The organism is Brevundimonas sp. LPMIX5, from assembly GCF_003576505.1.
GTDB lineage: Bacteria > Pseudomonadota > Alphaproteobacteria > Caulobacterales > Caulobacteraceae > Brevundimonas > Brevundimonas naejangsanensis.
The window spans coordinates 1-56,444 of record NZ_QWTZ01000010.1; the positions used below are offsets into that span (position 1 = coordinate 1).

52 protein-coding genes (1 of these 52 running past the window's edge) are annotated in these 56,444 nt (G+C 68.2%); 21 read left to right on the forward strand and 31 right to left on the reverse strand.

Annotated elements, in window-relative coordinates:
• Together D1604_RS09660 and D1604_RS09665 are read left to right on the forward strand one after the other, a co-directional pair.
• Positions 1-279 (forward strand): M28 family peptidase (locus tag D1604_RS09660; RefSeq protein ID WP_306460731.1); only part of this gene is annotated, 279 nt, incomplete at its 5' end.
• 45 nt (positions 280-324) lie between these two features.
• Positions 325-1,470: a serine hydrolase domain-containing protein gene (locus D1604_RS09665; protein WP_119413117.1), complete on the forward strand. Its 1,146-nt coding sequence runs from the start codon at positions 325-327 to the stop codon at positions 1,468-1,470.
• Here D1604_RS09665 and D1604_RS09670 read toward each other — a convergent pair.
• From D1604_RS09670 to D1604_RS09680, 3 genes are all read right to left on the reverse strand, one after another.
• Positions 1,467-2,051, reverse strand: a complete 585-nt coding sequence (locus tag D1604_RS09670) for a YybH family protein (RefSeq protein WP_119413118.1) — start codon at positions 2,049-2,051, stop codon at positions 1,467-1,469. The genes D1604_RS09665 and D1604_RS09670 overlap by 4 nt on opposite strands.
• A gap of 34 nt (positions 2,052-2,085) precedes the next feature.
• A complete protein-coding gene (gene rarD, locus D1604_RS09675) occupies positions 2,086-3,090 on the reverse strand; it encodes an EamA family transporter RarD (protein WP_233552023.1) in 1,005 nt (334 codons plus the stop codon).
• 127 nt (positions 3,091-3,217) lie between these two features.
• Positions 3,218-4,264, reverse strand: a complete 1,047-nt coding sequence (locus tag D1604_RS09680; protein ID WP_119413120.1) for an aspartate-semialdehyde dehydrogenase — start codon at positions 4,262-4,264, stop codon at positions 3,218-3,220.
• Between the two features lie 149 nt (positions 4,265-4,413).
• Between D1604_RS09680 and zapE the strand changes: the two genes are divergently transcribed.
• Positions 4,414-5,526 carry a cell division protein ZapE gene (gene zapE, locus D1604_RS09685; protein WP_119413293.1) on the forward strand — a complete coding sequence of 371 codons (1,113 nt, stop codon included), beginning with the start codon at positions 4,414-4,416 and terminating at the stop codon, positions 5,524-5,526.
• Between the two features lie 125 nt (positions 5,527-5,651).
• Here zapE and mdh read toward each other — a convergent pair whose 3' ends face one another.
• A complete protein-coding gene (gene mdh, locus D1604_RS09690) occupies positions 5,652-6,614 on the reverse strand; it encodes a malate dehydrogenase (protein WP_003166498.1) in 963 nt (320 codons plus the stop codon).
• 141 nt (positions 6,615-6,755) lie between these two features.
• On the opposite strand from mdh, the gene D1604_RS09695 reads away from it, so the two are divergent.
• The 7 genes from D1604_RS09695 (at position 6,756) to D1604_RS09725 (ending at position 12,020) form a co-directional block, all read left to right on the forward strand.
• A complete protein-coding gene (locus D1604_RS09695) occupies positions 6,756-7,193 on the forward strand; it encodes an HIT domain-containing protein (RefSeq protein WP_119413121.1) in 438 nt (145 codons plus the stop codon).
• A gap of 128 nt (positions 7,194-7,321) precedes the next feature.
• Entirely contained in the window at positions 7,322-7,783 is a 462-nt protein-coding gene (gene sdhC, locus D1604_RS09700; RefSeq protein ID WP_233552024.1) for a succinate dehydrogenase, cytochrome b556 subunit, read from the forward strand.
• Complete coding sequence (locus D1604_RS09705) at positions 7,780-8,175, forward strand: succinate dehydrogenase, hydrophobic membrane anchor protein (RefSeq protein ID WP_119413122.1); 396 nt, start codon at positions 7,780-7,782, stop codon at positions 8,173-8,175. The genes sdhC and D1604_RS09705 overlap by 4 nt, the downstream gene beginning before the upstream one ends.
• A gap of 7 nt (positions 8,176-8,182) precedes the next feature.
• Complete coding sequence (gene sdhA / locus D1604_RS09710) at positions 8,183-9,967, forward strand: succinate dehydrogenase flavoprotein subunit (RefSeq protein ID WP_119413123.1); 1,785 nt, start codon at positions 8,183-8,185, stop codon at positions 9,965-9,967.
• A gap of 12 nt (positions 9,968-9,979) precedes the next feature.
• The gene (locus tag D1604_RS09715; RefSeq protein ID WP_003167896.1) at positions 9,980-10,777 is read left to right on the forward strand and encodes a succinate dehydrogenase iron-sulfur subunit; all 798 of its coding nucleotides are present in this window, start codon (positions 9,980-9,982) and stop codon (positions 10,775-10,777) included.
• A 114-nt stretch (positions 10,778-10,891) separates the two neighbouring features.
• On the forward strand, positions 10,892-11,212 hold the full coding sequence (locus D1604_RS09720) for a 2Fe-2S iron-sulfur cluster-binding protein (protein ID WP_119413124.1): 321 nt from the start codon (positions 10,892-10,894) through the stop codon (positions 11,210-11,212).
• A gap of 1 nt (position 11,213) precedes the next feature.
• Positions 11,214-12,020 carry a kinase gene (locus tag D1604_RS09725; RefSeq protein ID WP_119413125.1) on the forward strand — a complete coding sequence of 269 codons (807 nt, stop codon included), beginning with the start codon at positions 11,214-11,216 and terminating at the stop codon, positions 12,018-12,020.
• Here the strand turns inward: D1604_RS09725 and D1604_RS09730 are convergent.
• Positions 11,992-12,846, reverse strand: a complete 855-nt coding sequence (locus D1604_RS09730; RefSeq protein ID WP_119413126.1) for an HAD family hydrolase — start codon at positions 12,844-12,846, stop codon at positions 11,992-11,994. The two genes, D1604_RS09725 and D1604_RS09730, sit on opposite strands and share 29 nt — an antisense overlap.
• Positions 12,847-12,899: 53 nt before the next feature.
• On the reverse strand, positions 12,900-15,224 hold the full coding sequence (locus D1604_RS09735) for a PAS domain-containing sensor histidine kinase (RefSeq protein WP_119413127.1): 2,325 nt from the start codon (positions 15,222-15,224) through the stop codon (positions 12,900-12,902).
• A 146-nt stretch (positions 15,225-15,370) separates the two neighbouring features.
• On the opposite strand from D1604_RS09735, the gene D1604_RS09740 reads away from it, so the two are divergent.
• Both D1604_RS09740 and D1604_RS09745 read left to right on the forward strand, forming a co-directional pair.
• Positions 15,371-15,781 (forward strand): metallopeptidase family protein, encoded by a 411-nt coding sequence (locus D1604_RS09740; protein ID WP_119413128.1) that lies wholly within the window; start codon positions 15,371-15,373, stop codon positions 15,779-15,781.
• A complete protein-coding gene (locus tag D1604_RS09745) occupies positions 15,774-16,559 on the forward strand; it encodes an ABC transporter ATP-binding protein (RefSeq protein WP_119413129.1) in 786 nt (261 codons plus the stop codon). The genes D1604_RS09740 and D1604_RS09745 overlap by 8 nt, the downstream gene beginning before the upstream one ends.
• Here D1604_RS09745 and D1604_RS09750 read toward each other — a convergent pair.
• The 6 genes from D1604_RS09750 to D1604_RS09775 all read right to left on the reverse strand — a co-directional run bounded on the left by D1604_RS09750 (position 16,556) and on the right by D1604_RS09775 (position 26,333).
• Positions 16,556-17,950, reverse strand: coding sequence for an RsmB/NOP family class I SAM-dependent RNA methyltransferase (locus D1604_RS09750; protein ID WP_119413130.1), 1,395 nt, complete (start codon positions 17,948-17,950; stop codon positions 16,556-16,558). The genes D1604_RS09745 and D1604_RS09750 overlap by 4 nt on opposite strands.
• The gene (locus D1604_RS09755; RefSeq protein WP_119413131.1) at positions 17,947-19,911 is read right to left on the reverse strand and encodes a potassium transporter Kup; all 1,965 of its coding nucleotides are present in this window, start codon (positions 19,909-19,911) and stop codon (positions 17,947-17,949) included. The genes D1604_RS09750 and D1604_RS09755 overlap by 4 nt, the downstream gene beginning before the upstream one ends.
• A 75-nt stretch (positions 19,912-19,986) precedes the next feature.
• Positions 19,987-20,742 (reverse strand): DUF1223 domain-containing protein, encoded by a 756-nt coding sequence (locus D1604_RS09760; RefSeq protein WP_119413132.1) that lies wholly within the window; start codon positions 20,740-20,742, stop codon positions 19,987-19,989.
• 123 nt (positions 20,743-20,865) lie between these two features.
• Positions 20,866-23,094: a prolyl oligopeptidase family serine peptidase gene (locus tag D1604_RS09765; protein WP_119413133.1), complete on the reverse strand. Its 2,229-nt coding sequence runs from the start codon at positions 23,092-23,094 to the stop codon at positions 20,866-20,868.
• A 141-nt stretch (positions 23,095-23,235) separates the two neighbouring features.
• Positions 23,236-25,419 (reverse strand): prolyl oligopeptidase family serine peptidase, encoded by a 2,184-nt coding sequence (locus D1604_RS09770; protein ID WP_119413134.1) that lies wholly within the window; start codon positions 25,417-25,419, stop codon positions 23,236-23,238.
• 110 nt (positions 25,420-25,529) lie between these two features.
• Positions 25,530-26,333 (reverse strand): potassium channel family protein, encoded by an 804-nt coding sequence (locus D1604_RS09775; protein ID WP_024354421.1) that lies wholly within the window; start codon positions 26,331-26,333, stop codon positions 25,530-25,532.
• Between the two features lie 49 nt (positions 26,334-26,382).
• Here D1604_RS09775 and dapF point away from each other — a divergent pair, with 49 nt between their 5' ends.
• Positions 26,383-27,297, forward strand: coding sequence for a diaminopimelate epimerase (gene dapF / locus D1604_RS09780; RefSeq protein WP_233552027.1), 915 nt, complete (start codon positions 26,383-26,385; stop codon positions 27,295-27,297).
• An 87-nt stretch (positions 27,298-27,384) separates the two neighbouring features.
• Positions 27,385-29,664 carry an NADP-dependent malic enzyme gene (locus D1604_RS09785; RefSeq protein WP_119413136.1) on the forward strand — a complete coding sequence of 760 codons (2,280 nt, stop codon included), beginning with the start codon at positions 27,385-27,387 and terminating at the stop codon, positions 29,662-29,664.
• 62 nt (positions 29,665-29,726) lie between these two features.
• Here the strand turns inward: D1604_RS09785 and D1604_RS09790 are convergent, their stop codons facing one another.
• The 10 genes from D1604_RS09790 to rdgB all read right to left on the reverse strand — a co-directional run bounded on the left by D1604_RS09790 (position 29,727) and on the right by rdgB (position 40,623).
• The gene (locus tag D1604_RS09790) at positions 29,727-31,406 is read right to left on the reverse strand and encodes an AmpG family muropeptide MFS transporter (protein WP_119413137.1); all 1,680 of its coding nucleotides are present in this window, start codon (positions 31,404-31,406) and stop codon (positions 29,727-29,729) included.
• A gap of 53 nt (positions 31,407-31,459) precedes the next feature.
• Complete coding sequence (locus D1604_RS09795) at positions 31,460-32,992, reverse strand: response regulator (RefSeq protein WP_119413295.1); 1,533 nt, start codon at positions 32,990-32,992, stop codon at positions 31,460-31,462.
• 71 nt (positions 32,993-33,063) lie between these two features.
• The gene (locus tag D1604_RS09800) at positions 33,064-34,674 is read right to left on the reverse strand and encodes a YifB family Mg chelatase-like AAA ATPase (protein WP_119413138.1); all 1,611 of its coding nucleotides are present in this window, start codon (positions 34,672-34,674) and stop codon (positions 33,064-33,066) included.
• 66 nt (positions 34,675-34,740) lie between these two features.
• Positions 34,741-35,433 carry a hypothetical protein gene (locus D1604_RS09805; protein ID WP_119413139.1) on the reverse strand — a complete coding sequence of 231 codons (693 nt, stop codon included), beginning with the start codon at positions 35,431-35,433 and terminating at the stop codon, positions 34,741-34,743.
• A 29-nt stretch (positions 35,434-35,462) separates the two neighbouring features.
• Positions 35,463-36,413, reverse strand: a complete 951-nt coding sequence (gene gshB, locus D1604_RS09810) for a glutathione synthase (protein ID WP_024354414.1) — start codon at positions 36,411-36,413, stop codon at positions 35,463-35,465.
• 164 nt (positions 36,414-36,577) lie between these two features.
• Positions 36,578-37,390 (reverse strand): SirB1 family protein, encoded by an 813-nt coding sequence (locus D1604_RS09815; RefSeq protein ID WP_119413140.1) that lies wholly within the window; start codon positions 37,388-37,390, stop codon positions 36,578-36,580.
• Positions 37,387-37,830: a YraN family protein gene (locus D1604_RS09820; protein WP_199683749.1), complete on the reverse strand. Its 444-nt coding sequence runs from the start codon at positions 37,828-37,830 to the stop codon at positions 37,387-37,389. Before D1604_RS09820 ends, D1604_RS09815 begins: the two co-directional genes overlap by 4 nt.
• Positions 37,827-38,699, reverse strand: a complete 873-nt coding sequence (rsmI, locus tag D1604_RS09825; RefSeq protein ID WP_119413141.1) for a 16S rRNA (cytidine(1402)-2'-O)-methyltransferase — start codon at positions 38,697-38,699, stop codon at positions 37,827-37,829. Before rsmI ends, D1604_RS09820 begins: the two co-directional genes overlap by 4 nt.
• Positions 38,700-38,732: 33 nt before the next feature.
• Positions 38,733-39,932, reverse strand: a complete 1,200-nt coding sequence (hemW, locus tag D1604_RS09830) for a radical SAM family heme chaperone HemW (protein WP_373561211.1) — start codon at positions 39,930-39,932, stop codon at positions 38,733-38,735.
• A gap of 88 nt (positions 39,933-40,020) precedes the next feature.
• Positions 40,021-40,623: an RdgB/HAM1 family non-canonical purine NTP pyrophosphatase gene (gene rdgB, locus D1604_RS09835; protein ID WP_119413142.1), complete on the reverse strand. Its 603-nt coding sequence runs from the start codon at positions 40,621-40,623 to the stop codon at positions 40,021-40,023.
• 441 nt (positions 40,624-41,064) lie between these two features.
• Here rdgB and D1604_RS09840 point away from each other — a divergent pair, with 441 nt between their 5' ends.
• The 3 genes from D1604_RS09840 to D1604_RS09850 are packed head-to-tail and all read left to right on the forward strand — an operon-like array spanning position 41,065 to position 42,590.
• A complete protein-coding gene (locus D1604_RS09840; RefSeq protein WP_024354408.1) occupies positions 41,065-41,676 on the forward strand; it encodes a DUF2975 domain-containing protein in 612 nt (203 codons plus the stop codon).
• A gap of 24 nt (positions 41,677-41,700) precedes the next feature.
• A complete protein-coding gene (locus tag D1604_RS09845) occupies positions 41,701-41,934 on the forward strand; it encodes a helix-turn-helix domain-containing protein (protein ID WP_024354407.1) in 234 nt (77 codons plus the stop codon).
• 2 nt (positions 41,935-41,936) lie between these two features.
• Positions 41,937-42,590, forward strand: coding sequence for a Smr/MutS family protein (locus D1604_RS09850; protein ID WP_119413143.1), 654 nt, complete (start codon positions 41,937-41,939; stop codon positions 42,588-42,590).
• Here D1604_RS09850 and ccmB read toward each other — a convergent pair.
• Together ccmB and ccmA are read right to left on the reverse strand one after the other, a co-directional pair.
• Positions 42,587-43,252 carry a heme exporter protein CcmB gene (ccmB, locus tag D1604_RS09855; RefSeq protein ID WP_119413144.1) on the reverse strand — a complete coding sequence of 222 codons (666 nt, stop codon included), beginning with the start codon at positions 43,250-43,252 and terminating at the stop codon, positions 42,587-42,589. The two genes, D1604_RS09850 and ccmB, sit on opposite strands and share 4 nt — an antisense overlap.
• The gene (gene ccmA / locus D1604_RS09860; protein ID WP_024354404.1) at positions 43,249-43,869 is read right to left on the reverse strand and encodes a heme ABC exporter ATP-binding protein CcmA; all 621 of its coding nucleotides are present in this window, start codon (positions 43,867-43,869) and stop codon (positions 43,249-43,251) included. Before ccmA ends, ccmB begins: the two co-directional genes overlap by 4 nt.
• A gap of 186 nt (positions 43,870-44,055) precedes the next feature.
• Here ccmA and acnA point away from each other — a divergent pair, with 186 nt between their 5' ends.
• The gene (acnA, locus tag D1604_RS09865) at positions 44,056-46,761 is read left to right on the forward strand and encodes an aconitate hydratase AcnA (RefSeq protein WP_119413145.1); all 2,706 of its coding nucleotides are present in this window, start codon (positions 44,056-44,058) and stop codon (positions 46,759-46,761) included.
• A gap of 152 nt (positions 46,762-46,913) precedes the next feature.
• Here the strand turns inward: acnA and D1604_RS09870 are convergent, their stop codons facing one another.
• Positions 46,914-47,807, reverse strand: a complete 894-nt coding sequence (locus D1604_RS09870; RefSeq protein ID WP_119413146.1) for a hydrogen peroxide-inducible genes activator — start codon at positions 47,805-47,807, stop codon at positions 46,914-46,916.
• A 128-nt stretch (positions 47,808-47,935) separates the two neighbouring features.
• On the opposite strand from D1604_RS09870, the gene D1604_RS09875 reads away from it, so the two are divergent.
• The 3 genes from D1604_RS09875 (at position 47,936) to D1604_RS09885 (ending at position 50,984) form a co-directional block, all read left to right on the forward strand.
• On the forward strand, positions 47,936-49,483 hold the full coding sequence (locus D1604_RS09875; RefSeq protein WP_119413147.1) for a catalase: 1,548 nt from the start codon (positions 47,936-47,938) through the stop codon (positions 49,481-49,483).
• Positions 49,484-49,645: 162 nt separating this feature from the next.
• Positions 49,646-50,200: a peroxiredoxin gene (locus tag D1604_RS09880; protein ID WP_024354400.1), complete on the forward strand. Its 555-nt coding sequence runs from the start codon at positions 49,646-49,648 to the stop codon at positions 50,198-50,200.
• 250 nt (positions 50,201-50,450) lie between these two features.
• The gene (locus D1604_RS09885; RefSeq protein WP_024354399.1) at positions 50,451-50,984 is read left to right on the forward strand and encodes a carboxymuconolactone decarboxylase family protein; all 534 of its coding nucleotides are present in this window, start codon (positions 50,451-50,453) and stop codon (positions 50,982-50,984) included.
• Positions 50,985-51,064: 80 nt separating this feature from the next.
• Here the strand turns inward: D1604_RS09885 and D1604_RS09890 are convergent, their stop codons facing one another.
• From D1604_RS09890 to D1604_RS09915, 6 genes are all read right to left on the reverse strand, one after another.
• The gene (locus D1604_RS09890) at positions 51,065-51,481 is read right to left on the reverse strand and encodes a helix-turn-helix domain-containing protein (RefSeq protein ID WP_024354398.1); all 417 of its coding nucleotides are present in this window, start codon (positions 51,479-51,481) and stop codon (positions 51,065-51,067) included.
• Between the two features lie 108 nt (positions 51,482-51,589).
• Positions 51,590-53,191, reverse strand: coding sequence for an apolipoprotein N-acyltransferase (lnt, locus tag D1604_RS09895; RefSeq protein WP_119413148.1), 1,602 nt, complete (start codon positions 53,189-53,191; stop codon positions 51,590-51,592).
• A complete protein-coding gene (ybeY, locus tag D1604_RS09900) occupies positions 53,188-53,658 on the reverse strand; it encodes an rRNA maturation RNase YbeY (RefSeq protein WP_119413149.1) in 471 nt (156 codons plus the stop codon). The genes lnt and ybeY overlap by 4 nt, the downstream gene beginning before the upstream one ends.
• Complete coding sequence (locus D1604_RS09905; protein ID WP_024354395.1) at positions 53,658-54,665, reverse strand: PhoH family protein; 1,008 nt, start codon at positions 54,663-54,665, stop codon at positions 53,658-53,660. Before D1604_RS09905 ends, ybeY begins: the two co-directional genes overlap by 1 nt.
• Positions 54,666-54,775: 110 nt before the next feature.
• Positions 54,776-56,179, reverse strand: coding sequence for a tRNA (N6-isopentenyl adenosine(37)-C2)-methylthiotransferase MiaB (gene miaB, locus D1604_RS09910; protein ID WP_119413150.1), 1,404 nt, complete (start codon positions 56,177-56,179; stop codon positions 54,776-54,778).
• Between the two features lie 64 nt (positions 56,180-56,243).
• A protein-coding gene (locus D1604_RS09915) for a Fur family transcriptional regulator (RefSeq protein ID WP_003167517.1) crosses the window boundary here: on the reverse strand, positions 56,244-56,444 show its 3' end. Its footprint extends 270 nt past the window's final position; the window shows 201 of its 471 coding nt (coding positions 271-471); its start codon lies off the right edge, out of view — the gene reads right to left on this strand; the stop codon is at positions 56,244-56,246.

Below are 56,444 nucleotides of genomic sequence, written 5' to 3' on the forward strand. Positions count from 1 at the left end.
TCGGACCACTTCCCCCTGGCGCGCAAGGGCGTGCCCGCCCTGTTCGCCGCCGCCGGCTTCACCGGGCATAATGAAGCGAGCCGTGATTACGTCGCCAACCGCTATCATCAGCCGACGGACGAATGGACGCCCGACTGGAAGATGGACGCCGCCGCCGCCGATGTGCAGCTGCTGTATGAAGTCGGCCGCGACCTGGCCAATTCGCGCGACTGGCCTGCATGGAAGCCGGGCGACGAGTTCGAAGGCGCCCGCAACGCCTCGGCGTCGGCGCGCCAGTAATCGGCCGCAAGTGACGTAAAGCCGCCAAGGCGCTAGACCGCACCCATGACCAGCCTCCCCGACCTCCACGGCGTCTGCCCGCCGCGCTTCAATGCGGTGAAGGACGCCTTCGCCGCCAACTTCACTGACGCGCCCGAAGGGCTGAACGAACTGGCCGCGCGCTTCAGCGTGACCATCGACGGCGAGGCGGTGGTGGACCTGTGGGCAGGGTCGGCCGATCTGGCGGGGACCAAGCCGTTCGCCGAGGACACGCTGGTCCCCGTCTTCTCGACCGGCAAGGCAGTGATGGCCCTGATGATCGCGCGCTGCGTGGACAAGGGGCTGTTGTCCTATGAGGATCGGGTCGCCGACCACTGGCCCGCCTTCGGCGCGGCGGGCAAGGACCAGCTGACCGTCGGCCAGCTGATGAGCCACCAGTCCGGTCTGCCCGGCTTCGATGGCGGCGCCGAGCCGGCCATCTGGTTTGACCGTCAGGCGGTGCTGGACAAGCTGGCGGCCCAGACGCCGATGTGGGCGCCGGGCACGGCGTCCGGCTATCACCCGATCACGATCGGTTATCTGGCGGGCGAGTTGTTCCGCATTGTCGACGGGCGGACCATGGGGACGGCTCTGCGCGAAGATTTCGCCCAGCCGTTCGATCTGGACCTGTGGATCGGCCTGCCCGAGGCCGAGCACGGCCGCGTCGCGCAACTTCGCAAGCCCGCCGCCGCGCCGGACCTCGGCCCCATCGACGCGATCAAGAAAGCCGCCTTCCTGGATCGCGGCTCGGCGCCGGGCGGACGCGGCTCGACCGAGTGGCGCATGGCGGAGATTCCGTCGGCCAATCTGCACGCCACCGCCAGGGATCTGGCGCGCATGATGTCCGTCGTCGCCACCGGCGGGTCGCTGGATCATCTGGCGGTGCTGTCGCAGGAAACTCTGGTCCAGGCCACGCGCGAGCGCATCCACGGGCCCGACAAGGTGCTGCCCTTCGACATGAGCTGGGCGGCGGGGTTCACCCGCAATCAGGGCCTGAACATCTTCGGCCCCAACCCCGAAGCGATCGGCCATTGCGGCTGGGGCGGCTCGATGGCGTTTGCAGATCAGGCGGCGGGCGTCTCGGCCGCCTATGTCATGACGCGCCAGTCGCCGCATCTGATCGGCGATCCGCGCGCGCTGAGGCTGATCGAAGCTCTTTACGCGGCCGTCTAGGCCTCCGGCCCCCAGGCCAGCTGGTCGTGAACGATCAGCCAGCCGTCGGCGGTGCGGCGCAGGATGCGGGTGAACAGGCCGCGATGAGTCTTGCCGCCCCGCGTCATCACCGCCCGGCCAGAGACCACCGCCGTATTGACGTCAAACTGCAGGGTCTCGAACCACTCATAGGACAGGGCGCCCAGCCCGCCGGGCTCGGCCGCACGGGCGTCCAGGGCCGCGCGCACGCTGTCCGGCCCCTTCAGCGGCGTATCGCCCAGGAAAACCAGCAGCGGCTCGTCGTGGACATAGGTGGCCATGACCGCATCCACCTGACCCGAGGTCCAGGCGGCGGCGGCGGCGTCCAGGGCGTCGCTGACCGCATCGAAGGTCTCGGCCGTGGTCGGCGGCGCGGCGACGGCCGCCGGGGCGCCGGGCGCGATGGACGGCGCCGCCTCACGGCTGACCCCCACGCGGGCCGTGCGGATGACGTCGTCGTTCTGACCGCCTCCCTCAAGCGTGCCGTGGGCGCAGGCCGAGGTCCCCCCGGCGAGCAGGATGGACGCGGCGAGGGCGGAGAGCAGGCGGGAGGGGATCATCATCACCCCCTTCTTTAGGACGGGACGGCGCCCGACCTCAACGCGCAGCGGGCGGATTCTCGCCGATGGCGTCCATCCGGTCCTCGGCCGGGTCGTCCAGCAGGCCCGGTTCAGGCGCGACGATGGTCTCGGCCGTGGCGGAGGCGCGGCGCACCTTCAGCACGGCGCCGACCGCGAACACGGCCACGGCGATCCAGATGAAAACGAAGGAGGCGATGCGCAGCGGCCCCAGGGCCTCGCCCTGAAGCGCGCCGATGATGAAGACGATGGTCGGCGCCAGAAACTGCAGGAAGCCCATGCTGGACAGGGGCATCCGCCGCGCGGCCCAGGCGAACAGGGCCAGAGGAATGACCGTCGCCGGTCCGGCGAACAGCAGCCAGAAGACCGAAGCGCCCGACTGGGTGAAGTGGCCTGCGCCGCTGGTTTCGATATGGATCAGCCAGATCAGCCCCGGAAGGGCCAGCAGCAGGCATTCCAGGAACAGGCCCGTCTGGGCGTCGACCGAAACGCGCTTCCTGATGATGCCATAGGCCGCGAACGTCAGCGCCAGGATGAGCGAAACCCAGGGCGCATGACCCAGGGCGATGGTCTGCAACAGCACGCCTACAGCCGCCAGGGCCATGGCGATCTTTCCCGCCCAGTCGATCTTCTCGCGGAACAGCCAGGCGCCCGCCGCCATGTTCAGCAGTGGATTCAGATAATAGCCCAGCGAGGCGTCCAGCGTCCGCCCATCGTTCACGGCGACGATATAGGTGGTCCAGTTGCCGGCGATCAGGATGGCCGAAAGGGCCAGCCAGCCCAGCACCTTGGGCTGGCGCAGAACGGCCATGACCTGCGTCCACTGACGCGACAGCACCACCAGAAGAGCCGCCCACACCAGCCCCCAGACCGCGCGGTGCCCCATGATCTCCCAAGCGTCCGCCCCCTGCTGGCCCATCTGCTGGAAGACCAGAGGCACGAACCCCCATATCAGGTAGCAGATGACCCCCGCCGCCAGGGCGGTGCGGGCTTCGGGCGCCGAGGCGGAAGGAGACGCAGTCACTGGGCGAAAGCCTTGATAAGGCGTCATCCCGGACGGCCCGAAGGGTCGATCCGGGACCGCGACAAACGGCGAGGTTTGCGGCGGTCCCGGCTCTGCGCTTCGCTACGGCCGGGATGACAGCACAGGGTTACACAGTCAAAGTACGATAACCGCTCTTGGGCGAGATCACGCCGGTCTCGTCCAGCAGCTGGGCGATCTGCACGGCGTTCAGGGCCGCGCCCTTGCGCAGGTTGTCCGACACCACCCAGAAGCTCAGGCCGTGCTCGACCGTCGGGTCCTTGCGGATGCGGCTGACATAGACCGCATGTTCGCCCGCCGCGTCGACCGGGGTGATGTAGCCGTCGTGTTCCTGCTTATCGATGACCTGAACGCCCGGCGCCTCGCGCAGGATTTCGCGAGCTTCGTCCGGCGCGATCGGGCGGTCGAATTCCACCGTCACCGCTTCGGAGTGGCCGACGAAGACCGGCACGCGCACGCAGGTCACGGTCAACTTGATCGCGGGATCGAGCATCTTGTGCGTCTCCTCCCACATCTTGGCCTCTTCGTCGGTATAGCCGTCGTCGCGGAACGAGCCGATGTAGGGGATGACGTTGAAGGCGATCTGCTTGGGGAACTTCTTCGGCGTGGCGTCGCCCAGACCGTAGATGGCCTTGGTCTGGTTCCACAGCTCGTCCATGCCTTCCTTCCCCGCGCCCGAGACGGACTGATAGGTCGAGACGACGACGCGCTTGATCTTGGCCGCGTCATGCAGCGGCTTCAGCGCCACCACCAGTTGGGCGGTCGAGCAGTTGGGGTTGGCGACGATGTTCTTCTTGCGCGCCAGCCTGGCGTCGTCCGGGTTCACTTCCGGCACGATCAGGGGAACGTCCGGGTCCTGGCGGAAGGCCGAGGAGTTGTCGATGACGATGGGACCGGCCTTGCCGATCTTTTCCGACCATTCGCGCGACACCCCGCCGCCGGCGCTCATCAGCACCAGGTCGACGCTCGAGAAGTCGAACTGCTCGATGTCCTCGCACTTGATGGTGCGGTCGCCGAAGGAGACCTCGACGCCTTTGGATTTTCGGGAGGCGATCGCGTGCATTTTCTCGACGGGGAAGTTCACTTCCTCGAGGATGGCCAGGATTTCCCGGCCGACATTGCCTGTGGCGCCTACGACGGCGACGCGATAGCCCATGATGAAATCATCCTTTGTTCGGGGGCGTTTGGGAGAAACGCTTCTGCATTTGGGTCCTTCGCAGCCGCGAAGCAACCAGAATCCTCCAATTCGGCGCCGGAATCCGCGAACGCCTTCCCCCGGCCTCATCGGGGAGCTATCTGCTGGCCATGACCTCCCGCATCCGCAACGCCTACGACATCCGCATGGAAGAAGGCGTGATCACGCCCGAACCGGCCCAGGCCGCCCTGATCGGCGCGCTTGAACGACTCGAGATCGATCTGTCGAAAAAGGGCCTGTTCGGCGCCCAGCCCGCCGTGCGCGGCATCTACATCTGGGGTCCGCCCGGACGCGGCAAGTCCATGCTGATGGACCTGTTCTATTCCTCAACGCCCGAGCAGAAGAAGGTCCGCGCCCACTTCCACGCCTTCATGGCGCGCATCCACGATCTGGTGAAACAGTGGCGCGAAGGCACGTCGCGCAGCCGCAAGGAGGTCTTCGGCACGCACAAGGGCGACGACCCCATCCCGCCGATCGCCGCCCTAATCGCCTCTGAGGCGCGGCTGCTGTGCTTCGATGAGCTTCAGGTCACCGACATCGCCGACGCCATGATCCTGGGCCGCCTGTTCGAAGCCCTGTTCGAGAAGAAGGTGGTGCTGGCCGTCACCTCGAACCGCGCGCCCGAGGACCTCTACAAGAACGGCATCAACCGCCAGCTCTTCCTGCCCTTCATCGATATTCTGCGCCAACGCTGCGACGTGGTCGAAACGTCGGGCGCCCGCGACTTCCGTCTGGACCGCATGAGCGGGGCCAAGGTGTGGTTCTCGCCGCTGGACGCCGAGGCGCGGCAGGGATTCGAGACCCTGTGGGCCGACCTGAAGGGCGGCGAGCCGGAAAGCCCCATCGTCCTGCCCGTGCTGGGCCGCGAGGTGAAGCTGGAGCGCACGGTCGGCGGCATGGCGCGCGCGACCTTTGACGAACTGTGCGGCCGCCCGCTGGGACCGCAGGACTATCTGGCCATCGCCCGGCGCTTCCACACCCTGTTCCTGGCCGATGTGCCGCTGCTTAGTCCAGCCAATCACCACGAGGCGCGCCGCCTGGTGACGCTGGTGGACGCCCTCTATGAAGCCAAGACCCGTCTGGTCGTCCTGGCCGAAGCCGCGCCGGAGGCCCTCTACACCGAGGGCGTCGGCGCCTTCGAGTTCGAGCGGACGGTGTCGCGCTTCAACGAGATGCAGAGCGAGGACTGGCTGGAGCAGCGCGAGGTAGCCGAGGCGGCGTAAACTCCTGCCCGCTCATCCTACGTATGGCGCACGAAAAAGGGCCGCGCCTTCCAGCACGACCCCTTTCCAACTCGGACGCCTAGGCGCTCAAGCAGCGAGCCGCCGCGCGGCTCGCGTTAGCGCCCTTAAGCCAAGGAAGGCTCAATATCCTTACAGGCCTGGATCAGGCCCTGGACCGAGGCGACCGACTTGGCGAACATCGCCTTTTCGTCGTCGTTGGTGGTGAACTCGATGACCTTCTCGACGCCGTTCGCGCCGATCAGGGCCGGGACGCCGACGTAGAGGTCCGACAGGCCGTATTCACCCGACAGCCACACGGCGCACGGCAGGACGCGCTTCTGGTCCAGCAGGTAGGACTTGGCCATGGCGATGGCCGATTCAGCCGGTGCGTAGAAGGCCGAGCCGGTCTTCAGCAGGGCCACGATCTCGCCGCCGCCCTTGCGGGTACGCTCGACGATGGCGTCCAGGTCGGCCTGCGACAGGAAGCCTGCAGCGACCGCGTCCGGCAGCGGCAGGCCGCCAACGGTCGAGTGGCGCACCATCGGCACCATGTCGTCGCCGTGACCGCCCAGGGTCCAGGCGTGGATGTCCTGCACCGACACGCCGGTCTTTTCAGCCAGGAAGTAGGCGAAGCGCGCCGAGTCCAGCACGCCGGCCATGCCGATGACCTTCTCCTTGGGCAGACCCGAGAACTTCTGCAGGGCCCAGACCATGGCGTCGAGCGGGTTGGTGATGCAGATGACGAAGGCGTTGGGGGCGTGCTGCTTGATGCCCTCGCCGACGGCCTTCATCACTTTCAGGTTGATGCCGATCAGGTCGTCGCGGCTCATGCCCGGCTTGCGCGGCACGCCGGCGGTGACGATGCAGACGTCGGCGCCCGCGATGTCGGCGTAGTCGTTGGCGCCCTTCAGGGCCACGTCCTGACCGAAGACGGCCGAGGCTTCGGCGATGTCCAGAGCCTTGCCCTGGGGGGTGCCTTCGGCGATGTCGAACAGGATAACGTCGCCCAGCGCTTCGCGCGCGGCCACGTGGGCCAGGGTTCCGCCGATCATTCCGGCGCCGATGAGGGCGATCTTCGCGCGAGCCATTCAGGTCTCTCCAGTCGATATTGCGTGTGCGAAACGGTAGTCGCTGGAACGGCGGTCTAGACCTGTCGGCGGGTCGCGGCAAGCGTTCCGAGATACGGCTTTCGTCGTTGCGCCCCCCGCTGGCGGCTGTCACGGTTCGCCATGACCTCGCACCCGGACCTACAGGCTGACTTCCGCGCCGATCCCGCCTTTGAGGCGGCCTCCGTCTTCGCCGCCGACTGGCCCCTTTGCCAGATCCGCTTTCAGGACGACGCCCGTTTCCCTTGGCTGATCCTGCTGCCCCGCGTGGCCGGGGCGGTCGAACTGGAGGACCTGTCGCCCGCCCAGCGCGCCCTGCTCACCGAAGAAATCGTGCGGGCCGGGGCCTTGGTGCGCGAACTGGGCGCTCTGCGCGATCAACCGGCGGACAAGCTGAACGTCGCCGCTCTGGGCAATGTCACCGCCCAGCTTCACATTCATGTGGTCGGGCGTCGGCGCGACGATCCGCTGTGGCCTGACCCGGTCTGGGGGCGGCCGGGGGCGGTTCCGTGCACGACGGCGACGCGCCAAACGGCGCTGTCGCATATCGCAGCCTTTTGATTGGCGTTCGCAGGTAGAACTTGACGGGAATCGGCCCGCTTCGTTGACACCCCCCCGTCTGCGTCACTAAAGCCTGTTGCACTGCAATCCGGCCCTGAAATTCCTCGGGTTTTTTGAGAATCATTCGCATGTCGAACACTCCCCCGGCTGCGGGCGAAACTGGCGACCGGACGGGCCGCTACGTCCGTCATCCCAACGGGCACGTCGCACCGATGTCGCCCTTCACCGGTATCTGGCGCTGGCACATGACCATGGTCGCGTCGATCCTGTTCCGCGTCACCATCGGCGCGGCCAGCGTCGGCGCCGTCCTGTTGCTGGGCTGGGTCGCGATCGTCGCCTGCGGTCCGGACGCCTTCGCCTCGGTCGCCGCCTTCTCGGGCTCGCCGTTCGGCCTGTTCATCTGGTTCGGCCTGACCTGGGTGCTGCTCTCCTTCCTGCTGAACGGCGCGCGGCACCTGATCAACGACGCCGGCAAGGGGCTGGACCTGAAGTCCGCCAACCTGATGGCCCAGATCGCCGTCTGGGGCCCGATCGTCCTGGCCGTCCTGTTCTGGGTCGTGCTGTTCGCTGCTGGAAAGGTTTCGCTGTGAGCGCCGCGCCCAAGTTCAAGAACAATGTGAAAATTTCCGAGCGTCACGGCGCCGGAGAATGGAAACTCGAAAAGCTGGCGCTGCTGGCCCTGATGCCGCTGGGCCTGTGGGTCCTGTCGACCGGCTTCACCCTGGCCGGCGCCGACTACGGTGCGGTCGTCGCCTGGTTCGGCAGCACGCTGAACGCCGGCCTGCTGGCCGTGACGGCGGTGGTCTTCTGCCTGTTCGCCAGCCTGGCCTGGAAGGTGATCATCGAGGACTACGTCCCCGCCTCGTCCCGTTCTGGCCTGGTCCTGGTGTCGAACCTGGTCTTCCTCGTGCTGGCGGCCGCCAGCGTCTTCTTCATCGTACGTCTGGCGCTGGGTTCGGCCCCGCTGCCGGCCGGAGTCTGATCCCGCCATGGCTGCATACGAGCTTATCGATCACGAATACGACGTCGTCGTCGTCGGCGCCGGCGGTTCGGGCCTGCGCGCCGCCCTCGGCGCCGCCCAGCAGGGCCTGAAGGTCGCCTGCGTCACCAAGGTCTTCCCGACCCGCTCGCACACCGTGGCGGCTCAGGGCGGCATCTCCGCCTCGCTCGGCAACATGGGCGAGGACTCCTGGCAGTGGCACATGTACGACACCGTCAAGGGGTCGGACTGGCTGGGCGACCAGGACGCCATCGAATACCTGGTCCGCAACGCGCCCCAGGCCGTCTATGAGCTGGAGCACTGGGGCGTGCCCTTCAGCCGCACCGACGAAGGCAAGATCTACCAGCGCGCCTTCGGCGGCATGACCCGCAACTTCGGCGAAGGCCCGGTGCAGCGCACCTGCGCCGCCGCCGACCGCACCGGTCACGCCATCCTGCACACCCTGTACGGCCAGTCGGTCCGTCGCGAGGTGAAGTTCTTCGTCGAATATTTCGCGCTCGATCTGATCATGCAGGACGGCGCCTGCACCGGCGTCACCGCGCTTCAGCTCGACACCGGCCAACTGCACCAGTTCCGCGCCAAAATGGTGGTGCTGGCCACCGGCGGTTACGGCCGCGCCTATTTCTCGGCCACCTCGGCCCACACCTGCACCGGCGACGGCAACGCCATGGTGCTGCGCGCCGGCCTGCCGCTGCAGGACATGGAGTTCGTGCAGTTCCACCCGACCGGCATCTACGGCGCCGGCTGCCTGATCACCGAGGGCGCACGCGGTGAAGGCGGTTATCTGACCAACTCCGAAGGCGAACGCTTCATGGAGCGCTATGCGCCGACTGTGAAGGATCTGGCCCCGCGCGACATGGTCAGCCGCTCCATGACCATCGAAATCCGCGAAGGCCGCGGCGTGGGCCCGAACAAGGACCACATCTTCCTGCACCTGGATCACCTTGATCCGGCCGTGCTGCACGCGCGCCTGCCGGGCATCTCGGAATCGGCCAAGATCTTCGCCGGCGTGGATGTGACCAAGGAGCCGATCCCGGTCATTCCGACCGTCCACTACAACATGGGCGGCATCCCGACGAACTATCACGGCGAGGTGCTGACGCTGCACGACGGAAACCCCGACAGCGTGGTGCCGGGCCTGATGGCCGTGGGCGAGGCGGGCTGCGTCTCGGTGCACGGCGCCAACCGTCTGGGCTCCAACTCCCTGACCGACCTGGTGGTGTTCGGCCGCGCCGTCGGCCTGCGCTGCGGCGAGGTCGTGGACAAGAACTCGGCCGTGCCGTCGGCCTCCAAGGCCCAGACCGACCAGCACATCGCGCGCCTGGACCGCTTCCGCAACGCCTCGGGCTCGACCCCGACGTCGCACCTGCGTCTGGACATGCAGCGCGCCATGCAGGCCGACGCAGCCGTGTTCCGCACCGGCAAGACCCTTGAAGAAGGCGTGGCCAAGCTGCGTTCGATCGAGGCCGCCGGCGCCGACATCAAGACCACGGATCGCGGTCTGATCTGGAATACCGACCTGGTCGAGACGCTGGAATACGACAACCTGATCTCGCAGGCCCTGGTGACTATCGAAGGCGCGCTGAACCGCACGGAATCGCGCGGCGCCCACGCCCGCGAGGACTTCCCCGACCGCAACGACGAAAACTGGATGAAGCACACCCTGGCGTGGAAGCGTCCGGGCGAAGGCGTCCAGATCGACTACCGCCCGGTGCACAAATACACGATGACCGACGAGGTCTCCTACATCGAGCCCCGGGCTCGGGTGTACTAAGGAGGATTGCAGATGGTTCAGCTCAACCTCCCGCGGGGCTCCAAGCCCACCACCGGCAAGGTGCACAAGGCCCCGGCCGGCGCCCAGAACGTCAAGACCTACAAGGTCTATCGCTACGACCCGGAAACGGACGCCGATCCGCGCTGGGACGTCTATGAGGTCTCGGCCGACGATCACGGCCCGATGCTTCTGGACGCCCTGATCCACATCAAAAACGAGATCGACCCGACGCTGTCGTTCCGCCGCTCGTGCCGCGAAGGCATCTGCGGCTCGTGCTCGATGAACGTCGACGGCCGCAACGCCCTGGCCTGCACCAAGGGCTGGGCCGAGTGCTCGTCGCACAACATCACCATCGCCCCCCTGCCCCACCAGCCGGTGGTGAAGGACTTGGTGACGGACCTGTCGCTCTTCTACGCCCAGTACGACTCCATCCAGCCCTACCTCCAGTCCGACCTGCCGGACCCGGAGAAGGAGCGCCTGCAGTCGCCGGAAGACCGCGAAAAGCTGGACGGCCTTTACGAGTGCATCCTGTGCGCCTGCTGCTCGACCTCGTGCCCGAGCTACTGGTGGAACCAGGAAGAGTACCTCGGCCCGGCGGCCCTGCTGCAGTCCTATCGCTGGATCGCCGACAGCCGCGACGACGCCACCCAGAAGCGCCTCGACGACCTCGAGGACCCCTTCAAGCTGTATCGTTGCCACACGATCATGAACTGCGCCCAGGTCTGCCCCAAGGGGCTGAACCCGGCCAAGGCGATCGCCGAGACCAAGAAGCTGATGGTCTCGCCGTCGCGCAAGAAGACCGCCGCCTGATCCAGCCGATCAGGCCGCAACTGAAAGCCCCCGGCGCCGCTGACGCCGGGGGTTTTTGCTGACCGCCTCGTCCCGAGGCTTGCCAAGCCCATTTGCAGGGTTAAGACCGCTTCCATGCCCAAGATCACCTACATTGAACACGACGGGACCGAGCATACGGTCGAGGTCAAGAAGGGCCTGTCCGTCATGGAAGGCGCGATCCGCAACAATGTGCCGGGCATCGACGCCGATTGCGGCGGCGCCTGCGCCTGCGCCACCTGCCACGTCTATGTCGACCCCGACTTCGCCGCCGAGACGGGGCGCGCTTCGGCGATGGAGGAGTCCATGCTCGACTTCGCCGAAAACGTCGAGCCGAACAGCCGCCTGTCCTGCCAGATCCGCGTCACCGATGATCTGGACGGCCTGATCGTGCGCCTGCCGCAAAGCCAGCACTGAGATGATCGACGCCCGGCTGCTGGACGCGGTCGGGTCTCTGGTCGCGGCCCATGCGCGGCCGGACCACATCCCCCTCATCGGGATCGCCGGAGCGCAGGGCTCCGGCAAGACCACCTTGGCGCGCGCTGCGGCGGAACGGTTCGGCGCGGCGCATCTGTCGCTGGACGACGTCTATCTGACGAAAACGGAACGCCAGACCCTCGCTCGCGAGGTCCATCCCCTGTTCGCCGTGCGCGGCCCGCCAGGAACGCATGATCTGGCCTTGCTGGAAGCCACGGTCGCCGCCCTGCGCGCCACCGGGCCTGACAGCCGCACGCCCCTGCCCGCCTTCGACAAGCTGACGGACGACCGGGCGCCGGAAGCATCATGGCCTGTGTTTGCGGGCCGCCCGTCGGCTGTGCTGATCGACGGCTGGTGTCTGGGCGCAACGCCTCAGACAGAAGCGGACCTGACCCTTCCGGTCAACCCCCTGGAAGCCGAGCAGGATGTCCAAGGCCGATGGCGAGGCGCCGCCAACGCCGCCCTGGCCGGCCACTACGCCCAGTCCTTCGCCGGTTTCGACGCCATGCTTTTCCTGAAGGCGCCGTCGTTCGACGCGGTACTGGACTGGCGCTGCGAACAGGAGGCCGGTCTGATGGGTCTGTCCCCGGCCGACCTGCCCTCCGCCAGACGCGCCGAACTGGCCGTCTTCATTCAGCATTTCGAGCGCATCACCCGCCACATGCTGACCGGCGGGGTGCGCGCCGATCGGGTGGTTCAGTTGGACGCCGACCGGCGCCTCAGTCCGCCGGCATGCGGCCGTAGTTGACCGCCATGCGGCCGATCAGACCCTTGACGATCAGGTCGACGGGCGAGCCTTCGCGATAGTCGCCCGCCGCGACGAAGTTGACCCGATCCTCCGAGATCAGACGATGGATCTTGTCGTGGTCGCGCGGGGTGCTGTCGGGGTCGTAGACGGCGATGGAGAAGCCGCCCTTGGTGTGCATCATCTTCATGGTCGGCACATCGGTGTCGCCGTCGCCCAGGAAGATCATCCGGTCGAACGGGATGGGCCGCTCCTCGTCCGGGATGAAGCGGTTGATGCGCTCGTCCTCCCAGTGGTTGTGCACCCCCTTGTTGATGCGGAACAGATACTGGGTCTTGGTGGTGTAGTTGACGCCCACGGCGGGCCACACCGCCACATCGTCCTCGTCATAGGCGTATTTCGAAGCGAAGACGTGGGTGAAGGCCTCAGCGATGGGACAGCCCTCGATCATCTCGGTCAGGCCCGCCGAGATGATGTAGTGCTCGATCTCCAGACCATATTGGGCGCCGAAGGCGTTCATGCGGTCGAACCAGCTGCCGTCGCGCAGGCCCTCGAACAGGGCCACGTCGCGGCCGTGGTCGCGCAGCGTCTGGCGCGTCACCGGCGTGCCCTGCTCGCGCGCGGCCAGCAGCATCATCTGCATATACATCAGGATGCCGTCGCCATCGGCGGCGATGGTCCGTGGACGGACGGTCTCGTTCCAGAACTGGGCCGGCGTCATTCCGATCGAGGGGATGAAGCTGACCTCCTGCATGTTCCCCCGGGCCAGCGTCCCGTCGAAATCATAGATGATGGCGGTCTTGAGCAGGGGGCGGGGCGTGTCGGCCATGAAAGCGTCCTGGAAGGCTTGGACACGCCCTCTAGCACGGCTGAGCGGCCATATCAGCCCAGCAGCAGCTCCGGCGCCGCCGTCGGCGCCTCGGCCTCGATCGGCAGGTGTAGGATGAAGGCCGCGCCCTTGCCCGGTTCGGACTGGACCTCGGCCCAGCCGCCGTGCAGTTCGATCAAGGCTTTCACCAGAGCCAGGGCCACGCCCGGCCCGCCGCGCTCGCGCCGCACGAAGCGGTCGAAGACGTGGGCCTGCAGGTGATAGGGGATGCCCCGGCCGGTGTCCTCGACGCGGATGCGGATTTCATTCGGCCCGGCCTCGGCGCTCAGGCTGACGGCGCCGCCTTCGGACACCGCCCGGCAGGCGTGCTCCAGCAGGTGATCGACCGCCTGGGCGATGCGGCGGGCGTCGGCGCGGATCGGCTGCAGCCCTGCCGGACAGGCCAGATTCAGCGTCGCCCCTCGTCCCTCCACCTTGGGCCTGATCCGCTCGGCCGCCTCTCCCAGCAGGTCGCAGACGCGCACGTCGCCCAGCGTCAGCTCCATCTCGCCCGCGTCGATCTGGGCCATATCCAGCACGTCGTCGATGGACCGGGCCAGATGGCTGGCCGCCACGCGGATGGCCCCGGCGTGCTGGCGGCTGCGCTCGGGCAGGTCGCCCATCGCCTCCAGCAGTTCGGAATAGCCGACGATGGTCGTCAGCGGGGTGCGCAGCTCATAGGAGACGCTGCCCACGAACTCGCGCTTCAGCGCCTGGCTCTCGGCCAAAGCGGCTTCCTTGGCCGCCAGCGCCTGCTCCAGCCCGCGGCGGGCCGTCACGTCCGAGAAGGCGACCAGGGTGGCCCCGTCCGGCAGGGGACGGGTCTGCCAGGCGGCGCTGCGGCCGTCCTCGGTGCGCCCCTCGCCGGCGATCGGCACGCGGCTTTCCGGGTCGGGGTCGGCCACCCGCGCCTTCAGCCCCAGCCACAGGGCCGCGTCGGGCAGGACCGGGCGGCACAGGGCGGCCACGGCGTCGAAGTCGCCCGCCTCGTTCAGCCGTTCGCCCGCCACGCCCCAGAAGGTCTCAAACGCTTCGTTGTGCAGCCGCAGCCGCCCGTCCGAGCCGAACACGGCCACGGCGTCGTTCAGCTTGTCCAGCGTCGCGCGCTGGACCTGGATCTGGGCGTTGTAGCGGCTGCGCAGCTGCAGTTCGCCGGTGATGTCCGAAAAGATCAGCAGGATGCCGCCCAGCGGGTGCGGCTGGCGCACCACCCGCAGCGTCCGCCCGTCGGGCAGGGACCAGCTGTCGTCCGGCGAGGCCTGGGCGGCGCCGTAGAAATCCAGTTCATCCGCCTTCCAACGGGCGTAGTCGACGACCTCGGGCAGCAGTCGTTTCTGGCGCAGCCGGTCCAGCAGTTCGGCGTGTGTCGGGCGCTCGTCCAGCCAGGCCGGATCGACCCCGAACAGCGACTGGAAGGCGGTGTTGTGGAAGGCCAGCCGCTTGGACGGGCCGAAGATGGCGACAGCGTCGGCCAGGTGATTCAGCGTCTCGTCATGGGCCTCGACGTGGCGGCGCAGGGTGTCGCGCGTCTCCTCGGCCTCGGTCATCTCGATGGCGAAAGCGATCACGGCGCCGCGTCCGCCCGCCAGCGGTTCGGCCAGGATCTTCCACGCCCGGCGCCGTCCGCCCGCCGTGGTCCAGCGGAAGCCGTCCTGGCGCGCATTCAGGCGCAGCGCCTCCGCCACCACCCCGTCGGCGCCGCGATCGAAACTGAGCCCCCGCTCGCGCGCCTCGGCCAGGGTCTCGGCGCCCGTCTCGACCAGCCAGGCGCTATTGGCCCAGACCAGCCGCCCGGCCCCGTCCACGACCCAGGTCGGCGCCGGAGACTGTTCGGCCAGAACCCCCGCGCCCGCGCCGCCGTCCAGTCCGCCCTCGCCACCGACCCCGGCCAGACGCGACAGCCGCAGCCAGGCCGATCCCCCATGCGGGCGCCCCTCGACCGCCCAGGCGCCCTGCGGCGTCTCCATCAGGGTCTCGAAGGCCTCCCCGGCCTGAACCAGCGCCTCCATGCGTCCAGTGTGCAGACCGGTCAGCGCCTCGACCACGCCTTGCGCCGCCGCCAGCCCCTCGAGCCCGGGCGCCAGCGCCGACAGGGCCTCGGCCGAGCCGAACGCCGCCTGCGCCTCGCCCTGCGGGCTCAGGGCCACCCGCACGTCGTCGAACGCGGTCAGGGCGCCCTCGCTGGCGGCGGCCGAGGCCTGGGCGCCGCCCAGCCAGCGCTCGATCTCGACCTCGCGCGCACCCAGCCGCGCGCGCAGCCGCCAGGTCCAGGCGCTGATCGCCAGCGCCAGACCGGCCGCCCCTGCGGTGGCTGCATAAGCGATGTCGGCCTCGGCCATAGGTCCCCGGATGATGCGTCGCTGCGGCGGCCGCCGAGCGTCAGCGCGCCGACCGATTCGCGTTTACCATAACCTGATTGCGCGATTTGCGATGCGGCGTCGCCGCCGATTGCGGGAGGGCGCGCGGCGGGCGATATCCTTTGACCATGAGCCAGACCTGGACCGATCAGACCGCCCCCTCTCTCGACGACTTCGCCCGCCTGGCCGAAGAGGCCTTCGCCGCCCTGCCCGATCTGTTCCGTCAGGCGGCCGGGGACGTCGTCATCCGCATCGACGACTTCGCCGACGAAGAAATCCTGCGCGACCTTGAGATCGAGGATCCGTTCGAGCTGACTGGCCTGTATTCCGGCGTCCACATCGGCGAGCGAGACGCCATGGGTCCGGCGCCGGAGCCTTCGCGCGTCTTCCTGTATCGCCGCCCGATCCTCGATGAATGGTGCGAGCGCGGCGACGTCGGCCTGTCCGAGATCATCGCCCATGTGCTGATCCACGAGATCGGCCACCACCTGGGCCTCGACGACGATCAGATCCACGCCATCGAAGACGATGATGACTGAGCCGCTGCTGCGCATCGAGAACGCCAGCGTGGTGCGCGGCGAGCGACGCATTCTGGATGATGTCAGCCTGACCATTGCGGCGGGCGACCACACGGCGATCCTGGGCCGCAACGGCTCGGGCAAGTCGACGCTGGTCAAGCTGATCCTGCACCAGCTCTATCCCTTGCACGGCGCGCGGGTCGAGGTGTTCGGCCAGAGTCCGTGGGACGTCTTCTCCCTGCGCCGCCGTCTCGGCTTCGTCTCGCCCGCCGCCCAGTCGGACCTGACCGGCGAGGACGCGCTGGAGGTGATGGACGCGGTCGTCTCAGGCTTCTTCGCCTCGCGCGGGGTCTGGCGGCGCGAAACGATCACGCCCGCCATGCGCGACGCCGCCGCCGAGGCCCTGCACCGCATGGGGGTCGAGCATCTGATCGGCCGCTCCATGGCCACCCTGTCCTCCGGCGAGGCGCGGCGGGTGCTGATCGCCCGCGCCCTGGCTCATCAGCCCGACGCCATCCTGCTGGACGAGCCGTGCGGCGGGCTGGACCCGGCGACGCGCCGCCTGTTCCTCGACAGCCTCAGGCCGCTGGCGCAGGGCGGCGCCACCCTGATCCTGGTGACCCACCACATCGAGGAGATCCTGCCCGAGATCAACCGCGTCATCATGATGAAGGACGGCCGCGTCGCCCGCGACGGCGCCAAGCGCGACATGCTGACCGACGCCGCCCTGACCGACCTGTTCGGCCTGCCGATGACGGTCTCCAGCCGCGACGGCTGGTTCGGCCTTCAGCTCAGTTAGGCGATCCGCTCCAGCCTGGCCGCGAAGAAGCCGTCCAGACCGCCTTTCTCCGCCCATTGCGAGGGCAGCAGGCGCAGCCAGCCTTCCGGGGTCAGGGCCTCGTCCGGGGCGCCGACCTCGGCGGGAACGGCGGCGACGGTGCGGAAGGCCGGGTTGCGACGCAGGAAGGCGATCACCTGCGTCTCGCCCTCTTCACGCTCCAGCGAGCAGACGCAATAGACCAGACGGCCGCCCGGTTTCACCTTCTCGGCGGCGGCGTCCAGCAGGCGGTGCTGAACATCGGCCAGCTTGGCGACGTCGGCAGGGCGGGTGGCGCGCAGAACCTCCGGGTTGCGGCGATAGGTGCCGGTCGCCGTGCACGGCGCGTCCAGCAGGACGGCGTCGAAGGTGCGGTCGTCGTCCCAGTCCTCGGCCGGGACGGCGACCACCTCGGCCGTGAGGTTCATGCGCTCGAAGTTCTGGCGCAGGCGTTTCAGGCGCGCCTCGGACCGGTCCAGGGCTGTCACCTCGGCCCCGGCGGCGGCCAGCTGCAGCGTCTTGCCGCCCGGCGCGGCGCACAGGTCCAGCGCCGTCTCGCCCGCCTTGACCGCCAGCAGGCGGGCGGGCACGGCGGCGGCCGCGTCCTGCACCCACCAGTCGCCGGCCTCAAAGCCGGGCCATGAGGCGACATCGCCGCGCTTGCCGGTGCGGACCGTGCCGCCGGGCAAGGCCTCGCCGTCGACTGAGGCCGCCAATTCGGCGGGATCGACGCCCGGTTTGGCCGTGAGGTCGGTGGCGGGTTCCTCGCGCGTCGCCAGGGCCAGACCGATCAGGGCCGCCTCGCCATAGGTGGCCTTCCAGCGCTGGGCCAGCCAGTCGGGCAGGTTGGCTTCCGCCGTGGTCAGGCCGGGACCGTCGCGGCCGACGCCGCGCAGCACCGCGTTGACCAGATTCTTGTAAGGCCGCGTCTTGGGGTCGCGCTCGGCCAGCTTCACCGCCGTCGACACCGCGGCGAAGGCGGGCGTCTCCAGCACCAGGGTCTGGGCCAGGGCGATGCGCAATATGGTCATCACCGCCAGCGGCGGCGCCTTCTGCAGGCGACGCTCGAGGATCTGGTCGATCTCGCCCAGACGGCGCAGGGCCGCCATGGCCACGGCGCGGGCGAAGGCTCGGTCCTGCAGCGGCAGGTCGCGCGCGGGCGACTGCGACAAGGCCTCGTCCAGACCGGTGCGCTTCTCCAGCGCCGCGTTCAGCAGCAGGCCGGCGACCAGGCGCGCTTCGACGCCGATGTCGGCGTGGGGGTCGTCGGCAACCGGACGCGGCGCGGGTTCACGACGCGGCCCGCGCGCCTTTTCAGCGATGCGGCGACCGCGCGCGGCGGAGCTTTTGCCCTTGGGCGTCCCCCCGCTCACACCGACACCTGGGTGCCAAGCTCGACCACGCGGCCGGGCGGAATGCGGAAGAAGTCGGTCGGATTGGCGGCGTTACGCATCAGGAAGATAAACAGCTTGTCCTGCCAAAGAGGCATGCCCTGCCGGGCGGTGGGAACGACGGAGCGGCGCCCCAGGAAGAAGCTGGTCGACATGATGTCGAACTTCAGCCCCTGCTTGCGACACAGGCCAAGCGCGCGCGGCACGTTCGGCGTCTCCATATAACCGAAGGTCAGCGTCAGGCGCTTGAAATCGTCGCTGATCGGCTCGACCGCCACCCGCTGGAGGTCCGGTACGCGCGGCCGGTCGGACGTATGCACCGTCAGGATGATGTTCTTCTCGTGCAGCACCTTGTTATGCTTGAGGTTGTGCATCAGGGCCACCGGCGCGACATCGGCGTCCGAGGTCAGGAAGATGGCCGTGCCCGGCGCGCGGTGCGGCGGACGGGCGCGCAGCATCTCGATCAGATCGGTCAGCGGCAGGCTGTCCTTGCGCGTCTTGTCGGTCAGTATCTGCGTGCCGCGCACCCAGGTCCACATCAGCATGACCAGACCGCCGCCCAGCACCAGCGGCATCCACGCCCCTGCCGGGATCTTGAGCAGGTTGGAGGTCAGGAAGACCGCGTCGATGAATCCGAACGGCACCAGGGTCAGCAGCACCGCCCACATCGGCCACTTCCACTTGTGCCGCACGACGGTGAAGGACATCAGGGTGTTGACCATCATGGTGCCGGTCACGGCCACCCCATAGGCCGCCGTCAGATTGTGCGACGACTGGAAGGTCACCAGCACGAACAGCACCCCGACCATCAACAGGCTGTTGATCGCGGGCACATAGATCTGGCCCGCCTGCGTCTCGGAGGTGTTGCGGATGTCCAGTCGCGGCAGCAGGCCCAGCTGGACCGCCTGTTGGGTCACCGAGAAGGCGCCGGTGATGACCGCCTGGCTGGCGATCACCGTGGCCGCCGTCGCCAGCAGCAGCATGGGCCAGTAGACCAGCTGCGGCACCATGTTCCAGAAGGGATTGTTGGCCGCGCCGGGGTGCGACAGCAGGAAGGCGCCCTGCCCCAGATAGTTCAGCGTCAGGCAGGGCAGGACGATGAACAGCCAGCCCCGACGGATCGGCGACTTGCCGAAATGGCCCATGTCCGCATACAGCGCCTCGGCTCCGGTGACGGCCAGAAAGACGCTGCCCAGGATGACGAAGCCCAGGAAGCCATCGGCGATCAGCAGCTTGATCCCGTAATAGGGCGACAGGGCCTTCAGGATCGACAGGTCGTCGAAGATGTGCGCCACACCCATCACGCCCAGCGACAGGAACCAGACAAGCGTGATGGGGCCAAAGAATTTGGCCAGTCCGGCCGTGCCTCGGGACTGGACCATGAACAGCGCGATCAGTATGCCCGCCGCCAACGGCACGATGAAGGGATCGAGGCGGCCGTTCAGGCCCGGCGCCTCCTGCAGACCCTCGATGGCCGACAGGACGGAAATGGCCGGGGTGATGACGCCGTCGCTGTAGAACAGGGCTGCGCCGCAGACCCCCAGAATGAACAGCCAGGCGCTGCGTCGACCGATGGCGTGCTGGGCCAGGGCCATCAGCGACAGGGTGCCGCCCTCGCCCTTGTTGTCGGCCCGCATCAGGAACATGACGTATTTGAACGTCACCACCACCATCAGCGCCCAGAAGGCCAGCGACACCACGCCGATGACGGCCAGGTCGCCTTCGACGCCCTTCTGGGCGTGGCCGATCGCCTCGCGCAGGGCGTAGATGGGGCTGGTGCCGATGTCGCCGAAAACCACGCCGATGGCGCCCAGGATCAGGGCGCGGCGGCCGGTCTTGCCGCCAGTCCCCGGCGAGCCCCCCGAGGCGGGAGGCTGGGCGTTAGCGGCGGAAGAGGCGTTGGCGGTTGGCGCGGCGTCGCCGCGGGGCGTTTCCCCGACCATGCAATGTTCTCCGGGTCGCGCGAGGAGGCGTGCCCATCAAGAGCCGCGGGCCTTTAGACCTTTTCCGTCAGCGGTTCAATCGCGCCCCGGTTCCGGCCGCGCGGCCGATGACAGGATGCTGCGGTCGTCCTTGGCCTGAAGCAGGATCACCACGCCTTCATCGGCGCCCGCCTCGACAGGCAGGGGAAACAGCACCGGTCGTCCATTCCAGTCGCCCAGCCGCCGCACCTCGCGCACGACATTGACGTGGGTCACCGCGCGGCCCCGGTTGTCGCCGCCCTTGACCTCGACCGTCTGCTGACCGGGCCGATAGACCACGGCGACGACCTCCGCCCCGCCCTGCGGCGCCCGGCCCGAGCCGACGCCGACGCGGTCGCCGGTCTCGCGGAACTCGATCTCGGGCGGCCAGCCGCGACCCCGCGCCTCGGCCTCGACGGCGGCCTTCAGCTCAGGCGAACGGGCGCCCGAGACATGACGGCGCCCGTCGATCACCACCTGCGGCGTCGAGACGTTCCGCAGCCTCAAAGCTTGGCGATAGGCGCGCTGGCGCTCGGCGAACTCGGGCCGGGCGAAGGTGTCAGGCCAGCCCAGATAGTCCCAATAGTCGACGCCGTAGGTCAGGACGATCACGCCCGGCTCAGTCGCCACGGTCTCGACCGTGCGGTTGGCGTCGGGACAGCCCGAGCAGCCCTGGGCGGTGAACAGTTCGACCACCACCGGCTGGACCGTGGCGTCACGCTCACGCGACGGCGCGGCGGCGACGGCCAGCAGGCCTGCGCCCGCGATCGCCGTCGCCGCTATCCCGTATCTGAACAGGCCCCGTGCCATCATGGCGGCGATCCTATCCCTTCGCCGCAAAGGCGTCGCTCATAAATGCGTGAGCGGCGTCACACGCCTTCGACCCGCCTTCGCGCTCAAGCAGGCCGAAGGCCGTTAGCGCACTAAAAAAGCCCTTTAATCCATCAGCTGTTGGGCCAGATAGACATAGTGGCGCGCCCAGCGGCGAGCATTGGCGACCGGATCGGCGTCGTTGGAGTGGCCACCCGCCGTATCCTCGAAATAGAGGTGGTCGTGGCCCTGATCGCCCAGACGCGCCGCGAACTTGCGGGCATGGCCGGGGTGGACCCGGTCGTCGCGCGTGTTGGTCGTGATGTAGACGCGCGGGTATTTCACCTCGGGCCGCAACTGCTGATAGGCCGAATAGCGGGCGATGAATTCGGCGTCGCCCGGAATGCGCGGATCGCCGTATTCGCCCATCCACGACGCGCCCGCCGGCAGCTCCTGATAGCGCAGCATATCGATCAGCGGGCTCTCGATCACCGCCGCATTGAACAGCTCCGGGTGCTGGGTGATGGACACGCTGGTCAGCACCCCGCCGTTGGACCGCCCATAGATGCCCAGGTGGCGCGGACTGGTGATCTTGCGCTGTTCCAGATCGCGAGCCACGGCGGCGAAGTCGTCAAAGGCGCGCTGACGGTTTTCGCGCAGGGCCGCCTGGTGCCAGGCCGGTCCGAACTCGCCGCCGCCGCGGATGTTGGCCTGAACGAAGACGCCGCCGTTCTCCAGCCACAGCTTGCCCATCTCGGGCTTGTAGGCGGGCGGGAAGCTGGCCTGGAAGCCGCCGTAACCGAACAGGATGGTCGGGCCGGTCCCGTCCATCGCCAGTGTCTTCGGCCGGGTGACGAAGTAGGGAATCCTGGTCCCGTCGGTCGAGGTCGCCTCGAACTGCTCGACCACGTGGGTCGAGGCGTCGAACTTGGCCGGCGCCGACTTGAGCTCGGTCAGGGCGCCGGTCGAGACGTCCGCCAGGCTGAGCGTCGGCGGCGTCAGGAAGCCCTGCGTCGAGACGAAGACCTGCCCCTTGGCCTTGGAGCTGTCGCCCAGACCCACGGCGCTGTTGGCGGGGACCGCGATATCGGTCGCCCCCCAAAGTCGATATTCGCCCTCACCTGTCGCATCATACTTGATCAGTCGGCCAACGACATTGTCGGCCAGAGCGACGATCAGCGAGTCCCCGACGATCGACACGTTCTGCACAGACTGGCGTTCTGATGGAGAGAAAACTCGACGAGAATCCCCCCCTCCCGTCATAGGCTTCGGCGGTAAGGCTGCGGGGGGCGAAGCTAGCTCAGCCAGCCCCACAATCAACAACGAACCCGGTGCGTACTCCGGTTGACGCCAGCGCCAAGCCTCATCGTTGGAGAAGACCAGTTCGCCTCCTCTCGTACCGAAAATCGACACCCGCGACGGCAGATTCAATTGAACCGGGCGTCCATCCTTCAGCCACCAGATTTCTGACCGGAAGGTGTCCAGCGGGCGGCTGAACAGCACGGCCTCGACCGCCCCCGCCTTGTCGCGGAACACCATCGGCGAGACGCCGTATCCGCCGTCTCCCTGCTGGCCGCGATAGACCTCGGTCGCGTGTTCCAGCGGATGGCCGCGCTTCAGCGACTTGATGATGAAGGGATAGCCCGACTCCGTCAGGCTGCCGGGGCCGAAGTCGGTGGCGATCAGCAGGGTGTCGCGGTCCAGCCAGCTGATGCGGTGCTTGCCTTCGGGGATGACGAAGCCGCCGTCCACGAAGGTCTTAGTCGTCAGGTCGAACTCGCGCACCGTCACGGCGTCCATGCCGCCGTTCGACAGATTGACCAGGCAGCGGGTCTCGTCCGGCGCCAGGCAGTTGGCGCCCTTGAACACCCAGTCCTTGCCTTCCGCCTTGGCCAGAGCGTCGATGTCCATCAGGGTCTCCCACTGGGGCTGGGCCGTGCGATAGCTGTCCAGCGTCGTGCGGCGCCAGACGCCCTTGGGATTGGCGGCGTCCTGCCAGAAGTTGCCGAGCCCTTCGCCCAGGAAGCTGACGCCGGGGATGCGGTCGGTGGCCGTCAGGATGGCTTCGGCCTGCTGGCGGAACGGCTCATAGCGGCGATCGCCGGTCAGGGCGGCCAGGGCCTTTTCATTGGAGGCGGCGACAAAGGCGCGGGCCTCGGCGCCGTTCACCTCCTCCAGCGCCAGGTGGTCGTCGGCGGCCTTGACCCCCTCGGGCGACAGGTCGCGCGGGAAATGCGGCGGCGGGGTCGCAGCCGAGGCGGCCGTCGGATCGACAGGGGCGCCCTGCGCCAGGGCGGGTGCGGCGGCGAGAATGAGAGCTGGCAGGGCCGCTGACAGGAACAGGGTTTTCACAATCTTCTCCGTTCATCCCCGCGGAGGCGGGGACCCAGTGCTTTGGCTCAATCAGCCGCCTTCAGAATTATCGCTCATATTTTCAGGTCGAGCGCGAGGCTCAAACCTGGGTCCCCGCCTCCGCGGGAATGAGCGGGCATGGTTTTACCGCTGCGCCGGCTGATCCATCAGCCTGCGGGTCAGATAGGTGTATTCCAGCGCGATGCGGCGGGCCGTCTCGCGCAGATTGGCGCCCGCCGCGTGGCCGCCGTCGGTGTTTTCATAGAAGAGCACCGGATAGCCCAGCTCTTCCATCCGCGCCGCCGCCTTGCGGGCGTGGCCGGGGTGGACGCGGTCGTCCTTGGTCGAGGTGTGGATGAAGACTTCCGGATAGGGCTGACCCGCCGCCAGCTTCTGATAGGGTGAGTACCGTTCGATCCAGGCGCGCTGCTCGGGGATGTCCGGGTCGCCGTATTCGCCGATCCAGGAGGCGCCCGCCAGCAGCTTGTGGAAACGCAGCATGTCGAACAGAGGCACCTGGATGACCGCCGCATTGATCAGGTCCGGGCGCTGGGTCAGCATGGCGCCCATGAACAGCCCGCCCTGCGAGCCGCCCATGACGCCCAGGTGCGGCTGGCTGGTGATCCCCCGCGTGATCAGGTCCTGAGCCACCGCCTGGAAGTCCTCATGCGCGCGCTGGCGATTTTCCTGCTGGGCCGCCTGGTGCCATTTGGGACCGAACTCGCCGCCGCCGCGCGTATTGGCGATGACGTAGACGCCGCCCCGCTCCAGCCACAGCTTGCCCACCGTCGGCGAATAGCCGGGCAGCAGCGACGACTGGAAACCGCCATAGCCGTACAGCAGCGTCGGGTTCGACCCGTCCATCGCCATCGCGTCCTTATGGACGACGAAATAGGGGATCATCGTCCCGTCGGTCGAACGGGCCTCGAACTGATCCACGCGCATGCCGCTGGCGTCGAACTTGTCCGGCAGGGCCTTGGTCAGATCGACGGCCCCGGTCGCCGCATCGGCCAGATAAAGGCTGGACGGGTTCAGATAGCCGGTGACGCTGACGAAGATCTTGTCGTCCTGCTCCGAGGCCGAGCCGACCCCGACCGAGACGTTCTGCGGCAAGTCCAGACGCGTGCGGCTCCAGTCGGCCGGGTCGTAGACATAGACCGAGCCGCGCACGTTTTCATAAAGGGCCACGACCAGCTTGTTGCGGGTGGCGTTGATCCCCTCGACCGCCTCGCGCTCGCCGGGGCGGATGACCAGACGGGCGGGCGCCTTCGGATCGGCCAGCCACGCCTGCAGGTCCCAGGCGATGACGTCGCCGGTCTTGAACTGCTGGCCCGACGGCGCGGTCCAGTCCTGGTCCGTCGTCACCACCAGCTGGCCTGCGACCAGGGCGTTGATGTTGGACTTGAGCGGCAGCTCCAGCTTGGTGGTCGAGCCGTCGGCGTTCAGGCGCCAGGTCTCGCTCTCATAGAAGTTGATCCCCCGGTTCAGCAGCACCGCCTGCACCACGCCGTCGGCGTCGCGCAGGGTGTAGCCGGACACCGAGACGTCGGTCTTCTGACCGGCGAAGACCTCGACCGCCTGGTCGATCGTCTGGCCGCGCTTCAGCAGCCGCACGGTGCGCGGATAGCCCGAATCCGTCAGCGAGCCTTCGCCGAAGTCGCGCGCGATCAGCAGGGTGTCCTTGTCGATCCAGCTGGCGCCGCCCTTGGATTCGGGCAGGCTGAAGCCGCCCCCCTCGCCTGGAGCGACGAAGGTGCGAGTTACGCTGTCGAACTCGCGCAGGGTCACCGCATCCTTGCCGCCGTTGGACAGGTTTATCAGGCAGTAGCGTTCCTCGGGGGCCAGGCAGGTCGCGCCCTTATAGACCCAGTTGGCGCCCTCGGCCGCCGACAGGGCGTCGAAGTCCAGGATGGTCTCCCACTGCGGCGTGTCGGAGCGATAGCTGTCCAGCGTCGTGCGGCGCCAGACGCCGCGCACATGCTCGGCGTCCTGCCAGAAGTTGTCGATATGGCCGTCATGGGTGAAGCCCGGTGAAGGGATGCGGTCGCGCGACTGCACCAACTCCAGCGCCTGCTGGTGCAGGGCCTCATAGCGCGGATCGCCCTGAAGCACGCCCAGCGAGGTCTCATTATGCGCCTTGACCCAGTCCATGGCGCGCTCGCCCTCGACCTCCTCCAGCCACAGATAGGGATCGGTCGCGTCGCTGGTCGCGAAGCCCGGCGCGGCAGAGGCGACGCTGGTGGAAACGGAAGCTTGGGCCATGGCGACGGGTGCGGCTCCGGCAGCAAGGGAAAGGACGGCGACGGACGCCAGGGTGCGGATGATCATGGGTGTCCCCCAACGGACGAATGTTTCGACCGGCACCTTGGCGACGGCGGCGACGGGGAGCAAGCGTCAGTCGTCCTATCGACCCGTAATCTTTGGCCGCAGGGCCGAACTCAGTCGCCGTCGTCCGGGATGCACAGGATCTGGCCGCAGGCCTTGCAGTGGACGGCGTCCGGATCATGCTTCTGCAGGCCGCAGGTCGGACAGGGAAACTTCACCTTGTGCGGCCGCAGCAGGGTCTGGGCCAGGCGGATGAACAGGGTGATGCCCACCAGCATGACGACGATGGAGATGACCCGGCCCCAGTTGCCCGGCAGGGTGATGTCGCCGAACCCCGTCGTCGTCAGGGTGGCGACGGTGAAATACAGTGCGTCCAGATAGCCGTTGATGTGCTCGGCCTTGCCCCGGAAATAGGCGTAGACGAAGCCGGTCACGACAAAGACGAAGGTGATCAGGGCGGCCAGGGCGCGGGTGATTTCCTCGACGCGGGTGTCGTCAAACCGGCGGCCGATGGTGCGCCAGAACAGGTCGCTGTTCAGCAGACTCCAGAACCGCAGCAGGCGCAGGAAGCCGAAGTTGGCCAGCCAGGCCGGAAACAGCAGGGTCGCCAGCACGAACAGATCGACCCAGACGATCGGCTTCTTCAGCCAGTCGCGGATATCGGAATAGGCATAGGCGCGCGCCGCCAGGTCCAGTCCCAGGATGGCGGCGATGAAATAGTCGGCGACATAGAAGACCCAGCCCGCCTCCTTCAGGATCGGCGCGGCCAGAAAGAAGCCGATGATGATCAGATCGACCAGAATGACCATCAGGCGGAACTTCACCGCCGCCGGCTGGGCGCCGTGATAGAGGTAACGCAGGCGCGCCCTCAGCCTCAGGCCGTCGGGTCTGGCGGTTTGGCTCTGATCGGAAGTCATCGCCGTCAGCGATACATGAACCGGCGCAAAATCCTATATGAAGGGCATCATGAGTGAACCCGCCCGCCCCTACATCCGCATGAACGGCGCCGGAAACGCCTTCATTGTCGTTCAGGCCTTCGAGCAACCCTTCCACCCGACGGCCGATCAGGTGCGCGCCCTGGCCGACCCGGCGGCGGGCCTGGGCGGCTTCGACCAGCTGATCGGCATCGAACCGTCCGAGACGGCCGACGCCTTCATGCGGGTGTGGAACGCCGACGGCTCGATGGTCGAAACCTGCGGCAACGCCCTGCGCTGCGTCGGCTGGCTGATGCTGGAGGCGACCGACAAGGAAGAGGTGGTCATCGACACCCTGAGCGGGCCGACCACCGCGCGCCGCGCGCCAGGCCGCGTCGGGTCGGGAGATCCCGCAGGGTCGACGACCGCGGCCCGGCAAAAATCTTCGACCGCGGCCCAGCATCAAGTCGCGGTGGATATGGGCGCCCCCCGTCTGGATTGGGATCAGGTGCCCCTGTCCGAAGAGATGGACACGCGCGGGATCGAGCTTCAGGTCGGACCGATCGACGCACCCGTGCTGCACACGCCCGGCGCCGTTTCAATGGGCAATCCCCACGTCGTCTTCTTCACCGATCGTCAGGACGACGCCTTCGTGCGCGGCTCGGGCTCGCTGGTCGAGCGCCACCCGTTGTTCCCTGAAGGAGTCAATGTCGGCTTCGCCCATGTCCTGTCGCCCGATCACATTAGGTTGCGGGTCTGGGAGCGCGGGGCGGGCCTGACCCTGGCCTGCGGCACCGGCGCCTGCGCCGCCCTGGTGGCGGCCGCGCGTCGCGGCCTGACCGGGCGAAAGGCCGCCGTGACGGTCGATGGCGGCGAACTGACCATCGCCTGGGACGAGGCGACGAACCACGTCTTCATGACCGGCCCGGTGCAGATCGAAGGCACGGGAACCTTCCCGGCGGCCTGACCAGGGCCGCCTGACCCAGCGTCAACGGTTGTCGGCGAAGGTTCCAGGTTCTAGGAACGAAATGCGCCTGCCCTTCCCGAGATAGAAATGCCCGAATTGACCGACAAACAGACCTTCTCTGACGACGACGCTCTGGAGTTCCACAGCGATCCGATCCCGGGCAAGATCTCCATGGCCCCGACCAAGCCGATGGCGACCCAGCGCGACCTGTCGCTGGCCTATTCGCCGGGCGTCGCCGTGCCGGTCCTGGCCATCGCCGAGGATGCGGACAAGGCTTACGACTACACCGCCAAGGGCAATCTGGTCGCCGTCATCTCGAACGGCACCGCCATTCTAGGCCTGGGCAATCTGGGCCATATGGCCTCCAAGCCGGTGATGGAAGGCAAGTCGGTCCTGTTCAAACGCTTCGCTGATGTCGACAGCTTCGACGTCGAGGTGAAGACCACCGACCCGGACGAGTTCGTCACCGTGGTCAAGAACATCGGCGACACCTGGGGCGGCATCAATCTGGAGGACATCAAGTCCCCCGAATGCTTCGAGATCGAAGCCCAGCTGCAGGACCTGCTGGACATCCCCGTCTTCCACGACGACCAGCACGGCACCGCCATCATCTCGACCGCCGGCCTGATCAACGCCTGCCACATCGTCGGCAAGAAGCTGGAGGACATCAAGGTCGTCCTGTCCGGCGCCGGGGCCGCGGGCCTGTCGTCGATCGCCCTGATGAAGGCCGCCGGCGTAAAGGCCGAGAACACCACCATCTGCGACCGTCAGGGCGTCATCTACAAGGGCCGCGACAACGTCTCCCAATGGCAGGCGGCGCACGCCACCGACACCCCGCACCGCACCCTGGCCGACGCCATGGTCGGCGCCGACGTCGTGTTGGGCCTGTCGGCCAAGGGCGCGATCACCAAGGAGATGGTCGCCTCCATGGCGCCCAATCCGATCATCTTCGCCATGGCCAATCCGGACCCCGAAATCACGCCCGAAGACGTCAAATCCGTGCGTTCGGACGCCATCATGGCGACGGGCCGTTCGGACTACGTCAACCAGATCAACAACGTCCTGGCCTTCCCCTATCTGTTCCGGGGCGCGCTGGACGTGCGTGCGCGCCAGATCAACCACGAGATGAAGATCGCCTGCGCCCACGCCCTGGCGGCGCTGGCGCGCGAGGACGTGCCGGACGAGGTCGCCGCCGCCTATCGCGGCCGCAAGCTGAAGTTCGGCCCGGAATACATCATCCCGACGCCGTTCGATCCGCGCCTGATCTGGTACATCCCGCCCTTCATCGCCCAGACGGCGATGGACTCCGGCGTGGCGCGCAAGCCGATCAAGGACATGGACGCCTATCGCATCAGCCTGCGCCAGCGCGTCGATCCGTCCGCCGCCCTGATGCAGAAGATCCAGGCCAGCGTGCGCTCGGGTCCGAAGCAGCGCGTCGTCTTCGCCGAGGGCGAGGAGCAGTCGGTCATCCGCGCCGCCTGGGCCTTCAAACAGGCCGAACTGGGCACGCCCGTCCTGGTCGGCCGCGAAGAGCTGATCCGTCAGAACGCCGCCGAGGCCGGTCTGAGCTTCGATGAACTGGGCATTCAGATCATGAACGCCCGGATTTCCGAGCGGAACACCGACTACGTCGACTGGCTCTACGCGCGCCTGCAACGTCGCGGCTATCTGCGTCGCGACGTTCAGCGCATGATCAATCAGGACCGCAACTACTTCGCCGCCGCCATGGTCGCGCGCGGCGAGGCGGACTGCATGGTCACCGGCGTGACCCGCAACTTCAACATGGCCCTGAAGGAGGTCCGCCGCGTCCTGGACGTCAAGGACCGGATGATCGGCCTGTCGATCCTTCTGGCCAAGGGGCGCACCCTGTTCGTGGCCGACACCTCGATCCACGAACTGCCTGACGCGGCCGAACTGGCCGAGATCGCGGTCAAGGCCGCCGCCACGGTCAAGACTCTCGGCCGCAAGCCGCGCGTCGCCTTCCTCAGCTACTCCACCTTCGGCGATCCGCCGGGCAACCGCGGCGAGAAGGTGCGCGAGGCCATCCGCATCCTGGACGGCATGGATGTCGATTTCGAATATGAAGGCGAAATGCCGCCGGCCCTGGCGCTGAACTCCGAAGCGCGGGCCAACTATCCCTTCATGCGCCTGACCGGCGACGCCAACGTCCTGGTCATGCCGGCCATCCACTCGGCCGCCATCTCGACCCGCCTGGTTCAGGCGCTGGGCGGCGCCACGGTGATCGGCCCGCTGCTGGTCGGTCTGGAGAAGTCGGTGCAGATCGTGCCCCTGGGCGCCTCGGTCGGCGAGATCATGACCGCCGCCACCTTCGCCGCCTACGCCGAAGGGGTGGAAATCGAGGACTGACCCCTCGCCATCGCGACGTCATTCAGAGGCGGCCTTCGGGCCGCCTCTTTTATGTTCCGACGCTAGGCTTCGAGATTGAGGCGACGACGCTCGACCGTCTGTCGCACCCATTCCAAGGCGCAGAATACCACCGCCACCACGCCCAACAATGCAGCGATGACGAACATGGCGGCATAGCCTTGACGCTCGATCAACTCCCCCAGAGCGCCTCGCCCAAGGGTCCCGATCAACAGGGCCAAGGAGGTGAAGACGGCGAACTGCACCGCCCCGAACATCTTGTTCGACAACGCCGACAGATAGGCGACGAAGGCCGCGCCTGCGAACCCCCCCGCTATGTTTTCGCCCGCGATGGCCAGCATCAGCCTCGCCAGAGGCTCCCCCACCCCGAAAGCGCCGAACAGCTTGTACAGACCCGTCGCGCTCATGAAGCCGCCGATGACCGGGGCGCCCAGGGCCAGGTCCATCATCAGCAGATTGGTCCCTGCTGACAGAACAGCGCCCAGCAGGAGGCTGGCCATTCGCCCGATCACCAGAAGCGCCCAACCGCCCAAGGCGATGCCGATGATGGTCATGACCACGCCGAATGTCTTGGACGCCAGGGCGATCTCGGTCTTGGTGTGCCCCAGGGCCCCGCCCGTGTCGCCCATATAGAAGGGGAAGGCGAACGGCCCCCAGACGCCGTCGGTGATGCGGTAAGAGAGGATAAGCCCCAGGACGATCACGGCGCCCCAACCCAGACGACCCATCAGCTCGACCAGAGGCGCCAGGATGGCGTCATACAGGGTGTTGGCGAAGGCGGGCCCCTGACCGGCCACAGCGGCCGAACCCTTCTTGCCGCCGCGCCAGACGATGATCCCCGCCAGCACCGCCGGAAGGATGACCGCCATGCCGACGATCCACGGCCCCCAGAGAGCGGTGAACTCTCCCGCGCTGGGCGCGGGCTTGACCGTCAACGCCGTGACCATGAAGCGCACCAGCATAAAGGCCGCCCAGGCCCAGGCGGCCAGGGTCATGACCAGGGCGGCCATGCGCAGGCGCGGCGAGCCGAGCCGTTCACGGGCAATGGCGGCGCGCGGTGCCGCCTTCGGTTCTGGCGCGATCAGCGTGCCCAGGACGCCCAGCCCCATCAGACCCGCGCCGATGACGAAGGTGGCCGACCAGCCCAGTTGATCAGCCAGCACCAGAGCGCCCGCCCCGCCGACCAACGCCGCCGTGCGAAATCCCAGTTGGTAGACGGTCGACAACAGATCCACCGGCGTGCGCTCGTCCGCCACTTCGATCCGCCAGGTGTCGATGACGATGTCCTGCGTCGCCGAGGCAAAGGCTCCCAGCGCCGCTGCGCCCGCCAGAACAGCGATGGCGCCTGTACCCGGATGCGAAAGAGCAATGGCCAACAGCGCGCCCGCCAGAACGATCTGGCACAGGATCAGCCATGAGCGGCGTCGCCCCATCCGCCCCACCAGCGGCGGCGTCAGCCCGACCGCAGGCGACCACAAAAACTTGAACGCGCCGAACAAACCGACCCACGACAGGACCCCGATCGTAGCCACAGACACGCCCGCATCAGACAGCCAGGCGTTCAGGGTGCCGAACAGCATGGCGAAAGGCAGACCGGCTGAGAATCCGAGCAGCAGCATGGCCAGGGTGCGTCGCTCTCGGAACGCCGCCTTGAGCACGCCCAGCCCTTTCGGAGACGGCTGCAGCGCCGCAACCTCGGAAGCGGGCGTCTGGGAATCGGTCATGCGTGCCTCCGGCGGGCGCCGCCGGGCGATACGGACGACGGACTACTGGCAGATCAGAAAGCCGCGACCTTGGCGCGGTTGGCGGCGTTCGTCCAGCGGGCGAGGGCGACACGCAGGGCGTCCGCCTCCAGCGGCTTGGACAGGTGGTCGTCCATGCCCGCCGCCAGGCAGGCGACGCGATCTTCGGCGAAGGCGTTGGCGGTCAGGGCTATGATCGGCGTCTGATCCCCTCGCGCGCGTAGAACGCGCGCAGCGCCGGGCCCATCCAGACGCGGCATCCGCATGTCCATAAAGACCAGGTCGAAGCGCGCCGCCTTCATCGCCTCCAGCGCTTCCTGGCCATCGGCGGCCGTCTGGACCACGCAACCTTCGCGGCGCAACAGGGTCTTGGCCAACAGGGCGCCCACCGGATTGTCCTCGACCAGCAGGACCCGCACCCCCTTGAAAGCGACATGGGCCACGCGATCATCATCCCCGGATCGAACGGGCGGAGCCTTGACGCCCCGGCGCGGCGCAAGCGCTCCCAGCACCTGCTCGGCGAGAGAAGTCCGGCGCAACGGCTTGATCAGATAGCCGCAGAAACCCGCCGTGCGATAACGGCTGATCAGATCGCGCTCGCTCGGACGCAGCAGGATGATGGACTGGCCCTGAGCAGATCTGGTCGCCAGCGCGCCGTCGTCGGCGCCCACATGATCGACCAGAGTCACCGCGGCCTGACGCGCCACCCGACCGCCGGAGGCCTCGATCTGATCGGCTGCGGCGCGGCGCACGAAGGGATCCGGCGTGCGGATGGCCACCGCCAGCCGATCCAGCGGACGAGCGCGCGCCGGGGCGTCGGGCGCGACTGGGAAATCCGCCTCAAAGCGAAAACGGGCGCCGGACCCTTCAGGCCGATCTTCGACGACGACGGTTCCTTCCATGGCGCGGGCCAGGCGCCGCACCACCGCCAGGCCCAGACCGGCGCCGTCGAAGCGCGCGGCGTCGGAGGCGTCGGCGTGGCCGAACTCATCGAAGATGCGGCTGCGCGCCGCTTCGGGCACGCCCGGCCCGGTGTCGTCGACGATGAAGGCCAGACGCACAGGCGCGCCGTCCCGCTGTTCCCCGACCGCCTCGACCGCCAGACGCACCCCGCCCCGATCGGTGAACTTCACGGCGTTTCCAGCCAGGTTGAACAGGATCTGGCGCAGGCGCCCCTCGTCGGCGACGATGTCGGCAGCGTCGGCGGCCACCGACCAGACGATCTCCAGTCCCTTGTCGTGGGCGCGCGGGCTGAGCAGTTCGGCCACGCCCCGAACCAGGCCTTCCAGATCGACGGGCGCCGGATCGAACTCCAGCGCCTCGGCCTCGAGGCGGGCGTAATCCAACAGGTCGTTGACCAGGCCCAACAGATGTTCGGCCGACTTCTGCGCCGCCTCGGCATAGGCGCGCTGCGCTCCATCCAGACGCGTGCGCGACAACAGGCCCAACATGCCGATCACCCCGTTCAGGGGCGTGCGCATCTCATGGCTCATCAGCCGCAGGAACTGCTGCTCGGGCGAAGCGCCGTCCGCAGGCGCCTCGGATGACGGTTCGGGTCCGCCGGACATGGCGGGAAGAAGCGCGTTCTGCGACGGTTTGCGGCGGGTCTGTCCCATAAGGCCACGCTAGGCCTCCGGGGTTAATTCAACACGAACGGCCTCGGCCCGTCTGCGCCTTCCTTCACGGGAAACAGGCCGCGTCGGCTGACCTGACGGTCGAAATCCTCATGAGCGCCGACGGTGCTGCGTCGGTACATCAGGGCCTCGGCCACATGGCGGCGCAGCACCCCGTCCGCGCCGTCCAGATCGGCGATGGTGCGGGCCAGACGCAGGGTGCGGGTCCAGCCGCGCGCGGTCAGCCCGCCAGCCTCCCCCGCCTTCATCAGCAGGGCGCGACCGGCCTGATCCGGCGCAGCGAAACGCTCCAGAGCCTCGCCCGACGCCCGGGCGTTGAGCGCTTGCATCCCCGTCAGCCCGACCTCGGCCTGGCGGGCCTCCTGCATCTGCATGGCGGCGAAGACCCGGGCGGCGGCTTCGGCCGTACCCTCGGCTGGAGGCGGCAGGATCATATCGGCGGCCGTGACCGGCGGCGTCTCGACCGTCAGGTCGATGCGGTCGAACATCGGTCCGGAGATGCGGTTCTGATAGTCCCTTTGACAGCGCGGAGCCTTGCCGCAGGCGCCTCTGCCCGGTCCGCCCACGCCGCAGCGGCAAGGGTTCATCGCCGCCACCAGCTGGAAGCGCGCCGGATAGCGCACATGGGCGTTGGCCCGCGCCACCACGATTTCGCCGGTCTCCAGCGGTTGACGCAGGCTGTCCAGCGCCTGGGCCGAATATTCCGGCAGTTCGTCAAGGAACAGAACGCCGTTGTGCGCCAGCGACGCCTCGCCCGGCTTGGCCTTGTGCCCGCCCCCCGTCAGGGCGGCCATCGACGCCGAATGATGCGGCGCCCGGAACGGCCGCTCGCGCGTCAGGGCGCCGCGCTCGATCAGCCCCGCCACCGACCAGACCATCGAGGTCTCCAGCCGCTCCAGCGGCGTCAGCGGCGGCAACAGGCCCGGCAGGCGCGCCGCCATCATCGACTTGCCCGAACCCGGCGGACCCACGAACAGCAGATTGTGCCCCCCGGCGGCGGCGATCTCCAGCGCCCGCTTGGCGCCCTCCTGTCCCTTGACCTCGCGCAGGTCGGGCACGGCCCCCCCCTCCACCACCGGCCCCGGCTGGGGCGAGCGCAGCACCTGAGTCCCGCGAAAATGATTGATCAGGCCGATGAGGGAACGGGGCGCCAGCAGCCGCACATCCCCCGCCCACGCCGCCTCCGGCCCGTTCGCCTCGGGGCAGATCAGGCCCAGCCCCATGGCGTTCACCGCCATCGCGGCGGGCAGGGTTCCGCCGACGCCTGCGATCCGACCGTCCAGACCTAATTCTCCGACCGCCGCCCAGCCGTCCAGCGCGTCCGGCCCGATCACCCCCATCGAAGCCAGCACGGCCAGGGCGATGGGCAGGTCGAAATGGCTGCCCTCCTTGGGCAGGTCGGCAGGAGCCAGATTGGCGATCACCTTCTTGGCGGGCAGAGCTAGGCCGATGCCGGCGAAAGCGCCGCGCACCCGTTCGCGGCTTTCGGCCACCGCCTTGTCCGGCAGGCCGACGATGGCGAAAGCCCCGGCGGGCGAGCCGACCTGCTGCACCTCGACATCGACCCGGCGCGCCTCGACGCCGTCGAACGCCACCGTCACCACCCGCGCGACCATCGTGTTCTCTCCCTCAGCAAAGAGAACAAATCACGAACTCATGCAGACTGCAAGAGCGTCGTTCGATCAGGGCTGCAGGTCGGCCTCGGGCGCCAGTGTATGGATGACCTGGCCCTGGGCGTTCAGGAACTGGATGGCGCCGAAGCCTTCTTCGGTCACCGTCAGGCGCAGGCGCGGCTGATCGTTCCGGTCCGACAGCTCCACCGCCGGTGCGCCGTCGGCGGCCAGCGACAGACGCATCCGCGTAGGCGTCTCAACGCCGGGAACCAGCGCCCCGCCCAGTCCTGGCTCGCGCACCAGCGGCGGCGCCTGGTTGAAGACGAAGCTGATCGAGCCGTCCGGCGACACCCGCCAGCCGACCGCATCCATCGCCGGATGATCCAGCGCCAGAACGGCCATGCCCCCCTCGATGTCGGCGGTGCCGAAGCCGCCGCGCTCGCTGCCCTTGTCGTCGTAAAGGATCAGACCCGCGACGTTGAAGGCGCGCTTGTACTGGACGCCGTCGATGATCGGCGGCGGGGTCTCCCCCGACAGGGTCATGCGGATGGTCCCGTCGGCGTCGACGATGTCGATGCGCCGTGCGGTGATGCGGTCGTGATCGGGCGTTTCGACCCGCGTCTGCGGCGTGCGGGTCTCGATGATCCGCTCCAGCACCTCCAGCGACGGACGTTTCGGCGCGGCGATTTCCTGCGCCGTCGCCGGGCCGGCGATCACCAGCGCCAAGGCGGCGAAGCCGACAGTCTTGATGAGTGCGGTCATAGGCTCTCCTCCCCTAAGGCTCAGCAGCGTCAGGCGGCCGCCGCCTTCCTCTGCTCGATGACCGCCCACATCCGCTCGGTGGCGTCGATCCCGGCGAAGTTGAGCAGTTGCTGGGCGCCGGTGGGCGAGGTCACGTTGATCTCGGTCAGATAGTCGCCGATCACATCGATGCCGACGAAGATCAGACCCCGCTCCTTCAGATAGGGGCCGATGGCGGCGCAGATCTCCAGGTCGCGCGGCGTCAGTTCGACCGGCGCCGCCGTGCCGCCGACACGCAGATTGGAGCGCACCTGATCCTTGGCCGGAATGCGGTTGATGGCGCCGACGGGCTCGCCGTCGACCAGGATGATGCGCTTGTCGCCCGCCGAGACGGCCGGGATGAATTTCTGGATCACCAGCGGATCGCGCGACCCGGCGGCGTGGATTTCGATCAGGGCTTCAAGGTTGGGGTCATCCGCCTTCAGCCGCACCACGCCCGAGCCGGCCGCGCCATGCAGGGGCTTCAGCACCACATCGCCATGACGGCGGTGGAAGTCGACCAGAGCCTCGGGATCGGACGACACCAGGGTCGGGGGCTGCAGGCCGGGAAACAGGGTGGCGATCAGCTTCTCGGGCGCCGAGCGCACCTCAGCCGGATCATTGACCACCAGGGTCCTGGGATGAACCCGCTCCAGCAGATAGGTGGCGGTGACATAGGCCATGTCGAAAGGCGGGTCCTGGCGCATCAGGATGACGTCCACGTCCTCAGCCAGATCCAGCCGCTGCTCGGGGCCGAAATCGGCATGATCGCCCTGCTTGCGCTGCACCGTCACCGGACGGGCGCGGCAGAACAGGCGGCCGTCCTCCAAGGCCAGGGTGCGGAAGTCATAGACCCACAGCTTGTGGCCGCGCGCCTGCCCGGTCAGGGCCATCAGGAAGGTGGTGTCCGACTCGACATTGACCGCCTCGAGCGGGTCCATCTGGATGGCGACCTTGAGCATGGGGAGTCCTTCTTGGTGGGCGCTATCGCTCGCGCCGCGGGCGCTCGCTGCTTGAGCTGATTTTAGTGGCGCTAACGTTCGCCCCGCGGGCGCGCGCTGCTTGAGCGCCGAAGCGCCGTCAGTGCCTACTTGAGGCGCGAAGCTGCGCGCCGCAAGGCCGCGCTTCAGTTCAGTTGCAACCGCATCCGGTCCAGCCGAACGTCGCAGGCGGCCAAGGGCTCGCCCAGGGTGCGGGCGCGGGACAGGGCGTGCATGGCGCCGGTCAGGGCGCCCTGCTTCTCGCGGGCGGCGGCGACGTCCAGCCAGGGGCGGTGATCCTCCGGGTCCAGCAGGGCGCGGCGCAGGGCCGAGCGCTCGGCGCCTTCGTAATCTCGGGCCTGAAGCGCGCGGTTGAACAGGATGTTCTGCAACCGGATCAGAGCCTGACGCTCGCTGACCGGCGCCATCAGCAGGTCCAGCCGGTCGGCCACGTGCGGCGTCAGCCCCGCCAGCAGGGCCCGGCGCGTCAGCTCCGACGGCAGCACCAACCGTCCCTGGCTGAACGGGTCCAGCGCCACCGGCCCCTCGGGCGTCTCCACCCGCAACAGGACGTGGCCGGGAAAGTCCACCGGCGCCGCGCTCAGTCCCGCCCGGCGCGCGGCGTCCAGATAGAAGATGACCAGCACCGCCGACAGGCCGCGCCGCCGCTCGGCCACGTCGATCACGTCCGTATTGGCCGGATGGTCATAGTTCAAAAGGTCGCCGTTCAGCCGCAGGTCGCCGGCCAAGGCCTCGGTCAGAGCCTCATCGGGGCTTTCATTGGCCGCCCGCTCCTTCAGCCGCTGGGCGGCGTGGTCGGCCAGGATGCGCACCCCGTCGGCGTCGCGGAACGGATAGTCATGGATGGCGCAGGCGATGGCGCAATCCAGCAGGGGAAAGGCCTCGTCCGGCCCCTCGCCCGCCTGCGCCAGCACCGCCTCTGCTTCCTCGCGCGTCAAGGCCGATCCGCTCCCCTGGAGATCACGCCGCGAAGATGACGCGGAAAGCGTCCGGGGGCCAGCGTCACCATGTCGATTCTCAGATCCAGCCCCGCCAGAGCCGGCCGCCCGCGCGCCGCCGCCTCGGCCGCGCGGATCAGACGCTGGTGCTGATCCGGCCCCAGAGCCAGCGCCGCCGCCTCCAGCGTGGCGCGGCGCTTGACCTCGACAGCGGCCAGAACCCGCCCGCGCCGGGCCAGGATGTCGATCTCGCCGCCCCGCCCCTTCAGCCGGAAAGCCAGCACCTGATAGCCCTTGAGCATCAGCCACAGGGCGGCGATCCATTCGGCGTCATGCCCCTGACGATGCGACCGCCCGCCCAGCCTGCGGCGCCAGCCCGCCTTGGGTCGCTTCGGCGGCGGATGCGGGTGCGACAGGCGAGAGGGCGGGGCCGGGCTCACCGCGCCTTCAGCTCCAGCGCCCGCTTGTAGAGCGGCTTGCGCGGCAGGTTCAGGGCCTTGGACACCTCGGCCGCCGCCTCGCCGGGCGGCAGGCGGGTGAGGGCTTCGGACAGGGCGGCGTCGGCGTCGGCAGCGCTGGCCGTCTCGGCCTCGCCGGGGCCGACCACCACCACGATCTCGCCCTTGGGCGCGTCCAGACGCGGATCGGCGGCCAGTTCGACCAGATCGCCCCGCACGCATTCCTCGTAGAGCTTGGTCAGTTCGCGGGCGACGGCGGCGGGGCGCGGCCCCAGCACCTGCGCCATATCGGTCAGGCTGTCCCTCAGACGCGGCCCGCTTTCAAAGAAGACCAGCGTCTGACGACCCGTCCGCAGCTCCTCCAGCGCCGTGCGGCGCGCGCCCGACTTGGGCGGCAGGAAGCCCGCGAACAGGATCCGGTCGGCAGGCAGGCCGGCGATGCACAGGGCCGCCAGCAGGCTGGACGGTCCCGGCACGGGATGCACCGGCAGGCCCTCGGCCACCGCCGCCCGCGCCACGACATAGCCAGGGTCGGACACCAGAGGCGTGCCCGCGTCCGACACCAGAGCCACTACCTCGCCCGCCTTCAACCGTTCGACGGCGATCTCGGCGGCGCGGGCCGAGGCGTGGTCGTCGCAGCGCTCCAGCTTCGCCTTCAGCCCATAGGCGGTCAGCAGCTTGGCCGTCACCCGCGTGTCCTCGGCCAGCACCAGATCGGCCGCCGCCAGCACGTCCAGCGCCCTCAGCGTCATGTCGCGCAGGTTCCCGATCGGCGTCGCCACCAGATAAAGGCCCGGCGAAACAGGGCGCGCGGGCGGGGCGGTCGGCGGGAAAAGCGGGGCGTCGGACATCGGCCGGACCCTGCCAGTCCGGCGCGGCGCGGTCTAGGTCAGCAACGCCTTCAGCACGGCGTCGAGCAGCGGCCGTCCTGTCGCCGTGGCGGCGACGCGCCCGTCCCTCAGAGCGACAAAGCCGTCGGCCAACAGGTCGGCTAGCCTGCCCTCGTCCACCGATAGGCCCAGCCGCTGCAGCAGGGATAAGGGCACGCCCTCGACCGTGCGCAGGCCCAGCAACACCCGTTCCTCGTCGGCGTCGCGGGGGTCCAGCACCTCTCGCTCGGCCCAGGGCTCTCGGGCGGCGACGCCCTGCACATAGTCGCCGATGCGCCGGTGCGCGACGGTGGCGATCCGGCCCTCCGCCAGCGTCATCCGGCCGTGCGCGCCCGGTCCCAAACCCAGATAGTCCCCGCCGCGCCAGACGTGCAGATTGTGGCTGGAACGGGCGGCGACGTCGCGGGCGTGGTTGGACACCTCATAGGCCTCGAACCCCGCCGCTTCGAGCGTTCCTTGCGTGATCTCATAGAGTTCGGCGGCCAGATCCTCGTCCGGCGGCGCCCAGGCCCCGCGCGCCACGGCCCGCCCGAACGCCGTCGTCCCCTCGATGGTCAGTTGATAAGGCGAGACGTGCTCGAACCCCAGATCGAGGGCGGTGGACAGTTCCGCTTTCCAGTCGGCGACGCCCTGCCCCGGCCGGGCGTAGATCAGGTCGATCGACAGGCGCGAGAACGCCCGCCCCGCCAGACCGATCGCCCGGCGCGCCTCCTCGGCCGAATGGTCGCGGCCCAGAAACTTCAGCGCCGCGTCGTCGAACGACTGCACGCCCATCGACAGCCGGTTGACGCCTGCCTGCGCCAGGGCGGCGTAACGCCCGGCCTCGGCGTCGGTCGGATTGGCCTCAAGGCTGACCTCTATGGCGTCGGTCGGCGGGAACAGGGCCTGGGCGCGCTCAACCACCGCCGCCACAGCGTCCGGCGGCATCAGCGACGGCGTGCCTCCGCCGAAGAAGATCGAGGCCAACGCGCGCGGGCCGACCCGCGTCGCCTGCGCCTCCAGGTCGTCAAGAATGGCCTGCGCCAGCCCCGCCTGCTCCTCGGTCCGCCCCCGGTCGCGCACGACGTTGAAGTCGCAATAGGGGCAGATGCGCGCGCAATAGGGCCAATGCACATAAATCGCGATGGAACCCTTCTCCCCTCGGGGGAGAAGGTGGGCGGCGGAGCCGCTCGGATGAGGGGGCGGGTTGAGCATGACAGGCTTTCGTAGTGTCAGGAGCCGACGGCCCCTCATCCGTCGTGCTGCGCACGCCACCTTCTCCCCTGGGGGAGAAGGATCACGGTCAATCAATCAGCGCCGCCTTGAGTTTGTCGAAGGCCCGGCCGCGATGGCTGACGGCGTCCTTTTCGGCGGCGTCCATCTCGGCGAAGGTCTTGTCCGAGCCTTCGGGCTGGAAGACCGGGTCGTAGCCGTGGCCGCCGTCGCCGCGCGGCGGGAAGACCAGCTGGCCGTCGACCCGGCCCTCGACCACGACGCAGGGTCCGTCCGGCCAGGCCACCGCCAGGGCCGAGGTGAACCAGGCCGAGCGATCGCGCGAACCTGTCTCCTCCAGCCGCTGCTCGACCTTTTGCATGGCCAGGGCGAAGTCCTTGTCCGGTCCGGCCCAGCGCGCCGAATAGATGCCCGGCGCCCCGTCCAGCGCCGCGACCGACAGGCCGGAATCATCGGCCAGGGCGACCTCGCCCGAGGCCTGGGCCGCATGGCGCGCCTTCAGCATGGCGTTGCCGGCGAAGGTGCTCTCCGTCTCGTCCGGCTCGGGCAGATTCAGCTCTCCCGCCGTGACGATCCGGTAATGTCCGTCCAGCAGCGCTTCGATCTCGCGCGCCTTGCCGGGATTGTGGGTGGCGGCGACGAGCCGCATCCCCTTGATGAGCTTGAGATTCATGGCGCGACCTTACTCCCGTCGAATCCATTGCGAAATGGTAACATCGTTAAACGATATGTAAGTTGGCTTTCGGCAGGGCATGGCCTATCTTCATTATCAAGAACGGAGGCCGCACCGTTCAAATGCGAGAAACAAATCGCAATGATGATCCAGCGGCGCAGCATAAATGCACAAAAAATGTGCTTTGACGGAGAGACCGATATGCAAGCCATGCGAAAGACCAACATGATGGACCGTCTGGCCCACAGCCTGGGCAACGCCTTCCTGCTGGCCGCCCTGCCGGCCGCGGCGATCGCCCTGATCGTTCAGAGCTTCTGATCGCGCTGAACGGGAGGGGGACTTTGACGATCGCCATGAACGCCGCGAAGAATAACGCCGCGCGCGGGTCGGCCGGACCCGCCGCGGCGACCGCGCCTCGTCCCCCGGCCTGAGACGCCGCCCATGCGCTTCCCGAATCTGAATCCCGCCGGGAAGTCCAAGCCGCGCCATCGGCGCAACCCCAATCTGCTCACGCCCAATCTTCGGACCTTAGGCCCCGGCTCGGTCGCCAGCGTGCTGAAGATCGCCCTGGACGTCGCCTATGTGGTGATGATCCTCGTCACCGGCCTGCTGCTGCTGCTTTGGGTCGCCTCCATCTTCATTCCGCTCGACAATCTGAACGTGACGGTTTCGGACGGAGCCGACGGCCGCGAGATGCCGCTATCGCGCCCGCTGCTGTTGTTCGGCCTGGGCGCCCTGACCGCCTATTTCAGCGGCTTCCTGCTGATCCTGCGTTATCTGCGCAAGATTTTCCGCACCCTGACCCTTGGCGATCCGTTCCAGCCGGACAATGTCCGCCGCCTGCGCCAGATCGGCCTGATCCTGGCCGTCGTCACCGGCGGCGTCTGGATCGTGCAGGGTCTGGTCGCCGCGCGTTTGGCGCCCGGCGTGATGGAGCCGCAGGGGATCAGCGACCTGCTCACCCCCGTCTTCTCGGTCCTGGTCGTCTTCGTCCTGGCCGAGGTGTTCCGCGAGGGCGCGCGCCTTCGTCGCGAATCCGAACTGACGATCTGACCGGGACAGGCTAAAGCTCACCTCATGGCCATTCGCGTCCAACTTGACCGCATCCTCGCCCAGCGCCGCATGTCGCTGACCGAGCTCGCCGACCGCGTCGGCGTGACCGTCGCCAACCTGTCCATCCTCAAGACGGGCAAGGCGCGCGCCGTGCGCTTCACCACCCTGGACGCCCTGTGTCGCGAGCTGGACTGCCAGCCCGGCGACCTGCTGGCCCATGAGCCCGGTCCGCCGGACGCCGTCGACGACGAGGACTGAGCGTGGCCCGCCCCCCTTCGGGCAAGGGAACGCCTAAAGCAGGCTCCGCGACCAGCGAAGACGACAGGCGCATCTGGGGCCGGGTTACCGCCACGGTGACGCCGCCCGCCCAGCGCAAGGCCGCCCGCGTGACGCCCGGCGCCGTCCTGCCCAACGCCGTCCTGCCCGCCGCCGAGACCGAGCCGGTCGCGCCTCCCCTCGTGCGCGGCGTCGCGGGCAAGAAGCGCACCGCCGCCCTGACCCCTGCCTCCGCCGGGCGCTCGACGACCCCGGCGTCGTTGCCGCGCGCGCCCGAGGCCGCGCGGCCGCCCATCGCCCCGCGCGCCCAACCCGCGCCGGAAGAGCTTGAGCCCGGCCGCAAACGCCGCCTGACCCGCGAGCGCGATCCGATCGAAGCGCGCATCGACCTGCACGGCTTCGGTCGCTTCGAAGCCGAAGACCAGCTGCGCGGCTTCCTGATCGGCTGCCAGATGCGCGGCCTGCGCTCGGTTCTGGTGATCACCGGCCAGGGCCGACGCGGCGGCGGGATCATCCGCGCCTCGGTCCACGAGTGGCTGACCGGACCGCACCTGCGCGGCGTCGTCTCCGGCTTCGCCCCCGCCCACCGCCGCCACGGCGGCGACGGGGCGCTGTATGTGACGCTGAAGGGGCGCTAACCCTGCGCGTTCCGAACCGCCGCCGCCCCTGCGACGGGCGCGATCACAAGGGCGAACAGGACATAGGCGCCCAGCAGGGCCAGCGCCGAGGCCGGGCTCTGGCCGCTGGCGGCGCGGGTCAGGGCGCCCGCCCCGAAAACCACCGGCGGAATGAACAGAGGCAGCACCACCACGGCGATCAAAAGGCCACCGCGCCGCGCGCCCATCGCCAGCGCCGCGCCCAGCGCGCCGGTAAAGGCGAAGCCCAGCCCGCCCAGCGCCGCCGAGGCGCCCGTCAGGCCGATCAGCTCAGGCGGCTGGCCCAGCGCCAGAGCCGCCACCGGCGCCGCGACCGCCAGCGGCAGACCCGTGGCCAGCCACTGCGCCAGCGCCTTGATCCCCACCACCGCCTCCAGCGGCAGAGGGCCGGTCGCCAGCAGGTCCAGCGCCCCGTCCTCCAGATCACGCTCGAACATCCGCTCCAGCGACAGCAGCGACGCCAGCGCCAGCGCCATCCAGCTGGCCCCCGAGGCGGCGGGCGCCAGAACACGCGGATCGCCCCCCGCCGCCAGCGGCAGGATGGCGGTCAGGCACAACAGGAAGCCGCAGGCCAGCAAGGGTCCGCCGCCGCCGCCCCAGGCCAGCGACAACTCGCGCGCGAACAGGGCGCGGACGGCCTTCATCGCACGCCCCCCAAATCCAAGGACCGCGCCGCAACCGGCAGCGGATCATGCACGGCGGCCAGGACCATGCCCCCGCCCGCCAGGTGTTCGGCCATCAGCTCAGCGGCCACGCTGCGCCAGACCTCGTCCAGCGGCGCCAAGGGCTCGTCCAGCAGCCATAGGGCGCGCGGGGCGGCGACCAGACGGGCCAGCGACAGCCGCCGCCTCTGCCCCGCCGACAGCTTGCGCGTCTCCAGATCCAGCAGGGGCGCAAGTTTCAATCGAGCGACGGCCGCGTCCATCGCTTCGGCCGACCCGCCCAGCCACTCGATCTGAAAGCCCAGCTCCTGCCGCGCCGTGCGCTGAGGCTTCAGGCCCTCGTGGTGGCCCAGCAGATGCAGCGCCGAACGCCGCGCCGTCTCTGCCTCCATCACGCCCTCGGGCCCATGAAAAACGATCGTCCCCGCATCGGGCCGGATGAAGCCCGCCACCGCGCGCAACAGGCTGGTTTTGCCTGCCCCATTGGCCCCCGTCAGAGCCGCCGCCTCGCCCGCCGACAGGCAAAAGCTCAGGCCGTTGAACAGCCGCCGCTCGCCGCGCGACAGGCTCAGGGCCTTGATGTCGAGCCGGGTCAGCACTTGCGAGTCTCTCTCAATGTCCACGTCAGGGGTGTGGATACATGGACGACCCACGCGCGCGGGACTATATGCGCAAGCGCCGCAGCAGGCCTTCGCCGCGCGCGCCGGGGACCTGTGCGCCCCGACGTCCAGCGCGCGAAGGCGCAACCGAATTGTCGGGCGGCGTTTGTCAGAGGACTCATCTCCATGCCGTCGATCGACAGCCTCAAAACCCGCCAGGACCTCGCGGTCGGGCGCAAGAAATACGCCTATTACAGCCTTCCCGCCGCCGAGGAAGCCGGTCTGGCCGGGATTTCCCGCCTGCCGCGCTCGATGAAGGTGCTGCTGGAGAACCTGCTGCGCAACGAAGACGGCGTCTCCGTCACCGAGGACGACCTGAAGGCCGTCGCCGCCTGGATCGAGAACAAGGGCGCCGTCGAGCACGAGATCGCCTTCCGTCCGGCCCGCGTGCTGATGCAGGACTTCACCGGCGTTCCGGCCGTCGTCGACCTGGCCGCCATGCGCGACGCGATGGACAAGCTCGGCGCCGACGCCAAGAAGATCAACCCGCTGGTCCCGGTCGATCTGGTCATCGACCACTCGGTCATGGTCGACCACTTCGGCGACTCCAAGGCTTTCGGCCAGAACGTCGAGCGCGAGTATGAGCGCAACATCGAGCGCTACAACTTCCTGCGCTGGGGCTCGTCGGCCTTCAACAACTTCCGCGTCGTGCCGCCCGGCACCGGCATCTGCCACCAGGTCAACCTTGAGCACCTGGCCCAGACCGTCTGGACCGCCGAGGAAGGCCGCAAGACCGTCGCCTATCCCGACACCGTGGTCGGCACCGACAGCCACACCACCATGATCAACGGCCTGGCCGTTCTGGGCTGGGGCGTTGGCGGCATCGAGGCCGAGGCCGCCATGCTGGGCCAGCCGATCCCGATGCTGATCCCCGAAGTCGTCGGCTTCAAGCTGACCGGCAAGCTGCCGGAAGGCGCGACGGCCACCGACCTGGTGCTGACCGTCACCCAAATGCTGCGCAAGAAGGGCGTGGTCGGCAAGTTCGTGGAATTCTTCGGTCCCGCCATCGCCGGCATGACCATCGAAGACCAGGCCACCATCGCCAACATGGCCCCGGAGTACGGCGCCACCTGCGGCTTCTTCCCCGTGTCGCAGGCCACGATCGACTATCTGACGGCCACCGGCCGCGAGAAGGCGCGCGTCGCCCTGGTCGAAGCCTACGCCAAGGCGCAAGGGCTGTGGATCGACGAGACCTCGGAAGACCCGATCTTCACCGACGTGCTGGAGCTGGACATCTCGACGGTCGTGCCGTCGCTGGCCGGTCCCAAGCGTCCGCAGGACCGCGTCGAGCTGACCACCGCCGCCCCGGCCTTCGAAACCGCCCTGGGCGAGGTCTTCTCGCGCCCGACCGACGCCGCCCGCGTCGCCGTCGAGGGTGAAAAGTTCGACCTGGGCGACGGCGACGTCGTCATCGCCGCCATCACCTCCTGCACCAACACCTCCAACCCGTCGGTGCTGATCGCCGCCGGTCTGGTGGCGCGCAAGGCCCACGCCCTGGGCCTGAAAGCCAAGCCGTGGGTCAAGACCTCGCTGGCACCCGGTTCGCAGGTCGTCACCGACTATCTGACCGACGCCGGTCTGCAGAAGGATCTGGACGCCCTGGGCTTCAACCTGGTCGGCTACGGCTGCACCACCTGCATCGGCAACTCGGGCCCGCTGGACCCGGCCGTGTCCAAGGCGATCAACGACAACGCCCTCGTCGCCACCTCGGTGCTGTCGGGCAACCGCAACTTCGAAGGCCGCGTGAACCCCGACGTTCAGGCCAACTACCTGGCCTCGCCGCCGCTGGTCGTGGCCTACGCCATCGCCGGCTCGATGCGCATCGACATCACCAAGGAACCGATCGGTCAGGACAAGAAGGGCAATGACGTCTTCCTGAAGGACGTGTGGCCGACCGCGCAGGAAGTCGCCGACATCCAGCGCAAGTCCGTCACGCCCAAGATGTTCGCCAAGCGCTACGCCGACGTCTTCAAGGGCGACGAGCACTGGCAGGCCATCCAGGTCACCGGCGGCCAGACCTATGAGTGGCAGGACACCTCCACCTACGTCCAGAACCCGCCCTACTTCGAAGGTCTGACCATGGAGCCCGCTCCGGTCACGGACATCGTCGAGGCGCGCATCCTGGGCATCTTCGGCGACTCGATCACCACCGACCACATCTCTCCGGCCGGTTCGATCAAGAAGGCCTCGCCGGCCGGTCAGTACCTGACCAACCACGGCGTCGACGCCCTGGACTTCAACAGCTACGGCGCCCGCCGCGGCAACCACGAAGTCATGATGCGCGGCACCTTCGCCAACATCCGCATCCGCAACCGCATCACCCCCGACATCGAGGGCGGCGTCACCAAGCACTTCCCCTCGGAAGACACGATGTCGATCTACGACGCGGCCATGCGCTATCAGTCGGAAGGTCGTCCGCTGGTCGTCTTCGCCGGCAAGGAATACGGCACCGGCTCGTCGCGCGACTGGGCGGCCAAGGGCACCCGCCTGCTGGGCGTCCGCGCCGTCATCGCCGAAAGCTATGAGCGCATCCACCGTTCGAACCTGGTCGGCATGGGCGTCGTCCCGCTGCAGTTCAAGGAAGACGGCTGGCAGAAGCTGGGCCTGACGGGCGAAGAGATCGTCACCATCCGCGGCCTGACCGACGCCAACGTCGGCAAGCTGAAGCCGCGTCAGGACCTGTGGGTCGAGCTGTTCCGCCCGTCGGACGGCAAGATGGCCCGCTTCCCGGTGCGCTGCCGCATCGATAACCAGACCGAGCTGGACTACTTCAAGGCTGGCGGCGTCATGCCCTACGTCCTGCGCAACCTGGCGCGCGGCGAAGAGAAGTAAGGTCTCAAGCAGCGCGTAAGCGCGTTAGACCACTAAAAATGAAGGCCGGCGGATCGCTCCGCCGGCCTTTTTCTTTGCCTCCGCACCCTACCTGCCCGGCGAGGGAGAAGCAGCGCAGAGAAAGGCTTGGCGGCCCAAGGGGCCGCGGCGCCTCAATCCAGCTTGAGCGCCTCGGCCAGCAGACGCGCCTCGGCTGCGCGGCTGGAGCCTGCGCGCCAGGCGACCACGATCTCGCGGCGCGGAGCGTCTTCGGAGATCGGGCGCACCACCACGCCCGGACTGTCGGCCAGCCCCGCCTTCACCGCCATCTGCGGCAGGAAGCTGACGCCCAGTCCCGAGGACACCATCTGCACCAGCGTGTGCAGGGAGGTGGCGGCGAAGACGTCCTCGCCGCGTGGAGCCTCGATATTAACCGCCGCCAGGGCCTGATCGCGCAGGCAGTGTCCGTCTTCCAGCAGGATCAGGTCGTCGGCCTTCAGCATCCCCTCAGGGATCGGGCCCAGACCGTCCAGCGGGTGGCCAACCGGGGCCGCGGCCAGAATCTCGTCGTCGGCGATATGGGCGTGGTCGATCCCCGGCGCGTCGTAAGGCAGGGCGATGACGGCGGCGTCCAGTTGGCCCGCCTTCAGCCCGGCGATCAGGCGCGGCGTCAGGTCTTCGCGGATGAACAGGCGCAGGCCCGGATACAGGGCCTTCAGCCCCGGCAGGGTGCGCGGCAGCAGGAAGGGCGCCACTGTCGGGATGATCCCCAGCCGGAAACGGCCCGACAGGGGCTTGCCGGCGTTCTGGGCGGCCTCGACCAGATCCTCGGTGCGGGCCAGCACGTCCTCGGCCCGGCGCACGGCCTCGGCGCCGACGGCGGTCAGGATCACGGCCCCGCGCGCACGCTCGACCACAGGGGCGCCCAGCACGCGCTCCAGCTCCTGCACCCCCGAAGACAGGGCGGGCTGGCTGACGTGGGCGGCCTCGGCCGCGCGGCTGAACGAACCGTGCTCGGCCAGGAGTTTCAGATACTGTAGCTGACGCAGCGTAGGCAGGACGGACATGGGCGCCGTTGGAAAGCGGGAAGACAGCCCTATATATAGAACACTTTTATGAACTCGCCAAAAACAATCGATTGGCTTTATATCAAAGCGTCGAGCCTAATCCTGTCGAACGCTACGGAGGAGAGCCCATGACCACGGATCCCAAGTCCCCTGCCCTGACCCCGACTCAGGCCCCGACCCTCACCACGACGGCCGGCGCCCCGATCGCCGACAACCAGAACAGCCTGACGGCGGGCCCGCGCGGCCCGGTCCTGATGCAGGACTATCAGCTGATCGAGAAACTGGCGCACCAGAACCGCGAGCGCATTCCCGAGCGCGCCGTTCACGCCAAGGGCTGGGGCGCCTTCGGGACCCTGACCATCACCGGCGACATCTCGAAATACACCCGCGCCAGGGCGCTGCAGCCGGGCGCCGTAACGCCGATGCTGGCCCGCTTCTCGACCGTGGCGGGCGAGGCCGGGGCCGCCGACCATGAACGCGACGTGCGCGGCTTCTCACTGAAATTCTATACCGAGGAAGGCAATTGGGACCTGGTCGGCAACAACACCCCGGTCTTCTTCGTGCGCGACCCGCTGAAGTTCCCTGACTTCATCCACACCCAGAAGCGCCACCCGCGCACCAATCTGCGCAGCCCCACGGCCATGTGGGACTTCTGGTCGCAGAGCCCTGAGAGCCTGCACCAGGTCACCACCCTGTTCTCGGATCGCGGTCTGCCGATCACGCCAATGCACATGAACGGCTATGGCTCGCACACCTATTCTCTGTGGAACGAGGCGGGCGAACGGTTCTGGGTGAAATTCCACTTCAAGACCCAGCAGGGCCACGCCCACTACACCAACGCCCAGGCCGAGACCGTCGTGGGCCAGAGCCGCGAAGGCTATCAGGAGGCCCTGTTCGGCGCGATCGAGAACGGCCGATATCCGCGCTGGACCGTCCAGGTCCAGATCATGCCCGAGCTGGACGCCGAGAAGACGCCCTACAACCCCTTCGACCTGACCAAGGTCTGGCCGCACGGCGACTATCCGCCGATCGAGATCGGGGTGATGGAGCTGAACCGCAACGCCGAAAACTATTTCAACGAGATCGAACAGGCCGCCTTCAGCCCCTCCAACATCGTGCCCGGCATCGGCTTCTCGCCCGACAAGATGCTGCAGGCGCGGGTCTTCTCCTACGCCGACGCCCATCGCCACCGTCTGGGCACCCACTATGAAAGCCTGCCGGTGAACCGGCCGCGCAGTCCGGTGCACACCTACCACAAGGACGGGGCCATGCATTTCATGCCCAATAACCCCAACCCGGACGCCTATTACGAGCCCAACTCCTTCTCGGGCCCCAAGGAGGCGCCGCAGTACCGCGAGCCGCCGCTGCGCATCTCGGGCGACGCCGACCGCTATGATCACCGCGAGGGCAACGACGACTACAGCCAGCCGCGCGCCCTGTTCGAACTGTTCGACGCCGATCAGAAGGCCCGGCTGTTCGCCAACCTGGCCGCCGCCATGCAGGGTGTGCCGGACTTCATCCTGGAGCGTCAGTTCGCCCACTTCGATCGCGTCCACCCGGACTATGGCGCGGGCGTCCGCGCTGCGGTCGAAAAGGATCGCCGTCAGGCGGGCGAAGAACCGTCGGCCCTGCCCATGCACCTGAAAGTCGCCGCCCGACTTCAGGGGGCCGGATAAGCCCTGGCGGGCGTCGGCGATGGACATAAATCAAATCTATTCAACTTAGCAAAATGATCGATTTTACTTTACGTCCGGCAGAGCCCATCTGAGACCCACGGCGGGTCGCTCACCCCGATCCGCCGACCCCTTTCTTGAACCAAGCCTTTTAGGAGAAGCGCGATGCTCGGCGTCGGTCAAAAACTGCCTGATTTCAAAATTATCGGTGTGAAGCCGGGCTTCAACAGCCACGAAGAAAACGGCGCCTCGGCCTTCGAGCCGATCACCCAGGACAGCTTCGAGGGCAAGTGGAAGGTCATCTTCTTCTACCCGAAGGACTTCACCTTCGTCTGCCCGACGGAAATCGCCGCCTTCGCCAAGCTGGGCAAGGACTTCGAGGACCGCGACACCGTGGTTCTGGGCGGTTCGACCGACAATGAGTTCACCAAGCTGGCCTGGCGCCGCGACCATGCCGACCTAAACAAGCTGCCGATCTGGCAGTTCGCCGACAACGGCGGCAAGCTGGCTCGCGCCCTGGGCGTGCTGGACGAAGAAGAAGGCGTGGCCCTGCGCGCGACCTTCGTCGTCGACCCGCACAACATCGTCCAGCACGTCTACGTCACCAACCTGAACGTCGGCCGTTCGCCGGAAGACACCCTGCGTGTCGTCGACGCCCTGCAGACCGACGAACTGTGCGCCTGCAACCGTCCGGTCGGCGGCGACACCCTGGCCGCCTAAAGACTGGCCCAAAGGTCGAAAACGACCAGGCCCGGACCGCGTGAGTAGGGTCCGGGCCGCCCCTCGACAGAGGCGGCGGCGGGCGACTGTCGCCGCCTTTGTTGGTTTTTGGGCGCTATCGTCCTTCGGACTGCTTGAGCGCATTTGGAGCGCTATCGTCCGGACTGCTTGAGCGCCCTTCACGCCATTGCGGCTCAAGCAGCAAGCGACCGCGTCGCGCGCGATAGCCGCTTCCTGAAAGGAACCAAAAATGTCCATCGACGCCCTTCGCGATCTGATCCCGGCCTATGGCAAGGACATCTCGCTGAACCTGTCCTCGCTCGCCAATGAGACGGTGTTGAACGACCAGCAGAAGTGGGGCTGCTTCCTGGCCTCGGCTCACGCCATCGGCGTCGGCCCCGTGGTCAAGCTGATCGAGGCCCAGGCCGAGACGGTCCTGTCGCCCGAAGCGATGAACGCCGCCAAGGCCGCCGCCGCCATCATGGGCATGAACAACATCTACTACCGCTCGCTGCACCTGATGAAGAATCAGGAATACACCACCCTGCCGGCCAAGCTGCGGATGAACGTCATCGGCAATCCCGGCGTCGACAAGCTGGACTTCGAGCTATGGTCCACCGCCGTGTCGGCCATCAACGGCTGCGGCGCCTGCATGGACGCCCACGAAGGCGAACTGCGCAAGCACGCCGTGCCGAACGTCCAGATTCAGGCCGCCCTGCGCATCGGCGCCGTGGTCCACGCCGCCAGCCGGATCGTCGCCTCGGAGACGGCCCTGCGCGCCTGATCGCCAGTCCCCACCCCGATAAGGAAAAGGCGCGGATCGCTTCCCGCGCCTTTTTTCTTGTCCGCCCTCCCGCGAAACGCTCAGTCGGCCTCGGAGCCCTCTTCGACCAGCTCGCGCATCAGATCCACCACCAGCTTCTGCTGACGCGACGACAGGCGCGGCGCCAGACGCCCGATCTCGATCGTCTGACGCGTAGCGGGAAAGTCATGCACGAAGGGCTCGGCCTCGCCCTCGGCCATGCCCGGCTGGGCCGAGGCGGTCAGCCCTTCGAAGAAATAACCGATGTCCACACGGAAGAAGCGGGCGATGTCCCACAGCTTGGACGCCGAGATGCGGTTGGCGCCCTTTTCATACTTCTGCACCTGCTGGAAGGTGACGCCCAGCGCCTGGCCCAGATCGGTCTGATTATAGCCCAGGGCGATGCGCTTCTCGCACACGCGCCGCCCGACATGCCGGTCCACCAGATGAGGACCTTCCGTCCCCGAACCCCTGATCATCTCCAGCCCCTTCCCGGTTGCACTGGTATCCACATGCCGCGCGCCCCCTCCCCTGTCATGCGTTTTCGCGTCACAGGGGCGCCGTCGGGATCGCGCATCTTATCATGCTTAACGATCCGCTCCCGTATTTCCGGCGCGGCGACGGCCCGCCGTCAGCATGATCACCATCAGGATCGCAAACCCCAGATCGCCCCAGCGACCATAGAGGGTGGGCGGCGCGGGCTGCGGCAGACGCACGTCGATGATCCCCGCCTGACCAGGATCCAGCCGCCTGCCCTCGACGATCCGCCCCCACGGATCGATCATGGCCGACACGCCCGTCGGCGTCGCCCGCGCCACCGGCAGGCCTGTCTCCAGCGCCCGATAGGAGGCCAGGTTCAGGTGCTGGCGCGGACCCGAAGTCTTACCGAACCAGGCGTCGTTGGAGACGTTGACGATCCACGCCGGGCGCGTCGCCGCCGTCGCCGGGGTGAAGCCGGGATAGAGGGCCTCGTAACAGATCAACGGCTGCACGCTCGGCGCGTTGACCAGGCTGATCGGCGCGGGCGCCGGCCCGGCGCTGAAGTCGGCCGGCACATGCACCAGGCTGCGCACGCCGATCCGACCCATCAGATCGCCCAGCGGCAGATATTCGCCGAACGGCACCAGCCGGTGCTTGTCGTAGATCGGGCCGATGCGCAGCCCCGCCGCCCCTTCGTCGTGCAGGGCGAACAGGCTGTTGTAATAGCGGGCGCCGGTTTCAGCGCTCGGGTCCGCTTCAGCTCGGCTCAGCCCCGCCAGCAGAGTCTGCCCCGTCTGCAGAGCCGCCGCCACCGCCTGGGCGTCGGGCGAGGCGAACAGGTCGTTGGCCGTGGTCGGCAGGGCGCCCTCGGGCCAGATCACCACGTCGGGCAGAGCTTCCCCCGGGCGCGACGTCAGTTCCAGATAGCGCCCCAGAATGGCCTGATAGGCTTCCGGGCTCCACTTATAGTCCTGCGGAATATCGGCCTGAACCAGCCGCACCAGGGTCGGCGTCTCGACAACCTGCGCCGAGGACAGGCGCGCGGCCCCGAAGGCGAACAGACCGCCCAGCGTCAGCACGCCCAGCCCCGCCGCGATCAGGCGCGGACGACGCGGACCGGCGTCGGCCAAAGGCGCAAAAGCGCTGACCGCCGCCACTGTGATCAGACCCAGCCCATAGACCCCGGCGACCGAGGCGAACTGCGACATGGCCGACCCAGCCGCCCACCCCGCGCCCGCCGGGTTCCACGGAAAGCCGGTCAGCACATGACCGCGCGTCCACTCCAGCAGGGCGAACAGGGCGGCGAACAGCAGGACCCGCCGCACGCCGGCCGGGCGGAGCCAGCGATAGGCCAGCGTCGCCAGCCCCCAGAACAACCCCATGCCCGCCGGCAGCAGACTGGCCGCAAACGGCGCCATCCACGCCTGGGCCGGATTGACCAGAAAGGCCTCGGCCACCCACCAGCAGCCGATGAAGAAATAGGCGAAACCCGCCAGCCAGCCGACCCAGAAGCCGCCCTTCATCCCGCCCTTCACCCCGTTGGCCCGATCCGCCAGCAGCAACAGCAGCGGATAACCCAGCAGCCCCGGCAGGAAACCGAACGGCGGATGGACCAGGGCGGCGCCCGCCCCGGCCAGAAGCGCCAGACCGATCCGACCCCAGCGGTTGTTCAGCAGACCCGAGAACCGGGCGTCCAGCGCCCCGCTCACGCAGCGCCCTCATGCTCGGCCGCGCCATTCTCCGCAGCATAGGGGTCGGCGACGCCCAGTTCGGCCAGAATCTCGCGTTCCTCGGCCTCCATCTCCTCGGCCTCGGCGTCGTCCTCGTGGTCGCGGCCCAGCAGATGCAGCACGCCGTGGACGACCAGATGGCTCAGATGATCCGACAGGGATTTGCCCTGCGCCGTCGCCTCCGCCGCGCAATAGGCGTAGCCCAGCACCACGTCGCCCAGATGCGGAAAGGCGCTCTCGGCGGCCGGGAAGGACAGCACGTTCGTCGGCCGGTCCTTGTCGCGGAAACGCGCGTTCAGATCCTGCACCGCCGCGTCGGCGGCCAGCAGCACCACGACATCGCCCTCGACCGTTCCGAGGGCCGCCGCTGCGGCGCTTTCCACGATCGCCGCCGCCTCGGGCAAAGCCTGCGTCCAGCCCTCGCTGTCGATCTCGACCTCGATCATCAGGCGTCGTCCTCAAGGTCGGGGAAGGGACGGCTGCGTGCGGCGTCGCTGTCATAGGCGCGCACGATACGCTCGACCATGGCGTGGCGGACCACGTCCTCGGACTTGAACTGCTGGACGCCCACGCCCTCCACGTCCTTCAGGATCCGCAGGGCGTGGGCCAGGCCGGAATCGCGCGGGTTCAGCAGGTCAACCTGCGACGGGTCGCCCGTCACCACCATGCGCGCGCCCTCGCCCAGACGGGTCAGCACCATCTTCATCTGCATGCGCGAGGTGTTCTGCGCCTCATCGACGATGATGAAGGCGTGGCTGAGGGTGCGGCCGCGCATGAAGGCGATGGGGGCGGCTTCGATCTCGCCCTTCTCACGGCGGCGGCGCACGTCGTCGACGCCCAGGATATCGTTCAGCGACTCCCAGATCGGCGCCAGATAGGGGTCGACCTTCTCGTTCAGGTCGCCAGGCAGGAAGCCCAGCTTCTCGCCCGCCTCGACCGCCGGGCGGGTGATGACCAGCCGATCCACCTGCCCCCGTTTGAGCAGGGAGGCGCCGTAGGCCGCCGCCAGAAAGGTCTTGCCCGTGCCCGCCGGGCCGACCCCGAAGGTCAGTTCGCACCGGCCCAGCATCTCCAGATAACGCGCCTGAGACGCTGTCTTGGGCGCGATGGCGCCGCGACGCCCCACCGGCAGGGCGGCGCCTTCCGGCACGCTGCGCCCGACACTGCGGCTGGCCGGTTCGGCGCGCGGCTGGGTGACGGCGGCGCCCAGCGCGGTGCGCACGTCGGCCTCGGTGATCTCGGCCCCCGCTTCGGCCCGGTTGGATAGGGCCTCGATCACCCGGCGCGCCTGCGCCCGGTCCCGCGTAGAGCCGTTGATCGACACCCCGCCGCCCGGCGTCTCGACCAGAACCTTGAAGGCGTCCTCGATCAGGGCCAGGTGGCGGCTCTGCGGCCCGATGACGGCGCGCAACGCCGCATCGCTGAGGGACAGGAACTCGGACTCTCGCGCCATGAGGTCTCCTTGTTGGGCCCCCTAACGCCTCGCACGCGGCGCGAGGCTGTTTGAGGGGGATTGTGAGCATCCCTAACGCCGCTCGCGCCGCATGCGTTGAGAGATATCCGTCAGTTGGTCTGGATCAGGCGGCCGGACAGGCTGTTCTGCTGGCCGCTGATGATCTCGACCGGAACGCTCCGGCCGATCAGGTGATCCGCATCCTCGACGTGGACCGATTGCAGATAGGGCGAGCGGCCGATGGCCTGGGCGCCGTGACGGCCCTTCTTCTCGAACAGCACCGGCAGGACGCGCCCGGCCAGCGACTGGTTGAAGGCCACCTGCTGCTCGGTCAGCAGGGCCTGAAGGGCGTGCAGACGCGTTTTGGCCACGGCGTCCGGGACCTGGGCCGCCATCGTCGCGGCGGGGGTGCCGGGGCGCGGCGAATACATGAAGGAGAAGGCGCTAGCGTAGTTCACCCGCCGCACCAGATCCATGGTGTCCTCGAAGTCGCGGTCTGTCTCGCCGGGGAAGCCGACGATGAAGTCGCCCGACAGCGCCATGTCCGCCCGGGCCTCGCGAATGCGGTCGATCAGGTCGAAGTACTTCTGACGCCCGTGCTTGCGGTTCATCAGACGCAGGATGCGATCCGATCCCGACTGAACCGGCAGATGCAGATAGGGCATCAGGGCGTCCAGATCGCCATGCGCCGCGATCAGATCGTCCGACATGTCGTTAGGATGGCTGGTGGTATAGCGGATGCGCTCGATGCCGGGGATGTCGGCCAGGGCGTAGGCCAGCTTGGCCAGCGTAAAGGGCTTTCCGTCCGGCCCCTCGCCGTCATAGGCGTTGACGTTCTGGCCCAGCAGGGTGACTTCGCGCACGCCCCGGTCGGCCAGCGCCCGCGCTTCGTCCAGCACCGCCGCGACCGGCCGCGACCATTCGGCGCCGCGCGTATAGGGCACGACGCAGAAGGTGCAGAACTTGTCGCAGCCTTCCTGCACCGTCAGGAAGGCCGTCACCCCCTCGGTCCCGCGCGTCGCCGGAAGGGCGTCGAACTTCTCATTGGGGGCGAAGTCGGCGCCGATGCGCTCGCCCCGCGCCCGCGCCGTGCGGGTCAGCAGCTCCGGCAACTGGTGATAGGCCTGCGGCCCGACGACCAGATCGACCGCCGGCTGGCGCTTCATGATTTCCTCGCCCTCGGCCTGGGCGACGCAGCCGGCCACGGCGATGGTCATGCCGCCCTGCCCCGCCGCCGCCTTCTCATCCTTCATCTGTCGCAGCTTGCCGAGTTCGGAATAGACCTTCTCGGCCGCCTTCTCGCGGATGTGGCAGGTGTTCAGGATGACGAAGTCGGCGCCTTCCGGCGTGTCTGTCGGCGCATAGCCCAGCGGCCGCAGGACATCGGCCATGCGTTCGGAGTCATAGACGTTCATCTGGCACCCGTAGGTCTTGATGAACAGGCGCTTGGGCGCGGCCCCGCCTTCCGGCGCGCCGCCATCCTCCAGGACGGGCGTTTCGAGCGTATCGGTCATGCTCGGCTTATGATCGCCGAAACCGGCGACGGCAAGCGGGGACCCCGGTCAGGATCAGGCGGGATCAGTCTTCGACCTCGTCGCGCGGGCGGCGCTTGTAGATCAGGCCCTCGCGCTCGACCGGTTCGGCGCCGGGGATGACGTGACCGTACAGCTCCAGCTTGTGACCGACCAGCTCATAGCCCAGCTTGCGCGCGATCTCGGTCTTCAGGCGCTCGATCTCGGCGTCGAAGAATTCGATGACCTCGCCCGTCTTGGTGTCGAT

What these genes read in the sequence shown, in the direction of transcription:
- D1604_RS09720 (WP_119413124.1), top strand. Translation starts at nt 10,892, where the DNA reads ATGCCCAAGATCACCTACATTGAACACGACGGGACCGAGCATACGGTC.
- D1604_RS09805 (WP_119413139.1), bottom strand. Translation starts at nt 35,433, where the DNA reads ATGACCGCACTCATCAAGACTGTCGGCTTCGCCGCCTTGGCGCTGGTG.
- D1604_RS09795 (WP_119413295.1), bottom strand. Translation starts at nt 32,992, where the DNA reads ATGTCCGGCGGACCCGAACCGTCATCCGAGGCGCCTGCGGACGGCGCT.
- miaB (WP_119413150.1), bottom strand. Translation starts at nt 56,179, where the DNA reads ATGACCGATACGCTCGAAACGCCCGTCCTGGAGGATGGCGGCGCGCCG.
- D1604_RS09790 (WP_119413137.1), bottom strand. Translation starts at nt 31,406, where the DNA reads ATGACCGATTCCCAGACGCCCGCTTCCGAGGTTGCGGCGCTGCAGCCG.
- D1604_RS09880 (WP_024354400.1), top strand. Translation starts at nt 49,646, where the DNA reads ATGCTCGGCGTCGGTCAAAAACTGCCTGATTTCAAAATTATCGGTGTG.
- D1604_RS09755 (WP_119413131.1), bottom strand. Translation starts at nt 19,911, where the DNA reads ATGGTCGGGGAAACGCCCCGCGGCGACGCCGCGCCAACCGCCAACGCC.
- D1604_RS09695 (WP_119413121.1), top strand. Translation starts at nt 6,756, where the DNA reads ATGACCTCGCACCCGGACCTACAGGCTGACTTCCGCGCCGATCCCGCC.
- D1604_RS09775 (WP_024354421.1), bottom strand. Translation starts at nt 26,333, where the DNA reads ATGACTTCCGATCAGAGCCAAACCGCCAGACCCGACGGCCTGAGGCTG.
- D1604_RS09770 (WP_119413134.1), bottom strand. Translation starts at nt 25,419, where the DNA reads ATGATCATCCGCACCCTGGCGTCCGTCGCCGTCCTTTCCCTTGCTGCC.
- mdh (WP_003166498.1), bottom strand. Translation starts at nt 6,614, where the DNA reads ATGGCTCGCGCGAAGATCGCCCTCATCGGCGCCGGAATGATCGGCGGA.
- D1604_RS09760 (WP_119413132.1), bottom strand. Translation starts at nt 20,742, where the DNA reads ATGATGGCACGGGGCCTGTTCAGATACGGGATAGCGGCGACGGCGATC.
- D1604_RS09670 (WP_119413118.1), bottom strand. Translation starts at nt 2,051, where the DNA reads ATGATGATCCCCTCCCGCCTGCTCTCCGCCCTCGCCGCGTCCATCCTG.
- D1604_RS09740 (WP_119413128.1), top strand. Translation starts at nt 15,371, where the DNA reads ATGAGCCAGACCTGGACCGATCAGACCGCCCCCTCTCTCGACGACTTC.
- rdgB (WP_119413142.1), bottom strand. Translation starts at nt 40,623, where the DNA reads ATGAATCTCAAGCTCATCAAGGGGATGCGGCTCGTCGCCGCCACCCAC.
- D1604_RS09905 (WP_024354395.1), bottom strand. Translation starts at nt 54,665, where the DNA reads ATGGCGCGAGAGTCCGAGTTCCTGTCCCTCAGCGATGCGGCGTTGCGC.
- D1604_RS09665 (WP_119413117.1), top strand. Translation starts at nt 325, where the DNA reads ATGACCAGCCTCCCCGACCTCCACGGCGTCTGCCCGCCGCGCTTCAAT.
- D1604_RS09735 (WP_119413127.1), bottom strand. Translation starts at nt 15,224, where the DNA reads ATGGCCGAGGCCGACATCGCTTATGCAGCCACCGCAGGGGCGGCCGGT.
- ybeY (WP_119413149.1), bottom strand. Translation starts at nt 53,658, where the DNA reads ATGATCGAGGTCGAGATCGACAGCGAGGGCTGGACGCAGGCTTTGCCC.
- D1604_RS09845 (WP_024354407.1), top strand. Translation starts at nt 41,701, where the DNA reads ATGGCCATTCGCGTCCAACTTGACCGCATCCTCGCCCAGCGCCGCATG.
- sdhC (WP_233552024.1), top strand. Translation starts at nt 7,322, where the DNA reads ATGTCGAACACTCCCCCGGCTGCGGGCGAAACTGGCGACCGGACGGGC.
- D1604_RS09725 (WP_119413125.1), top strand. Translation starts at nt 11,214, where the DNA reads ATGATCGACGCCCGGCTGCTGGACGCGGTCGGGTCTCTGGTCGCGGCC.
- D1604_RS09680 (WP_119413120.1), bottom strand. Translation starts at nt 4,264, where the DNA reads ATGGGCTATCGCGTCGCCGTCGTAGGCGCCACAGGCAATGTCGGCCGG.
- rsmI (WP_119413141.1), bottom strand. Translation starts at nt 38,699, where the DNA reads ATGTCCGACGCCCCGCTTTTCCCGCCGACCGCCCCGCCCGCGCGCCCT.
- D1604_RS09745 (WP_119413129.1), top strand. Translation starts at nt 15,774, where the DNA reads ATGACTGAGCCGCTGCTGCGCATCGAGAACGCCAGCGTGGTGCGCGGC.
- gshB (WP_024354414.1), bottom strand. Translation starts at nt 36,413, where the DNA reads ATGCTCAAGGTCGCCATCCAGATGGACCCGCTCGAGGCGGTCAATGTC.
- D1604_RS09730 (WP_119413126.1), bottom strand. Translation starts at nt 12,846, where the DNA reads ATGGCCGACACGCCCCGCCCCCTGCTCAAGACCGCCATCATCTATGAT.
- D1604_RS09800 (WP_119413138.1), bottom strand. Translation starts at nt 34,674, where the DNA reads ATGGTCGCGCGGGTGGTGACGGTGGCGTTCGACGGCGTCGAGGCGCGC.
- hemW (WP_373561211.1), bottom strand. Translation starts at nt 39,932, where the DNA reads ATGCTCAACCCGCCCCCTCATCCGAGCGGCTCCGCCGCCCACCTTCTC.
- acnA (WP_119413145.1), top strand. Translation starts at nt 44,056, where the DNA reads ATGCCGTCGATCGACAGCCTCAAAACCCGCCAGGACCTCGCGGTCGGG.
- sdhA (WP_119413123.1), top strand. Translation starts at nt 8,183, where the DNA reads ATGGCTGCATACGAGCTTATCGATCACGAATACGACGTCGTCGTCGTC.
- zapE (WP_119413293.1), top strand. Translation starts at nt 4,414, where the DNA reads ATGACCTCCCGCATCCGCAACGCCTACGACATCCGCATGGAAGAAGGC.
- ccmB (WP_119413144.1), bottom strand. Translation starts at nt 43,252, where the DNA reads ATGAAGGCCGTCCGCGCCCTGTTCGCGCGCGAGTTGTCGCTGGCCTGG.
- D1604_RS09785 (WP_119413136.1), top strand. Translation starts at nt 27,385, where the DNA reads ATGCCCGAATTGACCGACAAACAGACCTTCTCTGACGACGACGCTCTG.
- D1604_RS09840 (WP_024354408.1), top strand. Translation starts at nt 41,065, where the DNA reads ATGCGCTTCCCGAATCTGAATCCCGCCGGGAAGTCCAAGCCGCGCCAT.
- D1604_RS09870 (WP_119413146.1), bottom strand. Translation starts at nt 47,807, where the DNA reads ATGTCCGTCCTGCCTACGCTGCGTCAGCTACAGTATCTGAAACTCCTG.
- D1604_RS09875 (WP_119413147.1), top strand. Translation starts at nt 47,936, where the DNA reads ATGACCACGGATCCCAAGTCCCCTGCCCTGACCCCGACTCAGGCCCCG.
- D1604_RS09890 (WP_024354398.1), bottom strand. Translation starts at nt 51,481, where the DNA reads ATGATCAGGGGTTCGGGGACGGAAGGTCCTCATCTGGTGGACCGGCAT.
- D1604_RS09885 (WP_024354399.1), top strand. Translation starts at nt 50,451, where the DNA reads ATGTCCATCGACGCCCTTCGCGATCTGATCCCGGCCTATGGCAAGGAC.
- D1604_RS09715 (WP_003167896.1), top strand. Translation starts at nt 9,980, where the DNA reads ATGGTTCAGCTCAACCTCCCGCGGGGCTCCAAGCCCACCACCGGCAAG.
- dapF (WP_233552027.1), top strand. Translation starts at nt 26,383, where the DNA reads ATGAGTGAACCCGCCCGCCCCTACATCCGCATGAACGGCGCCGGAAAC.